Origin of the sequence: Variovorax endophyticus (assembly GCF_025376855.1) — a bacterium.
Lineage (GTDB): Bacteria > Pseudomonadota > Gammaproteobacteria > Burkholderiales > Burkholderiaceae_C > Variovorax.
In genome coordinates, this window is sequence record NZ_JAHUTH010000019.1 from 55,496 (window position 1) to 111,826 (window position 56,331).

The following is a 56,331-nucleotide window of genomic DNA, read 5'->3' on the forward strand; positions in this document are numbered from 1 at the left end:
CCTCGAGCAGTGCGCTCGACGGGTCGCCGCGGAAGTCGGTGCCCAGCTTGTCGATCTCGTCGAGCAGGAACAGCGGATTGCGCGTACCGATCTTGCTCAGCCCCTGCAGCACCTTGCCCGGCAGCGCGCCGATGTAGGTGCGGCGGTGGCCGCGGATCTCGGCCTCGTCGCGCATGCCGCCGAGCGCCATGCGGGTGTACTTGCGGCCGGTCGCCTTGGCGATCGACTGCCCGAGCGAGGTCTTGCCCACGCCCGGCGGGCCCACGAGGCACAGGATCGGCGCCTTGACCTTGTCGACACGCTGCTGCACCGCGAGGTATTCGAGGATGCGGTCCTTGACCTTCTCGAGGCCGTAGTGGTCGGCGTTGAGCACCGCCTCGGCGTTCGCGAGGTCGTGCTTGATCTTGGTCCGCTTGGCCCAGGGCAGGCCCACCAGCACGTCGATGTAGTTGCGCACCACGGTGGCTTCGGCCGACATCGGCGACATCAGCTTGAGCTTCTTGAGCTCGCCCTCGGCCTTCTTGAGCGCGTCCTTGGGCATCTTGGCGAGCTTGATCTTCTTCTCGATCTCCTCGATGTCCGCGCCCTCCTCGCCTTCGCCGAGCTCCTTCTGGATCGCCTTCACCTGCTCGTTGAGGTAGAAGTCGCGCTGGTTCTTCTCCATCTGGCGCTTCACGCGGCCACGGATCTTCTTGTCGACGTTGAGGATGTCGACTTCGCGCTCGAGCTGTCCGAACAGGTTCTCCAGCCGTGCCTTGGTGTCGTCGAGATCGAGCACCGCCTGCTTGTTGTCGAGCTTGAGCGGCAGGTGCGCGGCGATCGTGTCGGCCAGGCGGCCCGGATCGTCGATGCTCGAGATCGAGGTCAGGATCTCGGGCGGAATCTTCTTGTTGAGCTTCACGTACTGGTCGAACTGCTGCATCACCGCGCGGCGCAGCGCTTCGACCTCGGTGCCCTTCTCGCCGCCCTCGGGTGTCGCCACTGGCGTCACGTTGGCCGAGAAGTGCGTCTCGCCGTCATCGATGCGGTTCACGCGGGCGCGTTGCTGGCCCTCGACCAGCACCTTCACCGTGCCGTCGGGCAGCTTGAGCATCTGCAGGATGGTGGAGACGCAGCCGACCTCGAACATGTCCTCGACCGAGGGCTCGTCCTTGGCGGCGGCCTTCTGTGCCACCAGCATGATGCGGCGCTCGGCCTCCATGGCCAGCTCGAGCGCCTTGATGCTCTTGGGGCGCCCCACGAACAGCGGGATCACCATATGGGGGAACACGACGACATCGCGCAGCGGCAGCAGCGGCAGGTCGATGGCGTCGGCGGGCAGAGGGGTATGACCGGACATGGATATCCTTTGATTGATCAAGCAAAGATGGACGGCGACACGGGCATTTCAAGCCCGCGGCCGCAGTCTTTGTCGAAGACGCCGGGCATCTCGGGGGGAAGAGCCGGCGCGGGAGTCACTCAGGCCTTCTTGGCTGCCTCGCGGTACACGAGCAGCGGGGGCTTGTTCTCGTCGATGGTCGATTCCTCGACCACGACCTTGTCGACATTGGTGGCATTGGGTAGCTCGAACATCGTGTCGATCAGCGACTGTTCGAGGATCGAACGCAGGCCGCGCGCGCCGGTCTTGCGGGCCAGCGCCTTGCGCGCGATCGCCTTGAGGGCGGCGGGACGGATCTCGAGGTCCACGCCCTCCATCTGCAGCAGCTTGGTGAACTGCTTGACCACGGCGTTCTTGGGCTCGGTGAGGATCTGCACCAGCGCGTCCTCGCTGAGCTCGGCCAGCGAGGCCACCACGGGCATGCGGCCCACGAGCTCGGGGATCAGGCCGAACTTGATCAGGTCCTCGGGCTCGACGTCGCGGAACACCTCGGTGAGGCTGCGCTGGGCCTTGCTCTTGACGCTGGCGCCGAAACCGATGCCCGAGGCCTCGGTGCGGTTCTCGATCACCTTCTCGAGGCCCGCGAAGGCACCGCCGCAGATGAACAGGATGTTGGTCGTGTCGATCTGCAGGAAGTCCTGGTTCGGGTGCTTGCGCCCGCCCTGGGGCGGCACGCTGGCCATGGTGCCTTCGATGAGCTTCAGCAGCGCCTGCTGCACGCCCTCGCCCGACACGTCGCGCGTGATCGAGGGGTTGTCGGACTTGCGCGAGATCTTGTCGATCTCGTCGATGTAGACGATGCCGCGCTGCGCGCGCTCGACTTCGTAGTTGCAACTCTGCAGCAGCTTCTGGATGATGTTCTCGACGTCCTCGCCGACATAGCCGGCCTCGGTCAGCGTGGTGGCGTCGGCCATCACGAAGGGCACGTCGAGCTGGCGCGCCAGCGTCTGCGCGAGCAGCGTCTTGCCCGAGCCCGTGGGGCCGATCAGCAGGATGTTGCTCTTGCTGAGCTCCACGTCCTCGCCCTTGGCCTTTTCCTTGTGGCGCAGGCGCTTGTAGTGGTTGTAGACGGCCACCGACAGCATGCGCTTGGCCGGCTCCTGGCCAATCACGTAGTTGTCGAGGTTGGTCTTGATCTCGAGCGGCGTCGGCAGGTCGTTGCGCGCATCGCGCGCTTCTTCTCCGGCGGGCAGTTCGTCGCGGATGATCTCGTTGCAGAGATCGATGCACTCGTCGCAGATGAAGACCGAAGGACCCGCGATCAGCTTCTTCACCTCGTGCTGGCTTTTGCCGCAGAACGAGCAGTAGAGCGTTTTTTCGCTGGAAGTGCCTTTTTTCTCGGCCATGGACAGGTGCCTCGTAACGGGTTTGGACAATGATAACGAAACAAAAACGGCGTTTCCCGTGTGGAAAACGCCGTTGTTGCCTTTTTGGCGCCGCCGGCGTCGTGACGCCAGGGCGCCGGGCCCCTGCTCAGGGGCGCTTTGCGATCACCTGGTCGACCAGGCCGTAATCCTTGGCCTCGTCGGCCGTCAGGAAGTAGTCGCGCTCGGTATCGGCCTTGACCTTGTCCAGCGGCTGGCCGGTGCGCTCGGCCAGGATGCGGTTCATCTGGTCCTTGGTGCGCAGGATGTCGCGCGCATGGATCTCGATGTCGGTGGCCTGGCCGCGGGCGCCGCCGAGCACCTGGTGGATCATGATCTTGGAGTTGGGCAGCGAGAAGCGCTTGCCCTTGGCACCGGCCGCGAGCAGGAACGCGCCCATGCTGGCCGCGAAGCCCACGCACAGGGTCGAGACCTCGGGCTTGATGAACTGCATGGTGTCGTAGATCGCCATGCCGGCCGTGACGCTGCCGCCCGGGGAGTTGATGTAGAACGAGATGTCCTTGTCGGGGTTCTCGCTCTCCAGGAACAGCAGCTGGGCCACCACGAGGTTGGCGGTCTGGTCGTTGACCTCGCCCACCAGGAAGATGATGCGCTCCTTGAGGAGCCGCGAGTAGATGTCGTAGGACCGTTCGCCACGGCCCGATTGCTCGATGACCATCGGGACCATGCCGAGGCCTTGGATTTCCTGTGCGCTCATGAATTTGCTCCGGAGAAGGGTTCGTTCGCTGTCGTCAATCTGAACTGTACGCCTGAGTGAAATGGGGCTCGTGCCGCAAAGCACAAGCCCCATGGCGTCCCGGGCCGAGGCGGCGATCAGGCCTGTTGCTGCTGCGCCATCAGTTCGTCGAACGACACCGACTTCTCGGCGACCTTGGCCTTGCCGAGCACGAAATCGGTCACGTTGTTCTCGATCACCACGGCCTCGACTTCGGCCAGGCGGTTGTTGTCGCTGAAGTACCAGCGCACCACGTCGGCCGGCTTCTCGTAGCTCGAGGCGAGCTCGTCGATGTGGGCCTTGATCTGCTCGGGCTTGGCCTGCAGGTTGTTGGCGCGCACCAGCTCGGCGACCACCAGGCCCAGGCGCACGCGGCGCTCGGCCTGGGGACGGAACACTTCCTCGGGGATCGGTGCCTTGTCGGCGTCCTTGATGCCGCGCTGCTTGAGCTCGGCGCGCGCGCCTTCGATCATGCGGTTGACTTCGGACTGCACGCTGGCGTTGGGCAGGTCGAGCTCGGCGTTGGCCACCAGCGCATCCATCACGGCGTTCTTGTTGCGCGCCAGCAGGCGGAACTTGACCTCGCGCTCGAGGTTCTTCTTGATGTCGGCGCGCAGGCCGTCGACCGTGGCGTCGGCGATGCCGAGCGACTTGGCGAGCTGCTCGTTGACTTCGGGCAGGTGCGAGGCCTCGATCTTCTTCAGCGTGACGAGGAAGTCGGCCTGCTTGCCGGCCACGTCCTGGCCGTGGTAGTCGGCCGGGAACGACAGCGGGAAGGTGCGGCTGTCGCCGGCCTTCATGCCGCGCACGGCGTCTTCGAATTCCTTGAGCATCTGGCCTTCGCCGACCACGAACTGGAAGTCCTCGGCCTTGCCGCCCTGGAAGGGCTCGCCGTCGATCTTGCCTTCGAAGTCGACGGTCACGCGGTCGTCGTCCTGGGCCACGGCATCCTGCGCGCGCTGCGCGAAGGTGCGGCGCTGCTTGCGCAGGATGTCCAGCGTCTTGTCGATCGCGTCGTCGCCCACTTCGGCCGACAGCTTCTCGACTTCGGCGCCCGACAGGTCGTTGATCTTGACTTCGGGGAACACCTCGAACACGGCGTCGAAGGACAGCTCGCCCTCGGGCGCGCCTTCCTTCTCGGTGATGCGGGGCTGGCCGGCGACGCGCAGCTTGGCTTCGTTGGCGGCCTGCGAGAAGGCCTCGCCGACCTTGTCGTTCATGACCTCGTACTGCACCGAGTAGCCATAGCGCTGGGCCACGACGTTCATCGGCACCTTGCCGGGACGGAAGCCGTCCATCTTGACGGTGCGCGCGAGCTTCTTGAGGCGCGAATCGACTTCGGACTGGATGATGCCGACCGGCAGGGTCAGCGTGATCTTGCGTTCGAGCTTCTCGAGGGTTTCAACGGTCACGGTCATGAACTTCTTCCTAGTGAGGGATTGGCTGGTGCGCGGGGCCGGACTCGAACCGGCACGTTCTTGCGAACGTCAGGACCTAAACCTGGTGCGTCTACCAATTTCGCCACCCGCGCTTTTGCCTTTTTCAGGTGAATGCAAAAGCGGACGGCCTGGGCGCCGGGGAGAACCCGGCAGTCCAAGACCGTCCGCTCGAAATCGGTCAACCGCGCATTTTAGTCGAAACCGGGAGGCTCCCGGCTCGACCTGCATGCGGAGTTCGTGGCCTCGCGGGGCGGGACAAACCCTGCATTCCGCGCGCTCAGGCCGCCTGGGGGCCCGGCAAGGCGCCGTTGCCCTGCGGTGCCGGTGGCGGCGCCTCGTCGCGCTTCACGCGGAACGCCGCCGCGTACATCGCCGGCAGCGCCAGCAAGGTCAGCACCGTCGCCACGATCAGCCCGCCCATGATGGCGACCGCCATCGGCCCCCAGAACACGCTGCGCGAGAGCGGGATCATCGCCAGCACGGCGGCCGCGGCGGTCAGCACGATCGGGCGCAGGCGGCGCACGGCCGACTCGACGATGGCGTCCCAGGCCGGCACGCCGGCCGCGCGGTCGTGCTCGATCTGGTCGATCAGGATCACGGCGTTGCGCTGGATCATCCCCATCAGCGCGATCACGCCGAGCAGCGCGACGAAGCCGAAGGGCCGGTTCAGCACCAGCAGCGCACCGGCCACGCCGGCGATGCCCATCGGGCCGGTGATGAACACCAGCAGCGAGCGGCTGAAGCTGTGCAGCTGCAGCATCAGCAGCGTGAACACCAGGAACAGCATGATCGGCACGCCGGCCACGATGGAGGCCGAACCCTTGCTGCTCTCCTCCACCGCACCCGCCACCTCGATGCGATAGGCGCCCTGCCCGGCCGCATGCCAGCCGGCCTCGAGCTCGCGCAGCTTCGGCAGCAACTGGTCGGTCACGGTCGCGCCCTGCAGGCCCTCGGTCACGTCGCCCTGCACGGTGATCGCGTAGTCGCGGTTTTCGCGCCACATCACGCCCGGCTCCCAGGTGAACACCGGCTTGGCGATCTGCGTCAGCGGGATCGAGCGGCCCGAGGCCGTCGGCAGGTAGGCGTTGCCGATGTCGGAGATCGCTTCGCGCTCGTCGGCCGACTGGCGCAGCACGATGTCGATCAGCAGGTCGTTCTCGCGGTACTGGCCCACGGTGGTGCCGCTGAACATGGTGCGCGAGGCCTGCGCGATGGCCTGGCTGGTCACGCCGAGCGCGCGCGCCTTGGCCTGGTCGACCTCGAGGCGGATCACCTTCACCGACTCGTTCCAGTTGTCGTTCACGCCGCGCATGTTGGCGTTCTCGCGCAGCACGGCCTTGACCTCGTCGGCGCGCGCGCGAAGCTGCGTCGGGTCGGTGCCGATCACGCGGAACTGCACCGGGTACGGCACCGGCGGCCCGTTGGGCAGCAGCTTCACGCGGCCGCGCACCTCGGGGAATTCCTGCGCCAGCAGGCCGGGCAGCGACAGCCGCAGCGTCTCGCGCACCTTGAGGTCGCTCGCCAGCACGATCAGCTGCGAGACATTGGACTGCGGGAACACCTGATCCAGCGGCAGGTAGAAGCGCGGCACGCCCGAGCCGATCCAGGTGCTGACGGTCTTCACGCCGGCTTCCTTGAGGATGCGCTGCTCGACCCGCTTCGCCACCTCCTCGTTGGCCTGGAACGAGGTGCCCTCGGGGAACCAGATGTCGACCAGGATCTCGGGCCGGCTCGAGTCGGGGAAGAACTGCTGCTGCACCTTGCCCATGCCGACGATGCCGAGCGCGAAGATCAGCACGGTGGCGCCGATGGTCAGCCAGCGGTGCTGCACGCACCAGTTCACCGCGCGGCGGAAGGCGTTGTAAAACGGCGTGTCGAACAGCTCGTGCGGCGGCGCATCGGGGTCGTGCGGCTTGACCTTGAGCAACAGCGTGCCCAGGTAAGGCACGAAGTACACCGAGACGATCCACGACAGCACCAGCGCGATCACCGTCACGGCGAAGATCGCGAAGGTGTATTCGCCGGTCACCGACTTGGCGATGCCGATCGGCAGGAAGCCCGCGGCGGTGATCAGGGTGCCGGTGAGCATGGGCTTGGCCGTCACGTCGTAGGCGAAGGTGGCGGCGCGGACCTTGTCGTAGCCCTCCTCCATCTTCCGCACCATCATCTCGACCGCGATGATCGCGTCGTCCACCAGCAGGCCCAGCGCGATGATCAGCGAGCCCAGCGATATCTTGTGCAGCCCGATGCCGAAGTAGTTCATCGCGAGGAAGGTCACGGCCAGCACCAGCGGGATGGTGATCGCCACCACCAGGCCCGGACGCATGTCGATGTACCAGCCGAAGCGCCCGCCCTTGTGCAGGCCCAGCGAGATGATGCTGACCGCCAGCACGATGGCCACGGCCTCGATCAGCACGCGCACGAACTCGTTGACCGAGCTCGCCACGGCGACCGGCTGGTCCTGCACCTGCGCGAGCTTCACGCCCAGCGGCAGCTGCTTGTCGATGCCAGCGGTGGCCGCGCGCAGCGCCTTGCCCAGCGCGATGATGTCGCCGCCCTTGGTCATCGACACGCCCAGCGCGATCACTTCCTTGCCCTGGTGGTGCACCTTGACCGAGGGCGGGTCGATGTAGCCGCGGCGGATCTCGGCGATGTCGCCGAGCTTGAGCTGGTTGCCCGAGCTGCCGCGGATCGGCATCTCGCGCAGCTGGTCGACGCTGGTGAACTGGCCGCCCACGCGCACCTGCACCACGTCGAGCGGCGACTGGATCGTGCCGGCGCTCTCGATGGCGTTCTGCGAGCCGAGCTGCTGCAGCACGGCGTTGAAGTCGAGGCCCAGCTGCGCCAGGCGCTTCTGCGAGATCTCGATGTAGACCTTCTCGTCCTGCACGCCGAACTGGTCGACCTTGGCCACGTCCTTCACGCGCAGCAGCTGCTGGCGCACGTCGTCGGCCAGGGTCTTGAGCTCGGCATAGCTGAAGCCCTCGCTCTCGAGCGCGTAGATCACGCCGTAGACGTCGCCGAAGTCGTCGTTGAAGAACGGCCCCTGCACCCCCGCCGGCAGGGTGCCGCGCATGTCGCCGATCTTCTTGCGCACCGTGTACCAGACGTTGGCGACCTCGCTCGCCTTCGAGGAGTCCTTGATCTGGAAGATGATCTGCGACTCGCCGGGCTTCGAGTAGCTGCGGATCTTGTCGGCGTACGGCGCCTCCTGCAGCGTGCGCTCGAGCTTGTCGGTGACCTGCTCGGCCACCTGCTGCGCGGTGGCGCCGGGCCAGTAGGTGCGCACCACCATCGCGCGGAAGGTGAAGGGCGGATCCTCGTCCTGCCCGAGCTGGAAGTAGGCGAAGGCGCCCAGCACCATCAGCACCAGCATCAGGTAGCGCGTGAGCGGCGCGTGGTCGAGCGCCCATTTCGAGAGATTGAAGCCGCCCGCGCGGCCGGCCGGCTCGGTGCCGTGCGTCGCCTTGTCAGCGCCGCTCATTTGCCGGCACCCGCTGCGATCTCCTTCTTGTTGGCGGCCACGGGCGCGACGCCCTGCGTGGCACCGCCAGCGTCCGCCCCGCCCGCCGCCACTTCGCGCGGCTGGTAGATCGTGACCTTCTGGCCCGGCGACAGCACGTGCACGCCCGCCACCACCACCTGCATGCCGGGCGTGACGCCGGCGCCGATCACGGCCTCGTTGCCGTCGGCGGTCGCCACCTGCACCGGCTGCGAGCGCACGGTCATGGTCGACTTGTCGAGCACCCACACGGCCGTGCCCTTGCCTTCCTGGCGCAGCGCGCTGGTCGGCAGCTTGACGACGGCCGGGCCGCCGCGCGCGAGCGCCTGCGGCCGCGCATAGACCGTGGCACCGAGCGCGGGCGCGCTCGCGGCATCGATCGCCACCTTCACGGTGAAGGTGCGCGTCACGGCATCGGCGCTGGCCGCCACCTCGCGCACCTGGCCCTGCAGCTCCTCGCCGCCCGACCAGCCGCGCACCGCGACCGCCGAGCCGGGCTTGATCAGCCCCGCGCGGTCTTCCGGCACCGCGAACACCACGTCGCGCGCGCCGTCCTGCGCGATCCGCACCACCGGCGTGCCGGCCTGCACCACCTGGCCCGGTTCGGCCTCGATGGCGGTGATGACGCCGGCCACGTCGGCCACCAGCGTCGTGTAGGCGGCCTGGTTGCCCTGCGACGAGAGCTGCGCCTGGGCCTGCTCGAGCTGCGCCTGCGCCGCCTTCCAGGTCGATTCGCGGCGCTCGAGCTCGGCGCCGCTGATGAAGTTCTGCTCGCGCAGCTCGCGGTAGCGCTTGAGGTCGGCCGCGGCCAGGTCGCGGTTGGTCAGCGCCGCGGCCTGCTGGGCGCGCGCGGCTTCGGCGGCCAGCCGGTAGTCCTGCGGATCGAGCTGGGCCAACACTTGGCCGGCCTGCACGCGCTGGCCGAGCTCGGCCTGGCGGCGCGTGATCTTGCCCGCCACGCGGAAGCCCAGGCGCGACTCGACGCGCGCCCGCACCTCGGCCGAGAACTCGGGCTGGGCATCGTAGGCACTGGTGCCCACGGTCACCAGCTTGACCGCGCGGACCGGTTCCTCCGCGGGTTTGGACGGCGAGCAGCCGGCCAGGGCCACGAGGGCGGGAACCAGCAGCCAGGCGGCCGCGCGGTCGAGCAAGAAGATGGATTGGGAGGCGGTCATGAGACACCCTGGAAGGAACGAACCGGGCCTTTAATGACCCACCGGTTAGTAATCTAGGGTAAACGTGAACCGCTGTCAATTACCCGCCGGTCAGTAGCGCCGGCGGCCGCCTCGTGCTCAGGTCCTCTGGCCCATTTCCACCAGCCGGTTGTCGGGCAGCTCGAAGTAGTCGGAGGCACGCCCCGCGTTGCGCTGCAGCCAGCCGAACAGCGCGCGCCGGATCGGATTGAGACCCGGCAGGTGCTCCTCGCCCACCGAGGCGCGCGAGACGAAGTACGAGGTCTTCATCGAGTCGATGGCCAGCGTCTTCTGGTAGGCCAGGATGCGGATGAACTCGGGCACGTCGGGCCGCTCCATGAAGCCGTGGCGCGCGGTCACGATCCAGATGCCGGTCATCAGCGACTCGGCCTCGATGCGCAGGCGCGCGTCGACGCGCGGCGTGTCGCAGGGCAGCACGCGCAGCACGATCACCTGCTCGTGCAGCACCTGGTTGTGCTTGAGGTTGTGCAGCAGCGCATGCGGCACCGAGGTCACGTTGACGTTGAGGAACACCGCCGTGCCCTGCACCCGGTGCGGCATGTGGTGGGCCAGCGACTCGAAGAAGGGCCGCAGCGGCAGGCTCTCGGCCGCGGCCGCCTCCAGCCCCAGGCGCCGCCCCTTGGCCCAGGTGGTGAACAGCAGCATCACGCCCGCGGCCACCGCGAGCGTGAGCCAGCCGCCCTCTGCCACCTTGAGGCTGTTGGCGACCACGAAGGTCAGGTCGACCGCCGCGAAGGCCGCCACGCCCAGTGCCACCGCCGGCTTGTTCCAGCGCCACAGCCCCCAGGCCACGATGCCGGCCAGCAGGGTGGTCGTGACCATGGTGATCGACACCGCGATGCCGTAGGCCGCCGACAGCGCGCTCGAGCTGCGGAAGCCCAGCACCAGCAGCAGCACGCCCACCATCAGCAGCCAGTTGACGGTCGGCACGTAGATCTGGCCGATGGCCGTGCCCGAGGTCTGGATCACGCGCATGCGCGGCAGGTAGCCCATGCGCATCGCGTGCGCCGTGAGCGAGAAGGCGCCCGAGATCACGGCCTGCGAGGCGATCACCGTCGCCATCGCGGCCAGCAGCACCATCGGCAGCACGCCCCAGGCCGGAAAGAGCCGGAAGAAGGGGTTGTCGATCGCCGCCGGATTGGCCAGCACCAGCGCGCCCTGGCCGAAGTAGTTGAGCACCAGCCCCGGCAGCGCGATGAAGAGCCAGGCGAGCCGGATCGGCCGCGCGCCGAAATGGCCCATGTCGGCATAGAGCGCCTCGCCGCCAGTGAAGGCCAGGAACACCGCGCCCAGCACCGCCAGCGACTGCAGCCGGTGCTCGACCAGGAACAGCACGGCGCGCCGCGGATCGAGCGCCGCCAGCACCTGCGGCTGGGCCAGCACCTGCATCAATCCGGCCACGCCGATCACCATGAACCACAGCAGCATCACCGGCCCGAACACCTTGCCGACCGCACCGGTGCCCTTCTTCTGCACCGCGAACAGCGCGATCAGGATCGCCACCGTGATCGGCAGCACCGCGCGCTCGAGCACTGGCGCGCGCACCTCCAGCCCCTCGACCGCCGACAGCACCGAGATCGCGGGCGTGATCAGGCTGTCGCCGTAGAACATGGCCGCGCCCACCAGGCCGAGCAGCCCGATCGCGTGACCGAGCCAGGGCTTCGCGCCGATGCGCGAGGCCGCATTGCGCGCCAGCGCCTGCAGCGCCAGGATGCCGCCCTCGCCGTCGTGGTCGGCGCGCAGCACGAACACCACGTACTTGAGCGTCACCACGAACAGCAGGCCCCAGAAGATCAGCGACAGCAGCCCGAGCACCGCGTCGGGCGAGAACGGCACGCCGTGCTCGGGATTCAGGGTTTCCTTGAAGGCGTACAGCGGCGAGGTGCCGATGTCGCCGAACACGACGCCGAGCGCCGCGATCACGACCAGGCCCTTGCCGGCCGGGTGCGCCGCGTCGCCTTGCGCGGTGGAGGTCCTGGCCGGTGCATTCATGGGACAAGAATCGAGAGTGGGAACGCCGGGAGCATAGCCGTGCTGGTTGACAATCGCAGCGTGTCCCAGACGCCCCCTCCCCCCCACGCCGCCGCCGCGCCGACGCACTACGAGAATTTTCCCGTGGCCTCGTGGCTGTGCCCGCCGCGGCTGCGCGCGCCGATCGCGGCCATCTACCACTTCGCGCGCACCGCCGACGACATCGCCGACGAGGGCCAGGCCACGCCCGGGGAACGCCTGGCCGAGCTGCACGCCTACCGCGCCGCGCTGGCCGACGCGGCCCGGGGCCGGGTCGATCCGGCCGGGCCCTGGGCCGGGGTGTTCGGCCCGCTGGCCCACAGCATCGAAGCCTTCGGCCTGCCCGAGACGCTGCTGGCCGACCTGCTCGACGCCTTCATGCAGGACATCGTGAAGACCCGCGACGGCAGCGACTACGCCGACCGCGAGGAACTGCTCGACTACTGCCGCCGCTCGGCCAACCCCGTGGGCCGGCTGCTGCTGCACCTGTACGGCGTGCACGACGCGCCCTCGCTCGCGCAGAGCGACGCCATCTGCAGCGCGCTGCAGCTGATCAATTTCTGGCAGGACCCGAGCGTGGACCTGCCGCGCGGGCGCTTCTACTTCCCGCTGACCGACTGCGCCCGGCGCGGCTTCACGCGCCAGCACTTCAAGGTGTTCGCGCCGCTCTCGCCCGCCTACCCGCCGCCGCAGGAGGCGATCAACCTGATCTCGGTGGTGTCGTTCTGGGCCCGCGAGCTGATGCAGCAGGGCGCGCCGCTGGTGCACCGCCTGCCGGGGCGCGCCGGCTGGGAGCTGCGCCTGGTCGTGCAGGGCGGCCTGCGCATCCTCGACAAGATCGAGGACCTGGGCTTCGACAGCTTCACGCAGCGGCCCACGATCGGCAAGGCCGATGCGCCGGTCCTGCTCTGGAAGGCGCTGCGGATGCGGAGACAATCACGGCCCATGAACGCAGCGCCCTCCCGATGAATCCCGAGCAATACGTGCAAGACAAGGCCGCCGCCTCGGGCAGCAGTTTCTATTACGCCTTCCTGTTCCTTCCCAAGCCGCGGCGCGCGGCCATCACCGCCTTCTACGCCTTCTGCCGCGAGGTCGACGACGTGGTCGACGAGGTCAGCGACCCCGGCGTGGCCGCCACCAAGCTGGCCTGGTGGCGCACCGAGGTGGCCCAGTCCTTCGCGGGCACGCCACACCATCCGGTGATGCAGGCGCTGATGCCGCACGTGGCGGCCTACGGCATCGAGGCGCGCCAGCTCGACCAGGTCATCGAGGGCTGCCAGATGGACCTCGAGCAGACCCGCTACCTCGACTTCCCCGGCCTCGCGCGCTACTGCCACCTGGTGGCGGGCGTGGTGGGCGAGGTGGCGGCGCGCATCTTCGGCCAGACCGAGGCGCAGACCACGGCCTACGCGCACAAGCTCGGGCTCGCGCTGCAGCTCACCAACATCATCCGCGACGTGGGCGAGGACGCCCTGCGCGCCCGCATCTACCTGCCGGTCAACGACCTGCAGAAGCACGAGGTCAAGGCGCACGAGATCCTCAACCGCGTGCATTCCGAGCGCTTCGTCGCGCTGATGAAGTTCCAGGCCCAGCGCGCCCATGCCGCCTACGACGAGGCGCTGGCGCTGCTGCCCGCAGCCGACCGCCGCGCGCAGAAGCCTGGCCTGATGATGGCCAGCATCTACCGCACCCTGCTGCGCGAGATCGAGCGCGACGACTTCCAGGTGCTGAACCAGCGCGTGAGCCTCACGCCCGTGCGCAAGCTGTGGCTGGCCTGGAAGGTGCAGGCGCTGGGCCGGCTGTGAGGCTGGCGGTCGTCGGCGCGGGCTGGGCCGGCCTGGCCTGCGCGGTCGAGGCCGTGCGCCAGGGCCATGCGGTCACCCTGTTCGAGGCCGCGCCCCATGCCGGCGGCCGCGCGCGCCGCGTCGACGACATGCACGGCATGGCGCTCGACAACGGCCAGCACATCCTGATCGGCGCCTACAGCGCCACGCTGCAGCTGATGCGCGATGTCGGCGTCGATCCCGAGCGGGTGCTGCTGCGCCTGCCGCTGTCGCTGCGCTTCGCCGATGGCGGCGGCCTGCAGCTGCCGCGGCTGCCCGCGCCGCTCGACCTGCTGGCGGGCATCTTCCAGGCGCGCGGCTGGACCTGGCGCGACAAGTCCGCGCTGCTGCGCACCGCGATCGGCTGGCGCTTGAAGGGCTTTCGCTGCGACGCCTCCACCACCGTCGCCGGGCTCTGCGCGGGCCTCACGCCGCGCGTGATGCAGGAGCTGATCGAGCCGCTGTGCGTCTCGGCGCTCAACACGCCCGTTGCGCAATCGAGCGGCCAGGTCTTCCTGCGCGTGCTCCACGATGCCCTCTTCAGCGGCAGCGGCGGCGCCGACCTGCTGCTGCCGCGCGCCGACCTCGGCGCGCTGCTGCCCGATGCGGCGCTCGCCTGGCTGCGCGCGCATGCCGCGAACCTGCGCATCGGCCAGCGCGTGCGCGCGATCGCGCCCGAGGCGAAGACCTGGCGCGTGGACGGCGAAGCCTTCGACCGCGTGGTGCTGGCCTGCGCGCCCTGGGATGCCGCCCGGCTGGTTCGCGCCAGCGGCCTGCCGGCCGAGGCCTGGTGCGCCAGCACCGAGGCACTGCGCTTCGAGGCCATCGCCACGATCTACCTGCGCGGCGCCACGCCGCTGGCCGAACCGATGCTCGCGCTGCGCAGCGACCCGGCCACGGCACCGGCCCAGTTCGTGTTCGACAAGGAACGGCTCTGCGGCCTGCCGGGCGTGCTCGCGATGGTCGTGAGCGCCAACGAGACGCCGCGCGAGCTGCTCGAGACGCAGGCGCTGGCGCAGGCCGCCGCGCAACTGGGCCAGGCCGGCCTGCGGGTGGTGCAGACCGTGGTCGAGAAGCGTGCGACCTTCGCCTGCACGCCCGGGCTGGCCCGTCCGCCCGCGACCATTGCGCCCGGCCTGCTGGCCTGCGGCGACTACGTCGAAGGCCCCTACCCCGCCACGCTCGAGGGCGCGGTGCTCAGCGGCCTGGCCGCCGCAAGGACGACCGCAGGGGCGACCGCATGAGCAGCGAGTTGCGCTACCTCGACTTCGACCACAGCGAGGACGCCGACGGCCATGGCAGCTTCGATGCGATGGCCTCGGTCGCGCCCGAGCGCCTGGGCGAGGTGCAAGCCGAGATCGACCGGGTGCTGGCCTGGGCCGAGGCCGCCTTTCCCGATGCGCGCGGCGCGCTCGACGAGGGAGCGGTGTGGGACTATGACCTGCAGCACACGCGCGACGATGCGCGCTTCGAGACCCTGGCCCTCTCGCTGAGCGGCACGGCCGATTTCTGCGCCGCGCTGCGCGAGCGCTTCGGCCTCGATTAAGCGGCGGTCTTGTTGCGCAACCGCAGCAAGCTCAGCCCCAGCAGCACGAAGGCGCCACCCGAGACCTTGTTGAACAGCCGCGTGCGGCGCGGGTCCGACAGCTGCTTGCGCAGCAGGCGAGCGAGCAGCACGTAGAAGGCGTGCGACAGCACCGAGGCCGCCGCGAAGGTGGTGGTCAGCACCGCGAACTGGGTGGCGATCGGCGCGTCCTGCGTGAGGAACTGCGGGAACAGCGCCGAAAAGAACAGGATGCTCTTCGGGTTGGTCAGCGCCACCGTCAGGCCATGGCCGAACAGGCGCCAGCTCGAACGCGGCGAGCCCGCCGCCGAGGCACCCTGGAGGTCGGCGAACACGCTGCCCTGGCTGCGCCACTGCTTGATGCCGAGGTAGATCAGGTACGCCGCGCCCGCCAGCTTCAGCACCATGAAGGCATGGGCCGAGGTCGAGAGCACCACGCCCAGCCCGGCCATCGCGGCGGCCGACACCATGAAGAGCCCGGTCGCATTGCCCAGCGAGCTGATCATCGCGCGGCGCGGCCCCACGGACATCGAGTTCGACACCGCCAGCAGCACCGCGGGGCCGGGCGTGAAGGCGACGAGCAGGGTCACGCCGCAGAAGAGGAGCCAGTTGGACAGATGCATGGGGAGCTTTCGCGCGGCGCGCTCGCGCCGCAGGCCGGGGAAGCAAAACTATAGTCGGGCCACCCGTTCGCCGCAGCCGCGGCGGAAATTGCCCTCACGGCCCACCCTCTCCCTTCACCCACCATGGTCACCTGCTACCTGCGCTACATCGTCGACCCCTACAAGCTCGGGGAGTTCGAGCACTACGGCAAGCTCTGGATCCCGCTGGTCGAGAAGTTCGGCGGCAAGCACCACGGCTACTTCCTGCCCTCGGAAGGCGCGAACAACGTGGCACTCGCGATGTTCAGCTTTCCCAGCCTCGCGGCCTACGAGCAGTACCGCGCCGACTCGATGCAGGATGCCGACTGCCAGGCGGCCTTCCGCTATGCCGAGGAAACGCGCTGCATCCTCAGCTACGAGCGCAGCTTCTTCCGTCCGGTCTTCGGGTAAGGCTCAGGCGCCGAGCGCCACGCACAGTGCGTGCAGGTTCGGCACGATCAGCTGCGGCCGCGCGCCATGCACCCAGGGGCGCTCGTCGCGCACCAGCCAGGCGGCCTGCATGCCGGCGTCGAGCGCGCCCACCACGTCGAGCTCGGCATCGTCGCCCACGTGCAGCACGTCCTTGGGCAGCAGGCCGACCGAGGCCGCGGCGGCGCGGAAGATCGGTGCATGCGGCTTGCCGCTGCCGAAGGCGCGCGCATTGAAGGCGGTGCGGAACCAGCGCCCCACCCCGGTCTTGTGGATGTCGGCATTGCCGTTCGACACCGCCACCAGCGGATAGCGTTCGCTGAGCCACTTGAGCGCGGGCAGCGCGTCGTCGTAGAGCGTCACGCGCTGGCGTTCGGCGAAGAAGGCATCGAAAGCCGGATCGGCCAGCGCCGGGTCCTCGCCCGCGCGGCGCAGCGCGGTGCGTATCGATTCACGGCGCAGCGCGCTGAGGTCGTGCGCGAGATCGGAACGCTCCTTGGCCGTGGCTTCGCGCAGCTCGCGCAGCACGCCCGGCGTGACCAGCAGGGCCGCCGTCTTCGGCGCCTCGCGCAGCAGCCAGGCATGCAGCACGGCCTCCGCGCGTTCGATGGTCGGCCAGATCGGCCAGAGGGTGTCGTCGAGGTCGAGGGTGATGGCGCTGATGCGCTTGAGATCGAGCGGCGCGCTGCTCGCGGGGACCGTGGGGTCGGAAGTCATGCCCGAGAATATCGCATGCCTCCAAGTCCTTCGCTCGCCCCCGGCAACGACCATCGCAGCACCGCCGTCCTCTGGTGCAACCTGGGTTCGCCCGATGCCCCCACCGCCAGCGCCGTGCGCAGCTATCTCGCGGACTTCCTCGGCGATCCGCGCGTGGTCGAGATCCCGCGCCTGCTCTGGCTGCCGATCCTGCACGGCATCATCCTGCGCGTGCGGCCCGCGAAGTCGGCCGCCAAGTACGCGAGCATCTGGCTGCCCGAGGGCTCGCCGCTCAAGGTCTGGAGCGAACGGCAGGCACAGCGCCTGGGCGACACGCTGGGCCGGCGCGGCCACCGCGTGGCGGTGCGCGATGCGATGCGCTATGCCAATCCATCGATCGGCGCGCGGCTCGATGCGCTGCAGGCCGAAGGCGTCGAGCGCGTGCTCGTGCTGCAGGGCTACCCGCAGTACTCGGCCACCACCACCGCGAGCGTGATCGATGCCGTCAACGACTGGAGCCGCGCGCAGCGCAGCGTGCCCGAGTTCCGCTTCGTCAACCAGTTCCACGACGACGCCGGCTACATCGAGGCGCTCGCGCGGCGCATCGAGGCGCACTGGCAGGACCAGGGCCGCGGCGAGGTGCTGCTGCTGAGCTTCCACGGCATTCCCGCGCGCAACATCGAGCTCGGCGATCCCTACCAGTCGCAGTGCCTCGAGACCGCGCGCCTGCTCACCGCGCGCCTGGGCCTCGCACCCGCGCACTACCGCGTGACCTTCCAGTCGCGCTTCGGCAAGGCCAAATGGCTCGAGCCCTATACCGAACCCACGCTGCGCGAACTCGGCGCGGCGGGCGTGAAGCGCGTCGACGTGGCCTGCCCCGGTTTTCCGGCCGACTGCCTCGAAACGCTCGAGGAGATCGCGATGGAAGGCCGCGAGGCCTTCCTGCATGCGGGCGGCCAGCAGTTCAGCTACATCCCCTGCCTCAACGACGACCCGGCCTGGATCGACGCGCTCGCCGACATCGCCGAGCGCCATCTCGCGGGCTGGAACACGCGATGAAGCCCGAGCTGCACGAGGCCAACCGCCTCTCATGGAACGCGGCCACGCTCGCGCACAACAGCCACAAGGGCGACCAGGCGGCCTTCTTCCGCGACGGCGGCTCCACCCTGTTCCCCGAGGAAGCCGGCCTGCTCGGCGAGGTGAAGGGCCTGTCGGTGCTGCACCTGCAATGCAATGCCGGGCAGGACAGCCTGAGCATCGCGCGCCTCGGCGCCGAGGTGACGGGCGTCGACATCTCCGACGAGGCCATCGACTTCGCCACCCGGCTCTCGCAGCAGTCGGGCATCGCGGCGCGCTTCGTCCGCTCGGACGTCTATGACTACTTCCGCGACGCGCAGGCACGTGGCGAGCGCCACGACATCGTGTTCTGCTCCTACGGCACGCTGTGCTGGCTCTCCGACATCGCGGCCTGGGCACGCGGCGTGGCGCAGCTGCTCGCGCCCGGCGGTCGCTTCGTCTTCGTCGAGTTCCATCCGTTCGCGCTGGTGTTCGACCCGGCCTGGAAGTTCCACTACGACTACTTCAACGACGCCCCCGTGCCCGAGGAAGGCGTGGGCGACTACGTGGCCGCGTCGGGCGACGGCCTCGTGCGCGAAGGCTACGAGCACGGCGTGGAGAACTTCAGCAACCCGCACCCGAGTTTCGAATTCACCTGGGGCCTGGGCCAGGTGACGACCGCGCTGTCGCAGGCCGGGCTGGTCATCGAGCGGCTCGACGAGTACCCGTACGCCAATGGCTGGAAGCCCTTCGAGGGCATGCGCGACATCGGCGGCCGCCGCATGGCGCCGCCCGAAGGCATGCCGCGCATTCCGCTGATGTATTCGATCCGCGCACGCAAGCCATGAAAAATCTTCGCGCCCGTTTCTTCTGGGGCCTGCTGCTGCTGCCCTTCATGACTCCCCCCGCCTTCGCCGAGCTCGTCTTTATTTCCCCAGGTGTATGGGAAGGCACACTCGGCACCAAGGCTATCGTGGCCTGCTTCAACTTCGACTACCCGAGCGGGAGCTATTTCTGCAAGCAGTACAAGAAGCCAATTCAGCTGACGCGCAAAGAGCAAGATGGTCTGTGGCACGAGGCAAACGAAACAGGGCTGTGGTTACTCGATCCAGGCCAAGGCACCACGCTTTCCGGCACTTGGAGCAGCGTGAAGGATGCCCTTGTCAAATTGCCGATCAGCCTCAGCCTTGTCGACTCCTCCAAAAGTAAAAGAGCTTGCGGCAGCGAGAGTTACACAAGCCAGATCGAAGCCCCACCGAAGATCGAGATCGGCAAGAAGAAGGAATTCGCCCCCGGCCGCAGCTTCCGCCCGCTGCGCTTCGCGGGACAGGCAACCGTCGAACTCTTCGGCCCCGAACCCACGCTCGCGGCCATCAACCGGGAGCTTCGCCGCGACTTCGACACTGGCAAGGACGCGATCCAGGAGTATTTCGACAAGCGCCGCGAGTTTCTGGGCCGGGTCGGCGTGCCCGCAGAGGACGAGAACACCACCGAGCCCGAATACTGGACCTCGCAGTGGCTCAGCATCCGCAACTACACCTGGGCCGCGGGCACGGGCCGCTCAGGCATCTCCTGGTTCTATCGCACCTGGGACGTTCAGACCGGCAAGCAGGTCGACCTGTGGACATGGTTCGGCTCCCGCAAGGAGTCGTTGCACGTCCCCGGAGCTGGCCCCGTCGTCGCCACCAGCGGCGGCTCGATGACGCCGAAGCTGCGCCGCTTCGTGTTCCGCCACGAGGGCATCGATCCCGGGAAGGTGGAGGAGAACTGCGAGTCCAACTACAAGGAAGACGCCTACTACGACCTCACGCTGGAAGCCAAGGGCATGCGCTTCGCGCAGCCCGACTTCGGCGACGGCTGCGCGATCGAGATCGAAGTGCCCTACGCCGAACTCGGCCCGGTGCTCACGCCGGCGGGAAAGGCGGCGGTGCGACGCATCCTCGAATCGGCGAAGTAGCGCTGTCGATTCAGGCCGGGTGCCTGCGCGCCAGCAGCGCCTCGATCGCGGCTTCCATCTCGGCGTATTCGCCCTCGCCGAATTGCCGCCGCATCACCTGCCCCTTGGCGTCGACCAGATAGAACGCGGGCCAGTACTGGTTGTCGTAGGCCTTCCAGGTGGCGAAGCCGTTGTCCTGCGCCACCGGGTAGCGGATGCCGAAGCGCTCGATCGCGTCCTGCACGTTGCGCGTCGACTTCTCGTAGGCGAACTCGGGCGAATGCACGCCCACCACCACGAAGCCCTGGTCCTTGTACTTCTCGTACCAGCGCACCACGTGCGGCAAGGTGCGGATGCAGTTGATGCAGGAGTAGGTCCAGAAATCGACCAGCACCACCTTGCCTGCCAGCCTCCGCAGGGTGAGCGGCTCCGAATTGAGCCACCGGTCGATGCCCGCGAACTCGGGGGCCTTGCCGTAGTCGCGCAGGCCCGGCGACACGGCCAGCGCGCTGCGCACCGGCCATCCGCCGCCCACGGCCGCCACGAACGCGGAAGCGCCGGCGGCCAGCCCCGAGAACGCCCTTCTGGACACCATGTTCATGATCGCGAACCTCGCTCGAATGTCAGACCGACAGCGGTCAGGCGCGATTGTTCGCGGCACGCGCCGTGCGTGCGCAGGTGTCACGGCAATTTGAAGTTTGTCCCGGCGGCGTGAAGACCAGGGTCAGGGCCGCCGGCCATCGCGGCCTCAGAACTTGCCGAGATAGTCCATCTTGCCCACGGGCACGCCGGCATTGCGCAGCACGTCGTAGGCGGTGGTGGCGTGGAAGAAGAAGTTGGGCAGCGCGAACTGCAGCAGGTAGCGCTGCGCGGTGAAATGCACCTCGGTGCCGCGCGCGGTGACGACCACCGGGCGGTCCTCGTGGCCCTCGATCTGCGCGCGGTCCACGCTCAGGAGGAACTCCTCGGTCTTCGCGATGCGCACCAGCAGTTCGTCGTAGCTCTTCTCCTCGTCGGGGAAGCTGGGCGCGGTCACGCCCGCGATGCGCGCGGTGCCGAGCTTGGAGGCATCGCTCGCGCGCTGCACCTGGCCGGCCAGCGTGAGCATGTCGGGCGCGAGGCGCGCATCGACCAGGGTCGAGGGATCGATGCCGTTGGCCTGCGCATGGGCCAGGCCCTTGCCGAGCACGTGGCGCAGCTGGGCCAGCCCGCGGGTGAAGACCGGCACGGAAATGTCGTACATCGAAAGCGCCATGGTGCGAATGCCTCTGTGTGTTGCTGTGGGGTGATGACCGGCGGCGATTGTGGAGGCCGCCGTTCCCTCAGCGGCCGGCGGCGCGAATAAACCCTTCGATGCACTCCAGTTGTTCGGGCACGTTGAGCGCGGGCGCGTGACCGCAGCCCTGGATCTCGACCACCTCGAGCCGCCCCGCCGCACCCGGGCCGCGCTGCCGCATGGCCTCGACCACCTCGGGCAGCACCAGGTCGGACTCGACGCCGCGCAGGCACAGCACCGGCGCCTCGATGGCGTCGTAGTGCGGCCAGATCAGGTAGTCGTCCTCGCGCGTGCTGAACTGGCGCACCATGGCCGGGTCGTAGTGCGGCGTGACGCGGCCGTCGGGCAGCCGGCGCGTCGAGGTCTCGGCGAGCCGGCGCCACTGCGCGTCGCTGAGCCAGCCATAGGGCTTGTAGACGCCGCGGAAGAAGGTCTCGAGCTCGCTCACCGTGTCGAAGGCCGGCGGGTTGCCGGCATAGGCGCGGATGCGCTCGATCGCGGCCTGCGCGAGTTCGGGCGCGTTGTCGTTGAGCACCAGGCTCGCGATGCGCGCCTTCATGCGCGGCACGACCAGGCCGCCCGCGCAGACGGTGCCGATCGCGCCGCCCATCGAGGTGCCGACCCAGTGCACGCGCTCGAGCTGCAGTTCGTCGCACAGCGCCTCGGCCAGTTGCGCATAGAAGGCGAGCCGGTACTCCTCGTCGGGCAGCGGGCTCCATTCGCTCAGGCCGCGGCCGATGGTGTCGGGGCAGATCACGCGGAAGCCGCGCGCGGCGAAGTGCTCGGCCAGTTCGTCCATGTCGCGGCCGGTGCGCGCCAGGCCGTGCCAGGCGATCAGCACCTGCGGATCGGGCCCGGCCGCGGGCCAGTCGAGCCAGTGGATCTCGCGGCCCGCGAGCCGTGCGTAGTGGGAGGAAGGAACGATGCGGGAAGTCATGAGGTCGCTCATCGCGCGGCGCTGGCGCGGCGGGCCCGCAGCTTGCCGACGATGCCGGTGGGGAAGTAATAGACGGACAGCACGAACAGCACGCCGAGCCACAGCAGCCAGCGGTCGGGCGACAGCAGCGCCGCCAGCCACGGCAGGCCGCTCGCGGCCTCGCTGCCCATGCGCAGCAGGTCCTGCAGGTAGCTCTGCGCGACCACGAACAGCACGGCGCCGATGGCCGCGCCGTAGATCGTGCCCATGCCGCCGATCACCACGATCAGCAGCACGTCGACCATGATCTCGAAGCTCAGCGAGGTGTCGGGGCCGTTGTAGCGCAGCCAGATCGCGAGCATGGCGCCGGCCAGCGTGGCGAACAGCGCCGACAGCACCGCGGCCGTGGTGCGGTAGACCACCACGCGGTAGCCGATCGCCTCGGCACGGAACTCGTTCTCGCGGATCGCCTGCAGCACGCGGCCGAAGGGCGAGTTGACGATGCGCAGCATCGCCAGCACCAGCACCACGGCGGCCACGAACAGCAGGTAGTAGCACAGCAGGCGCCCGTCGAGCGAGACGCCGAGGAAGGGTTCCTCCGCGAACTCGAAGCTCGGCGAGATCAGCTCGGGCAGCTTGAAGGTCAGGCCGTCCTCGCCGCCCGTGAAGTCCGACAGCTGCGAAGCCAGGGTCTGGAAGGCCGAGGCCACGGCCAGCGTGATCATCGCGAAGAAGATCGCGCGCACCCGCAGCGAGAACAGGCCGATGGCGAACGAGAGCACCAGCGAGACCGCGAGCGAGGCGCCCAGCCCCACCAGCACCGCGCCCCAGTCGGGCCCGAGCCGCGAGGCCGAGATCGCGATGCCGTAGGCGCCGATGCCGAAGAACATGGTGTGGGCGAAGCTCACGATGCCCGTGTAGCCCAAGAGCAGGTCGAAGCTCGCGACCAGCACCACGAACACCAGGATCTTGGCCGCGACGCTGAGCGCCTTCACGCCCGGGAACAGGAAGGGCGCGAAGGCCAGCGCGAGGAACAGCGCCACCAGCAGCACGGCCAGCAGGCGGCTTCGGGGCATGTCGTTGGAAAGAAGTCGTCTCAGCATGGAAAGGCACCTGAAAGCGGGAACGGGGTCCGTACGCGAAGGACGCGAAGGACGCGAAGGTTCCGCGAAGGTCGCGAAAGAACAGCCAGAAAAATGATTTGAATTTCCTCTTGCGTCCTTCGCGAAACCTTCGCGCCCTCTGCGTCCGGATGTCCGTATTGGCTGTTCATCGGTTCGCCACCGGGTACACGCCCTGCGGGCGCCACAGCAGCACAGCCACCATCAGGAAGATGCTCGCGAACTGCGTGAGCGTGGGCAGCAGGAAGCCGATGTAGTTGGTCATCAGCCCGACGAGCAGCGCACCGAGCAGCGCGCCGCCGGTGGAGCCGAGGCCGCCGATGATGATGACGATGAAGATCAGCACGTTGACCTGCGCGCCCATCTGCGGCACCAGGTTCTGCTGGAACAGGCCCCACATCACGCCGCCCAGCCCGGCCAGCGCGCTGCCGACCACGAACACGCCGACGAACAGGCGGCCGATGCGGTAGCCGAGCGACTCGACCATCTCGCGGTCCTGCACGCCGGCGCGGATCAGCAGGCCGATCTTGGTGCGGCTCAGGGTCCAGGCCAGCAGGCCGAACACCACCACGCCCACCGCCACCGCGAGCAGCCGGTACTTGCTGATCGCCGCGTCGCCCACCAGCAGCGAGCCGCGCAACGCCTCGGGCAGCGGCAGCGGCACCTGCGCCGGGCCCCAGATCACCTTGATCAGTTCCTCGCCGATGATCATGCCGCCCATCGTGATGAGGATCTGCTTCAGGTGCTGGCCATAGACCGGCCGCACGATGAAGCGCTCGAAGGCCAGGCCGACCGCGCCGGCCACCGCCATCGCGACCAGCATGGCCGGGAAGACCGCCACCAGGTTGCGCCACAGCTCCTGCGAGCCGGTCCAGTCGCCCATCAGGCCGAGCACGCTGCTGGCCACGAAGGCGCCGAGCGCGATGAACACGCCGTGGCCGAAGTTCAGCACGTCCATCAGGCCGAACACCAGGGTGAGGCCCGAGGCGATGATGAAGATGATCATGCCCATCGCGAGGCCCGCGACCGTGAGCGTGAGCCAGGTCGAGAACGAGCCCGTGAGCGGCAGCGCGACCAGCGCGAGGACGGGCACCAGCAGCAGCGGCTTCCAGTCGAATTCGAGTTTCATAGAGCCAATCCCAACAGCGACTGCTGCAGTTGCGCATCGGCCGCGAAGGCCGCCATCGAGCCGCTGTGCACCACGCGGCCGTTGTCCATCACCGCGACCGCATCGCCGAGGCGCAGCGCGAAGTTGATGTTCTGTTCCACCAGCAGGATCGTGACGCCGCTGCGCTTGAGCTCGTCGAAGGCGTCGATCATGTTGTTGATGATGGCCGGCGCGAGGCCCTTGCTGGGCTCGTCGACGATCAGCAGCTCGCGCGGCTCGACGATGGCGCGCGACACGGCCAGCATCTGCTTCTGGCCGCCCGAGAGCTTGCCCGCGGGGTGGTTCCAGAACTTCTCGACCGCGGGGAATAGCTTGAAGATCCACTGCAAACGCGTGTCGTCCATCTGCTGCGCGTTCTTCGCGCCGCGCGCGGCCAGCAGCATGTTCTCCTTCACCGTGAGGTCGGAGAAGATGCCCATGTTCTCGGGCACGTAGGCGATGCCCAGCTCGGCGATCTGCGGCGTGCGCAGGGCCGTGATGTCGCGCTCGCCGAAGCGCACCCTGCCCTGCGACGCATGCCACAGGCCCATGACGGTGCGCAGGGTGGTGGTCTTGCCCGCGCCGTTGCGGCCCAGCAGCATCGTGAGCTGGCCCTTGGGCACGGCGAGGTCGACGCCGTGCAGGATGTGATAGGCCCCGATGTGCGTGTGCACGCCCTCGAGAGTCAACAGGTTGGTGCTCATGCCGCGGCCTCCTTCGCGATGCCCAGGTAGGCTTCCTGCACCACCGGCGAGGCGATCACGGTGGCCGGATCGCCGTCGGCCACCAGCGTGCCGTTGTGCAGCACGATGATGCGGTCCGCGAGCTCGCGCACCACGTCCATCTTGTGCTCGACCAGCAGGATGGTCTTGCTGCGGTCCTGCTTGAGCTGGCGGATCAGGTCGAGGATCACGGGCGCCTCGGCCGCGTTCATGCCGGCCGTGGGCTCGTCGAACATGAAGACCTTGGGCTCGAGCGCCATCAAGAGCGCCACCTCGAGCTTGCGCTGGTCGCCGTGCGGCAGGCTGGCCACGGTGGCGTGCTCGCGCGACTTGAGGTTGGTCTGCGCCAGCAGCTCGTCGGCGCGCGCGGTCAGTGCCGCATGGTCGCTCCAGATGCTCCAGAGGTTGAGCCCGCGGCGGTGCGCGCCCTCGCGCGTGGCCTGCACCGCGAGGCGCACGTTCTCCAGCACCGTGAGGTTGGGGAACAGGTTGGTGAGCTGGAAGGCCCGCCCCAGCCCGGCGCGGGTGCGGGCCGACGGCGACAGCCCCGACAGCGGCTGGCCGTCGAGCGACACCGTGCCCGCGCTCGCCTTGAGCTGGCCCGAGATCAGGTTGAAGTAGGTGGTCTTGCCCGCGCCGTTCGGGCCGACGATGGCCGTCAGCGTGCCCGGCGCGAATGCGCAGCTCACGCCGTTGACGGCCACGTGCCCGCCGAAGCGGATGGTCAGATCTCGGGTCTCAAGCATCGTTGGTCATTGCGAAAACGAAGAATCCAGGAAAGTCGACCGGCCTCAACAGCTGCCGATCACGTAGTAGTTGGGGCCGGTCTGCTTCAGCGTGGTGGTCACGTAGATGTTCCACAGGCCCATCGATTGCCCCGAGCCGTAGGCATAGGTCAGGCCCCACAGCGCATAGGCGCGGCCGGCCACGGTGTGGGCGTAGTTGCTCGCGGTGAAGCAGGTGCCGCCGCCGCTGCCGCCCGTGGTGGTGCCGGTGGCCGCGGCCGACATCGCGCCCTCGGCATTGGCCGCGGTGAGGCCGGTCACGGTCCAGCTGTAGCTGGTCGAGGGTGCCAGGCCGGTGTCGGTGTAGCTGGTGCCGGCCACCGGCGAGGCGTTGACCTTGCTGCCGCCGCGGTAGACGTTGTAGCCGCTGGCGCCGGCCACGGCGGTCCAGCCGATGACCATGCTGCTGCTGGTCGCGCCCGAGGTGCCCACGCCGGTGGGCGCGGGCAGCGCGCTGCCGCCCCCGCCGCCGGTCACGCGGTCGACCATGGCCTTGACGGCCGCCATCTGCGGGCCGGACTTCTTGGCGTAGTTGACGCTGCCGTAGCCCCACCAGTCCCAGCAGCTGTTGGTGGCCGCTGTGCTGGTCTGCGGATAGACCAGCACGATGTTGTTGGTGTCGGCCCAGCGGTTGTAGCCGGTCTTCTTCACGTACTGGTCGCCCACGTCCGTGTAGTTCTGCTTGCAGCCGTGCAGCACCACGTGCACGCGGCAGCTGTTGCCGCTGCCGGCCGCGCAGGCCGCGGGCGTGTAGAGCCAGCCGGTGGCGGCCATGCCCGAGCCGCCCGAGAACTCGCCCTGGTTGAACTCGGTGAAGCTGCCGCCCAGCGTGCCGTTGTTGCGCGCGTTGAGCGGGCCGTAGAGGTGCTGGAGGATCTCGCCCGCGAGATCGAAGCCGCAGTTGTTGATGTAGGGCGAGGCCGTGGTGGCGCAGGCGCCGCCGAAATCGTCGGTGACCATCGCATGGCCCGCGCCGAGGTTGTTCTTGTAGACCGTGTTGGCCGCCGGCACGAAGCTCTGGTAATAGGTCTTGAGGTCGTCCATCACCGGCTGCTTGACCGTGTTGTCGGAGGTGCCCGAGAACAGGTAGACCTTCGATCCCGTGAGGTTCGACACCGGGTCGATCGCGCCGCTGGCGGCCCAGCTGTTGGTGGTGCTCACGAGCGTGGACACCGGGATGCTGCTCGCATGCGTCATGCAGCGGCCGGTGGCGTTGAGCACCGAGCCTTCGGCGCAGTAGTACGGGCCGCCGGCCACCACGCCGGCGCCGCGCTTGAAGGTGGCCGAATAGGCCACGTGCAGTTGCACCGCCATGAAGCCGCCGGCCGACAGGCCGGACACGCTGACCTCCGCCGGGTTCGCGCCGAGCGCCGGCAGCGGCACCGCCGCCGCCGCGCCCTGCGCGGCCACCGCCATGGCCGCGGCCATGACCGATCTCTTCCAGTTCCAATTCACCGCTGGCATCGCTGTCTCCTTCCGTTATGGGTGTAAGAACGCTGCTTGGCTGATCGAGGACTCGGCCGTGGAGCGCGCCGCCCGCGCGGACGCAGGCTGGCGCTTCGCCCGGCGGCCATCCGGGGCGAAAGAGAAAGAAAAAGGTGGGCGGCGCTCGGCGCCGCGTTCAGGTGGCGGGAAGCGCCGGACTCAGCGCTTGTTCTTGATGGGAATGTCCATCTCTTCGGGCTTGATCTCGTGCACCAGCTCCGGCACGCCCCAGGCGAACGCCGGGTCGACCTTGATCTTGAAGTGGTACATCGACTGCATCGCCTGGTGGTCTTCCTTGCGGAAGGTCATCTTGCCCTTGGGTGTGTCGAAGCTCATGCCTTCCATGGTGCTGATGAGCTTGTTGGTGTTGGTGTCGCCGTTGGTCTTCTTGAGCGCCGTCACCACCGCCATCGCGGCCGAGAAGCCGCCGGCCGTGAAGAAGTCCGGCGGCGTCTTGAATTCCTTGTAGTGCGCCGCGACCATCGCCTCGTTCACCGGGTTCTTCGGAATGCCGAAGTAGTAGTAGGCCGCGCCTTCCATGCCCGGCAGCGCCTTGTAGGCCGCCATGGCCGGCAGGATGTTGCCGCCGGTGGCGATCTCGATGCCGTAGCGCTTCAGGTCGAGGTCGACGATCTTGAACGGGTTGCCCGCGCCGGCCCAGACGATCCAGATGATCTTGCGGCCCGGCTGGTCCTTGAGCTTGTCGATCAGGCGCTGGGCGCCAGCCGTGAAGTCGGTGGTGGCGGGCGGCAGGTACTCCTCGTGGACCAGCTTGGCCTTCTTGAGCGCGGCACCGAAGGCCTTCACGCCGTCGCGGCCGAAGGCGTTGTCCTGCGCCAGCGTGGCGACCGTCACGCCGGCCTTGTCGACGGCCACCGCGTTGGAGATCGCGTCCTGGCTCGAATTGCGGCCGGTGCGGAAGATGTACTTGTTCCACTTGTCGCCGGTGATCGAGTCGGCCACGGCGGGCTCGACCAGCAGGATCTTCTTGTACTCCTCGGCCACCGGCAGCATCGCCAGCGCCACGCCCGAGGCGGTCGGGCCGACGGCCAGCGCGGCCTTGTCGTCGGAATAGGCCGCGGCCAGCAGCGACTTGCCGAGGTCGGGCTTGCCCTGGTCGTCCTTCTCGATCACGACCAGCTTCTTGCCCGCGACGGTCATCGTGCCTTCGGTGGCGTAGTTCAGGCCCATCATGAAGCCGGTCTGCGTCTGCTTGCCGTAGGCCTCGAGCGCCCCGGTCTTGCTGTAGATGTGGGCGATGCGGATCTCACCGGACTGGGCCCAGGCGGGTGCGGCGGCGGCGCAGGCGGCGAGCGCGGCCAGGGCGACGAGGTGGCGACGGTTCATTCGTTGTCTCCTGATAAAGATGACTGAATATTGCACACTTCGTGCCATGCGCTAAACCGTTGATTACAAAGGTTTCCTCATTTGAGGAAGGCGCGATTCGGCTGAATTCAGAACAGTCGGCGTGTCTGAATTTCAGGCGACTGTCTATTTTTCAGTCAGGGTTTTCTCGGAGGCCCGGCGCTCCTCGATCCACTGCCTGAACTGCCGCTCGGCCTGCAGCCGGAACTCGTTGCGCGCATGGTTGCAGGCCGCGTGGGCCAGCCGCCGGTGCCTGGGCGAGCGCACGCCGCCCAGGGTGGCGTCGACCAGGTGCTCGATGGTGGCCGATTCGGGCCGGCCATGCGGTTCGTCGAAGTCCATCGGCAGGCCGCACCAGTGGCAGTTGGGGCCGAAGGTCGAACGCAGTGCGCGGACGCTCACAGGCTGGCGTACTCGAGGATTTCCTGGCCCATCAGCGTGCAGTCCTTGCCCGCCACGTGATAGATCAGGCGCATGCGGTAGTTGCCCTTGTAGATCGAGCCCCAGACCTCGAGCACGCGGAACTGCTGCGCCTTGTTGGCGGGGTTGCGCAGTGGCGGCAGCTCCTTGACCTCGGAGCCGACGCGGATGCGATCGTCCTCGCCGAAATGGAACACCAAGAGCTTCTTCGCGCGCGCGACCGCCTCGTCGGCACAGGGCGGCGCGGCCAGGGCGGCGCCGGCACAGGCGCACGATGCGGCGAGGACGAGGGAGCGGATCGGTGTCTTCATGGAAGGCTCTGGTGGAAGGCAGGTTCGGAGGCGGATGGAGGCCGCATTGTCAGGTGGGCGTGTCGACCTCGTCCCACTCGCGGTCCTCGAAGCGCACCAGCCAGTTCAAGGCGCGATGCCGCTCGGCGATCACGCCCGCATCGAGTTCCGGCGGCACGGGGACCTGCTGGAGCCCGGCCTGGCGTACGCGCCAGTGCAGGCGGTAGTGCAGGTCGAGCGCATCGAGGATTTCGCCTTCGCCGCGCATGCGCAGCGAACGCAGCGCGCCCGGCAGGTCGCGGGCTTCCAGCATCGTGCGCGCGGCGAGCGGCACGTCGCAGATCGCGCCGGGAAAGGGCAGCGCATCGACCAGGCCCATCGCCCACTCGAGCAGATACAGGCACTCGTAGCGCCAGCCGAACTGGACGACATCGGACGCCAGCGGTTCGGGGTCCGAGAGGAAAGCCTGCTCCGCCGGCGTGAGGTGCGCCCGTGCGGAGGGCAGCCGCTCGAACAGGTCCTCTGGCGCCAGCGGCTCCTTGCTCGCGAGGGACTCGGCCCGCGCCGATACCGCCAGCAGCGCGAAGGCCCGGCCCGCGATCTCCTGCGGCGCGCGCAGCCGCAGCTCGGGCTCGCAGACCAGCGGCGGCAGGTGCCGCGGGACCTCGATGCCCCGCGCCGCGAGCGCTGCCTCGGTGCGCGCCTTGCGTTCCCAGGCCTCGGCCGGATAGGGCAGCGCGGCTTCGCCATCGGGCTCCTCGCCCGCCACCGACAAGAGGATGCGCCCCCGGGGATCGCGGATGCTGCCGTCGGGCAGGAACACGATCGCGTTCGCGCGCACGGCCCAGTCCGAGAACGCATCGAGCAAGCCCTCGTCGAGCGACAGGCTCAGGTGCTGGCGCACGCGCTGGACATGACGCATCACGTGATAGCGGTTGCGCGACATCGTCCCGTCGCCGCGACTCAGCACGTAGCCGACGAAACCGGCCAGGTGGGGCGCGAGTTCGGGGTCCGAAAGATCGCGGCGACCCTGCAGGGCATGGGGAAACTCGAGCGCCGGTACATCGGCGCGCGTGCAGTAGGCGTTGACCAGAACCCGCTCGCCCCGCCCGGCCTCCTCGGCGCGGCCTGGCGCCGGCCGGCCCAGCGCCCCCTTCAATCGCGTCAACAAGCCCTTCATCGATGCTCTCCTCCTTCGTGGTCCGCGCTCGACGCGCGGGTCAATCCGCCTGGTTCGTCATGCGCTCGTACAAGGTCGCGCGCGAGATGCCCAGCAACCGCGAGGTCGCGAGCTTGTTGCCCCCGGTCGCCGCCAGCGCCGCGCCGATCGCGCGGCGCTCGAGTTCTGCCACCTGCTGCGCGAGCGGCCGCAGCAGCGCGGCCTCCTCGTCGGCATCGTGGGCGTCGCGCAGCGCGGCGGGCTGCGCGATCTGCTCGAGGCCGGCTTCGCGCAGGATGCGCTCGAGCTGCGCCGCGTCGATGCGCTGCGAGTCGCTGCGCATGGTCACCTGCTCGAGCACGTTGCGCAGCTCGCGGATGTTGCCGCGCCAGTGCTGGCCGGCCAGCAGCGCGAGCGCATCGGGCGTGAGCTCGGGCGGGGCCTCGCCGCTGCGCAGCGCCATGTCCTCGCCGAGCGCCTCGACCAGCGCCGGGATGTCGGAACGCCGTTCGCGCAGCGGCGGCACGCGCAGCGGCAGCACGTTGAGGCGGTAGTAGAGGTCCTCGCGGAACTGGCCGCGGCGCACCAGCTCGGGCAGGTCGCGCGAGGTGGCGGCGATCACGCGCGCGTCGAACGGGATCAGCTTGTTCGAACCGAGCGGCTCGATCTCGCCCTCCTGCAGCGCGCGCAGCAGCTTGGCTTGCAGGCCCAGCGGCATGTCGCCGATCTCGTCGAGGAACAGGCTGCCGCCGTCGGCCAGCTTGAACTTGCCCTCGCGCCCGCGCTTGTCGGCGCCGGTGAAGGCACCCGGCGCGACGCCGAAGAACTCGGCCTCGAGCAGGGTGTCGGGCACGGCCGCGATGTTGAGGCTCACGAACTGGCCCCTGGCGCGCGCCGAAGCCGCATGGATCGCATGCGCGAGCAGCTCCTTGCCGGTACCGGTCTCGCCGAGCAGCAGCACCGGGCTCGCCGACTGCGCCGCGCGGCGCGCATGGCGCTTGACCTCGACCGCGGCCGGGCTGCTGCCGATGAAGCTCGCGAAGGTGTACTTGGAACGCCGCTGGCCCTCGGCCGCCTGCTGGTAGAGCGGGTTGTTGCGCTGGCTCGCGAGCTCGCGCCGCGCATCGTCGAGGTCGCGCTGCAGCAGCGCAAACTTGCTGATCAGCGGCTGCAGCGTGGTCTCGGGCTGGTCGAACAGCACGATGCCGATGGCGCCGATCACCTCGCCCGCGCCGTCGGCGCGCTCCTCGCGCAGCGGGATGCGGCTCACGACGAAGGTGCCGGCCTTGTTGGTCAGCAGGTCGATCAGGATCGGCTCGCCGCTCTCGAGCACGCGGCGCATCTGGGTGTTGGGGATCACGTCCTCCACCATGTGGCCGAGGAACTGGTCGATCGACGAGAAGCCCAGCGCGGGCAGGAAGCGCCGGTAGCCTTCGTTGACCCAGACGATGCGCCCGCTGCGGTCGACCAGGAACATGCCCTGGCTCATGCGCGAGAACAGGTGGAACATGGAGCGCGCGGCCAGCGCGAGGATGCCGTCGGCATCGAGCGGCAGGGCGGAGGGCGCGGCGGCGGTAGGGGCTGGCATGCGCGGATCGTAGCCTGCATCAATCCGCAACAAATCCGGCATCGCCGGCCGGCGCGGCCGGGTCAGAATGCACGGGCGCGCGAGCCGGCACCGCGATCGACAACCACACCAAGAACAGGGTGCCGCCGCCAGGCAGCGATGGAGCCCCTCCCCCGCCACCCACGCGCCCCGCCAAAACGCTCCGTCCCGCTCCCGTGTGCCCACCGGCCTGCGCCGCACCTGCTTCAGGAGGCCTTCAGCATCGCCTCAGTCGGGCCTAAGTTAATCAATCGTTTGATTTTCGGCATGGTGTAATCGCCCGCATGAAGTCCACGGCTCCTCCTTCGACGCTGCCGGCGCAAAAGACCGCCGCCGCCCCGCGCGCGCCCCGCAGCGACGGCGCCGAGGCGCGCCAGCGGCTGCTCTACACCGCGCTGCGGCTGTTCGCGCAGAAGGGCTTCGCCAAGACCTCCACGCGCGAGATCGTGCGCGAGGCCGGGGTCAACATCTCGGCCATCAGCTACTACTTCGGCGACAAGGCCGGCCTCTACGCCGCCACCTTCAGCGAGCCCATGGGCGGCAACGCGGGCGACTTCGTGGCGCTCTACGCCGCGCCCGGCCTGTCGCTCGAGGAATCGCTGCGCATCTTCTTCGCCAAGATGGTCGAGCCCTTCGACCAGGGCGAGGTGGTGCGCCAGTGCATCCACCTGCACATGCGCGAGATGCTCGAGCCCACCAGCCTGTGGGCCAAGGAGCTCGAGCGCGACATCAAGGACCCGCACCGCGCGATCGCGGCGATGCTGTGCCGCCATCTCGGCGTGGCGCGCGCCGACGACGACATCCACCGGCTGACCTTCGCGATCACGGGCCTCGCGATGCAGCTGTTCGTGAGCCAGGACGTGATCGAGGCGATCCGTCCCGCGCTGCTGCGCACGCCGCGCGCCGTCGACACCTGGGCCCGGCGCCTCGCCGGCTATGCGGTGGCGCTGGTCGAGGCCGAAGCGCGGCGCCGCGCCGCCGAACCGGTGCCGCCCGCGCGCGCGCAGGCGCCCCGCCCTCCATCCCGCTCCGGGAGAAAGACAGCATGAGACGAGTTCCACGACCGATCGCCATCCTCTGCCTCAAGGCAGGCCTCGGGCTCGGCCTGGCCACCGGCCTCGCCGGTTGCGGCCTGACCCGGCCGCCCGCCGCGGTCGGCGCGAGCGCCCCCGCGCAATGGCATGCGCCGTTGCCGCACGGCGGCTCGCTCGCCCAGTTGGCCGAATGGTGGCGCCAGCTCGACGATCCGCTGCTGGTCGACCTGATCGCGGCCGCCGAGGGCGCGAGCCCCAACGTGGCGAGCGCCGCGGCGCGGCTGGCCGAGGCGCGCTCGACCCGCGTGCAGGCCGGCGCCGCGCTGCTGCCCAGCCTCGATGCGACCGGTTCGGCGAGCCGGGGCACCGCGGGGCTGACGGGCGGCACGCCATCGGGAAACAGCGGCGGCGCCGGCTCGGGCTCGGGCAGCACCTCGGCCACCACGCCCATCACCACGCTGCAGGCCGGCCTGCAGACCAAGTGGGAGATCGACCTGTTCGGCCGCCTGCGCGCCGACCGCGACGCGGCCGTGCAGCGCGAGCGCAGCGCCGATGCCAAGTGGCACGAGGCACGCGTCTCGGTCGCGGCCGAAACCGCCAACGCCTATTTCGCCGAGCGCGCCTGCCAGCAGCAGCTGCGCGTGGCCGAATCCGACACCCGCTCGCGCGGCGAGACCGCGCGCCTGACCGACCTGTCGATGCGCGCCGGCTTCACCGCGCCGGCCGACGCCGCGCTCGCGCGCGCCAGCGCCTCCGACGCCTCGGGCCGGCTGACGCAGCAGCGCGCCCAGTGCGCGGTGCAGCGCAAGGCGCTGGTGGCGCTCACGGGCATCGCCGAGACCGAGCTCGAGACCCGGCTCGCCGCGGCACCCGCGCAGCGCGCCCTGCCGGCCGTGGGCCGCATCGACAGCGTGCCGGCCAACGCCATCGCCCAGCGGCCCGACGTCTACGCGGCCGAGCTCGGCGTGGCCGCGGCCAGCGCCGACGTGGGCTCGGCCGAGGCCGAGCGTTATCCCCGGCTCACCATCTCCGGCAACATCGGCCGCACGGGCTTTCGCGTCAGCGGCTTCCGCGAATCGATCGAGACCTGGACCGTCGGCCCGGTGGCGCTCACCGTGCCGCTGCTCGACGGCGGCGCGCGCGCGGCCAATGCCGACGCGGCCAAGGCGCGCTACACCGAAGCCGTCTCGCTCTACCGCGCCAACGTGCGCCAGGCGGTGCGCGAGGTCGAGGAGGCGCTGGTCAACCTCGACGCCACCGATGCGCGCACCGGCGACGCCGACGCCGCGGTGCAGAACTACCAGGCCTCGTTCAATGCCACGCAGGCGCGCTTCGACAGCGGCCTGGCGAGCCTGTTCGAGCTCGAGGATGCGCGCCGCACGCTGTTCAGCGCGCAGACCGCGCGCGTCTCGCTGCAACGCGAGCGCGCCGAGGCCTGGGTCGCGCTGTACCGCTCCATGGGCGGCGGCTGGACCCGCCCGGGCACCGCGGCAGCCGCCGCCGAAGCCGCGCCGAAGCGCCCCCCCGTGACCATCATCACCACGCCGGGCCGCACCCTCACTATCCACCGCTCTTCCACCCCGGCCGCCAAGGTCGCGACGTCGCCATGAAAAGCCCCTCCCGCACCACCCTCATCGTCGTCCTGGTCGTCGTCGCCGCCGTCGCCGGGGCACTGTTCCTGTTCGGCCGCGGCAAGCCCGCCGACGCACCGGCGCCGCAAGGCCAGCAAACGCCCGCCAAGGACGGCAAGGCCGCCGCGTCGCGCCCCGTGCTCACGGTCACCATCGGCCAGCCCGAGGCCACCGAGCTCGCGGTGACGCTCGCGGCCAACGGCAACGTCGCGGCCTGGCAGGAGGCCAGCGTGGGCTCCGAGTCGAACGGCCTGCGGCTGGCCGAGGTGCGCGTCAACGTCGGCGACGCGGTGAAGAAGGGCCAGGTGCTCGCCACCTTCTCGCCCGAGACGGTGCAGGCCGACATCGCGCAGGCCAAGGCCTCGCTGGCCGAGGCCCGCGCCACCGCGGCCGACGCGGCAGGCAACGCGGCGCGCGCACGCACCCTGCAGGCCACGGGCGCGCTGAGCCAGCAGCAGATCAACCAGTACCAGACCAGCGAGCAGACCGCGAAGGCGCGCGTCGAGGCCGCCGAGGCGGTGCTCGCGGCGCAGCAGGTGCGCGGGCGCAACACGCAGGTGCTGGCGCCCGACGACGGCGTGATCTCCGCGCGCAGCGCCACCGTGGGCAGCGTGGTGGCCGCGGGCACCGAGCTGTTCCGGCTGATCCGCCAGGGCCGGCTCGAATGGCGCGCCGAGGTCACCTCGGCCGAGATCGCGCGCATCGCGCTCGGCACGCCGGTGTTCGTGGTGGGCGCCAGCGGCGCGCAGGTGCAGGGCAAGGTGCGCAGCATCGCGCCCACGGTCGATCCGCAGACGCGCGCGGCGCTGGTCTACGTCGACCTGCCACCGGTGCAGCAGAACACCGGCATCAAGGCCGGCATGTTCGCGCGCGGCGACTTCGAGCTGGGCCGCAGCAGCGCGCCCACGGTGCCGCAGAGCGCGATCGTGCCGCGCGACGGCTTCAACAACCTGTTCCTGCTGAAGGACGACAACCGCGTCTCGCAGCTCAAGGTGCAGACCGGCCGCCGCGTCGGCGACCGCGTGGAGATCACGAGCGCGCTGCCGCAGGGCGCACGCATGGTGGTCCAGGGCGCGGGCTTCCTCAACGACGGCGACCTGGTGAAGGTGGTCGATGCCGCGGCGACCGCCCCGGCCGCCGCCGCATCGGCACCGGCCGCGCCGTCCGCCGGCAACGGCAAGTAAGCCAGCCCCGGAGAAACCGCCATGAACGTTTCCGCCTGGTCCATCCGCAACCCCATCGCGGCGGTGATGCTGTTCGTGCTGCTCACCTTCGGCGGGCTTTTGTCCTTCAACGCGATGAAGGTGCAGAACTTCCCCGACATCGACCTGCCGACCGTCACCGTCTCGGCCTCGCTGCCGGGCGCCGCGCCCTCGCAGCTCGAGAACGACGTCGCGCGCAAGATCGAGAACTCGATCGCCACCGTGCAGGGCCTCAAGCACATCACGACCAAGGTGCAGGACGGCGCGGTCACGCTGATCGTCGAGTTCCGGCTCGAGAAGCCGGTGCAGGAGGCCGTGGACGACGTGCGCTCGGCGGTGCAGAAGGTGCGCGCCGACCTGCCGGCCGACGTGCGCGACCCGGTCATCACCAAGCTCGACTTCGCGGCCCAGCCGGTGCTGGCCTTCACCATCGCCTCGAGCCACATGGACGCCGAGGCGCTGTCGTGGTTCGTCGACAACGACGTGAGCAAGAAGCTGCTGGCGCAGCCCGGCGTGGGCGCGGTCTCGCGCGTGGGCGGCGTCACGCGCCAGGTGCACGTGGACATCGATCCCAACAAGCTGCAGGCGCTCGGCGCCACCGCCGCCGACATCTCGCGCCAGCTGCGCCAGGTGCAGGTGGAGAGCGCGGGCGGCCGCTTCGACCTCTCGGGCAGCGAGCAGCCGGTGCGCACGCTCGCCACCGTGACCTCGGCCGACCAGCTCAACGCGATGCAGATCGCGCTGTCGGACGGCCGGCGCGTGCGCCTGGACCAGGTGGCGCGCATCAGCGACACCATCGCCGAACCGCGCGCGGCCGCGCTGCTCGACGGCAAGCCGGTGGTGGGCTTCGAGGTGGCGCGCAGCCGCGGCGCCAGCGAGGTGGAGGTGGGCGCGCTGGTGCACAAGGCGCTCGACGAGCTCAAGGCCCAGCGCCCCGACATCGAGCTCACCGAGGCCTTCAACTTCGTGGAGCCGGTGCAGGAGGAATACGACGGCTCGCTGCACCTGCTGTACGAAGGCGCCATCCTCGCGGTGCTGGTGGTGTGGCTGTTCCTGCGCGACATGCGCGCCACCTTCGTCTCGGCCGTGGCGCTGCCGATGTCGGCCATCCCGGCCTTCATCGGCATGCACCTGCTGGGCTTCTCGATCAACGTGGTGTCGCTCTTGGCGCTGTCGCTGGTGATCGGCATCCTGGTCGACGACGCGATCGTGGAGGTCGAGAACATCGTGCGCCACCTGCGCATGGGCAAGTCGCCCTACGACGCGGCGATGGAGGCGGCCGACGAGATCGGGCTGGCGGTGATCGCCACCACCTTCACGCTGATCGCGGTGTTCCTGCCCACGGCCTTCATGAGCGGCGTGGCCGGCAAGTTCTTCAAGCAGTTCGGCTGGACCGCCTCGCTCGCGGTGTTCGCCTCGCTGGTGGTGGCGCGGGTGCTCACGCCGATGATGGCGGCCTACCTGCTCAAGCCCATCGTCGACCAGGAGAAGGAGCCGCGCTGGCTGTCGGTCTACATGCGCTGGGTCACCTGGTGCATGACGCACCGCTTCAAGACCATGGTGCTGGCCACGCTGTTCTTCTTCGGCTCGCTGGCGATGATCCCGCTGCTGAAGACCGGCTTCATCCCGCCCGACGACAACTCGCAGACCCAGGTCTACCTCTCGCTCGCGCCCGGCGCCACGCTGGCGCAGACGCAGGCCACGGCCGAGGAGACGCGCCACCGGCTGATGAAGATCCGCCATGTGCGCAGCGTCTACACCACCGTGGGCGGCGGCAGCGCGGGCGGCGATCCGTTCGCGAACTTCGGCACGCCCGAGACGCGCAAGGCCACGCTGACGGTGAAGCTCGACCCGCGCGGCGACCGGCCGCGCAAGCAGGTGATCGAGAACGAGATCCGCCGCGCCCTCGAGACCCTGCCCGGCGTGCGCAGCACCGTGGGCCTGGGCGGCTCGGGCGAGAAGTACATCCTCTCGTTGTCGGGCGACGACCCGGCCACGCTGGTGAGCGCCGCGCGCGACGTGGAGCGCGACCTGCGCACCATCCCCGGCCTGGGCAACATCACCTCGACCGCGAGCCTGATCCGGCCCGAGATCGCCGTGCGCCCCGACTTCGCGCGCGCCGCCGACCTGGGCGTGACCAGCAGCGCCATCGCCGAGACGCTGCGCGTGGCCACCCTGGGCGACTACGACCAGTCACTGCCCAAGCTCAACCTCGCGCAGCGCCAGGTGCCGATCCTGGTGAAGCTCGAGGACAGCGCGCGGCAGGACCTGGCGCTGCTCGAGCGCCTGACCGTGCCCGGCAGCCGCGGCCCGGTGATGCTGGGCCAGGTGGCGCAGCTCACGGTCGAGGGCGGCCCGGCCGTGATCGACCGCTACGACCGCTCGCGCAACGTCAACTTCGAGATCGAGCTCTCCTCGGTCGGCCTGGGCGACGCCAAGAACGCCGCGATGGCCCTGCCCTCGATCCGCAACCTGCCGCCGGGCGTGCGCGTGACCGAGGTCGGCGACGCCGAGGTGATGACCGAGCTGTTCAACAGCTTCGGCCTGGCGATGCTGACCGGCGTGCTGTGCATCTACATCGTGCTGGTGCTGCTGTTCAAGGACTTCCTGCACCCGGTGACCATCCTGTGCGCGCTGCCGCTCGCGCTGGGCGGCGCCTTCGTCGGCCTGCTGCTGGGGCAGAAGGCGCTGTCGATGCCCTCGCTGATCGGCCTGATCATGCTGATGGGCATCGCGACCAAGAACTCGATCCTGCTGGTGGAGTACGCGATCGTGGCGCGCCGCGACCACGGCATGAACCGCTGGGAGGCGCTGCTCGATGCCTGCCACAAGCGCGCGCGGCCGATCATCATGACCACCCTGGCCATGGGCGCCGGCATGGCGCCGATCGCCTTCGGCTGGAGCGCCGCCGACTCGAGCTTCCGCTCGCCGATGGCGATGGCGGTGATCGGCGGGCTGATCACCTCGACGGTGCTGAGCCTGCTGGTGGTGCCGGCCGTGTTCACCTACGTCGACGACATCGAGCACTGGATCCGGCGCACGGTGCGCAGGCTGCGCGGGCAGCCGCCGGATCCGCACATCGACGACGACCTGAAAGTTCAGCAGCACTGAATACGGGAACCGGACGCAGAGGACGCGAAGGTTCCGCGAAGGGCGCGAAAGAAATCCAGAAATGCTTTGGGTGTTCTTTCGCGCCCTTCGCGTGATCTTCGCGTCCTTCGCGTCCGGATACCCGAATTGAAGAACTCCAACGCCCTCAGAAGTCGAAGCTCGCCTGCACCTGCCAGGTCCGCGGCGGCGCCACCGAGATGAAGTTGCGCCCCGCGATGGTCCAGTAGTTGTCGTCGAGCAGGTTCGAGATGCCGGCGCGCAGGGTGGTGGCCACGCCGTTCACGCGCGTGGCGTAGCGCGCGCCGATGTCGATGCGCTTCCACGAGGGCACGCGCTGCGTGTTCGCGAGGTCGACCCAGGCGCTGTCGGTGTAGATGTAGCGGCCGGTCAGCGTGAGGCCGGGCACGGCGGGCACGTCGTACTCCAGGCCGAGATTGGCGGTGAACTCGGGCACGCCGATGGCCTTCTTCCCGTCGCTCGCGCCGCCCGCGGTCTTCGACATGCGCGCATCGATCCACGCCACGCCGCCCAGCAGGCGCAGGCCCTTGCCGATCTCGCCGAAGCTCTCGATCTCCACGCCCTTGTTGCGCTGCAGGCCGGCGGCGCGGAAGAAGTTGTCGCTGTCGACGAAGGCCGTGGCCTTGCGGATGTCGAAGTACGCGACGGTGAGGCCGTGGCTGCCGCGGTCCCACTTGAGGCCGAACTCGTGCTGGCGCGACAGATAGGGCGCGAGCTGCTCGCCCGCGTTGCGCGCGCCGGCCGGCGCCACCGCGCCCTGGGCCAGCGATTCGGCGTAGTTGCCGTAGACCGAGATGCCGTTGTCGAACTTGTAGAGCGCGGCCACCGTGGGCGTGGTCTTCGACTGGTCGTAGGGCAGCTTCCTGATGCGCTGGTGGCGCGCGCCCAGCGTGACGAACAGGCGATCGTCGAAGGCCGAGATCGTGTCGGCTACGGCGAGGCTGTCGAGGTCGAGCGCCGGGCTGTCGACGCCCTGCACCACCGGCACGCCGAAGGCGAAGGGATTCGGCACCAGGTTCGGCGTGTAGATGCTGCCGACCACGCGCTGGGGCAGCGGCAGCGACTGCGAACGCATGTCGAGCAGCTGCTGGCGCTGCGACACGGCGCTGAGCGCGAGCTTGTGCTTGGTCGCCCCGAGCGAGAAGCTGCCGCGCACGCCGACGTCGGCCACCTGGTTGGACTGCGTCCACAACAGGCTCGAGGCGCTGCTGTAGCTGACCTGGCCCAGGCCGTTGATGGTGGTCTGGTCGATGTAGCGGCGCTCGGGCGCGGTCTCGCGCAGCTTGCCGAAGCGCGCATAGGCGGTCCAGTTGTCCGCGAAGTCCCACTCGGTGCTCAGCAGCGCGAAGGGCTGGCGCACCTCGAGCATCTCCCACGAGGGCTTGGGATGCACCTTGGGATCGGGCGGCGGCGGCAGCGCGGCACCGGCCTGCAGCAGCCAGTGGTTGAACAGCGGCGACGAGGTGCGCTGCGTGTAGCCGGCATCGAGCACGGCACGGAAGCGGTCGCCGCGGTAGTCGAGCGCGATCTGCGCCGCGGCCAGGCGCCGGTCGGCGCCGTCGTAGACCCGGCCGTCCTCGGCACTGAGGTTGATGCGCGCGCCGAACTGGTGGTCGGCGCCGAAGCGCTGGCCCAGGTCGACATGGGTGCCGAGCAGCGAGCGCTGGTTGGCCGACAGCGTGATCGAGCGCACCGGCGTGTCGGTGGCGCGCTTGGGCACCAGGTTGAAGCTGCCGCCGGTGGTGCTGCCGTAGCCCGAGGCACCGACCAGCCCGGCCGCGGGCCCCTTGAGCACCTCGAGGCGCTCGTAGTGCTGGATCGGGATGTTGCTGTACGCGAACAGGCCCTCGAGGCCGTCGAACAGGTAGGCGTCGCTGTTGGTGAGGAAGCCGCGGATCGAGCTCTGGTCGAGCGGCGAGGTGGCCGACAGGCTGGTGCGGATCGAGGGATCGTTGGCCACCATGTCGTTGACGTTGCGCGCGCCCTGGTTGCGGATCAGCTCGGCCGTGTAGGCCTTGGTGCTGAACGGCGTCTCGAAGATGTCGGCCGTGCCCAGCATGCCGAGCCGGCCGCCACGCGCGACCTGCCCGCCCGCGTACGGCGCCGCGAGCACGTCGGCCGCGGGGCCGGCGGCCGTGACCGTCACCGGCGCCAGCGCCGCGCCGCCGGCGCCTGGGACCACGGGCGCGCGCGTCTCCACGCGGCGCAGCGAGAAGCCGCCGCCCTGGCGCGGCACGGCCTCGAGCGCGCTGCCGGCCAGCAGCGCGGCCAGGCCGCTCGCGATGCCGTGGCGGCCCTCGAGCCCGCGCGTGACGGCGCCCGCGACCAGCGCCGGGTCGTAGCTGAGGTTGACGCCCGCGCTGCGCGCGAAGCGGTCGAGCGCGGCATCGAGCGGGCCGGCGGGCACGCTGAAGCTGCGGATCTCGTCGGGCGCCTGCGCGCGCGCCGCCTCGGGCAGCGCGGCGGCGGCGAACACGGCCAGGGCCAGCGCGGCATGCAGCGCCGTGTGCAGCGCGAAGGTCGGCGCGCCGGCGGCGCGGAATCGGGAAAAGCTCATGGGTCTGGACAGGCTCGAAGGATGGAAGGCGCTCGTCGCCGAGCGGGTTCATCCAGGAGGTCGGACGAGAAACGCGATCCCCTCAGTTTTTTCGCGCCGTCCTCGAAATTTTTCTGAAAGGCCCGTTCAGGCCGGCGGGCCGACCGAGACCCAGTAGCGCGTGCGCAGCCGCACCGAGATCGGCTGCGTCTGCGCGAGGAACTGCAGCGCGCGATCGCTGTCGCGCACATGGAACACGCCCGAGACGCGCAGCTCGGCCACGGCCGGATCGCACAGCACCACGCCATGGCGGTAGCGGCCGAGCTCGGCCAGCAGGTCGGCCATGCGGATGTTCCGGCCGGCGATCACGCCGTCGACCCAGCCGTCCTCGTCGAAGCCGAGGCTGGCGGCCGGCGAGCTGCCCGATTCGGCGAGCCAGCGGCTCTGGCCCGCCTGCACCACGGCCTCGGCGGGACCGTCGCCCGGATGCAGCGCCACCGCGCCCTGCTGCACGCTGACGCGCGCGCGCCGTTCGTCGATGCGCACCACGAAGCGCGTGCCCAGCGCCTGCATGCGGCCGAACGGCGTGTAGACCCAGAATGGGCGCTTCGCGGCGGCGCCGGCATCGTCGCCGGTGTTGACCATGATCTCGCCGCGCCGCAGCACCACGAGGCGGCGCTCGCCGTTCAGGTCGGTGCTGACCGCGCTGTCGGTGTTGAGCACCAGCGTCGTGCCGTCGGCCAGCCGCAGGGTGCGCTGCTCGCCGGTGCCGGTGCTGGCATCGGCCAGCAGGCGCTGCCAGGGCGCGTGCTCGCGCAGCAGCCAGCCCGCGCCCAGCGCCACGCCGGCCAGCGACAGCAGCTTGAGCGCGGCACGGCGGCCGCGCTGCTGCCGGTGCAGCTGCGCGGCCTGCAGGGTGTCGCGCGCGGGGCCCGCCGGCATGCCGGCAAAGCCGCGCCGCAGGTCGCCGACGCGCTGCCAGGCCTGCGCATGGCGCGGATCGGCCGCCAGCCATTGCGCGTGCGCGCGCCGCATCTTCGGGGTGGGTTCGCCATGGGCCAGCCGCACCGACCACAGGATGGCGGCGTCGATCACGCTGTCGGGCAGAACAACGCTCATGCTTCGAAGCGAAAGGCGTAGCAGGCCCGCAGCGCCTTCGCCACGTAGCGCTCGGCCGTGGCGAGCGAGACACCCAGCCGCTCGCCGATCTCGCGGCAGCTCAGGCCGTCGAACTGGGCCAGCAGGAAGGCGCTGCGCACGGCGGGCTTGAGCGTGTCGAGCATGCGGTCGATCTCGACCAGCGCCTCGAGGATCAGCAGGCGCTGCTCGGGCGAGGGCGCGGTCGCCTCGGGCATTTGCGCCAGCGTTTCGAGCCAGGCCTGCTCGAGCTCGCGGCGGCGCCAGTGGTCGATCACCAGGCCGCGCGCCACCGACGACAGGTAGGCGCGCGGCTCCTTCATCGCGACCGGTTCCCTGCGCGCCAGCAGGCGGATGAAGACGTCGTGCGCGAGGTCCGCGGCATCGAAGGCATTGCCCAGGCGACGGCGCAGCCAGCCCTGCAGCCAGCCGTGATGGTCGCTGTACAAGCTTCGGATTTCCTGCTGCAAGGCGGATTCGGCCGCGGCCATGGCACTCCTCCAACGAGTGCCGGGCACCCATCAACGAATAAGAATGGTTCTCATTTTATGGAATTTGACCGACCTCTGAAACCGTTCGCGTTCGCGCACAGGGCGGCAACCCAAAGAAAAAACGCCGCGGGCATCACTGCCCGCGGCGCTTTGTCGAAGAAAGACCGGCCTCAGCCCGAGGCCGCCAGCCGCGCCAGCTTCTTCTCGCTCATGCGCTTGGCCACGCGCGGCAGCACCAACACGGCGAGGATCACGACGATGATCACGATCGATTCGGGCCGCTGGAAGAACACCACCGGGCTGCCCTGCCCCATCGCGATGGCGTTGCGCAGGTTGGCCTCGGCGAGCGGGCCCAGGATCATGCCGACCACCACCGGTGCGGTCGGGAAGTCGAAGCGCCGCATCACCACGCCCAGCAGGCCGATGGCATAGAGCAGGAACAGGTCGAAGGTGTTCTGGCGCATGCCGTAGGCACCGACGGTCGCGAAGATCAGGATGCCGGCATAGAGCTGCGGCTTCGGGATCTTGAGCAGCTTGACCCACAGGCCCACCATCGGCAGGTTCAGCACCAGCAGCATGAGGTTGCCGATGTAGAGCGAGGCGATCAGCGCCCAGACCAGCGCGGCTGAAGTGGTGAACAGCTGCGGGCCCGGCTGGATGCCGTAGTTCTGGAACGCACCCAGCATGATGGCCGTGGTGTTCGAGGTCGGGATGCCGAGCGTGAGCAGCGGGATCAGCGCCGCGGTCACGGTGGCGTTGTTCGCGGCCTCGGGACCGGCCACGCCCTCGATCGCGCCGACGGTGCCGAACTCCTTCTTCGCCTCCTCGTCCTTCGCGAGCTTCTTCTCGGCGGCGTAGCTCAGGAAGGTCGGGATCTCGGTGCCGCCGGCCGGGATGCAGCCGAAGGGCGTGCCGATGGCCGCGCCGCGCAGCCAGGCCGGGATCGAGCGCTTCCAGTCGCGTCCGGTCATGTGCACCCGGGTCAGCTTGTTCTGCCCCTCGACCACGCGGCCTTCGTAGAGCACCGCGTAGAGCACCTCGGCCACCGCGAACAGGCCCACGGCCACCAGCACGATCTCGATGCCGTCGAGCAGCTCGGGCATGTCGCCGGTGTAGCGGCCCTGGCCCGAGATCTGGTCGAGGCCGACGCAGCCGATCGCCAGGCCCGCGAACAGCGCCGTCATGCCGCGCAGCGTGCTCTTGCCGAGCACCGCGCTCACGGTGGTGAAGGCCAGCAGCATCAGCAGGAAGTACTCGGGCGCCGCGAGCCGCACCGCGTAGTCGGCCACGAAGGGCGCGAACAGCGTGACGACCACGGTGGCGATGGTGCCGGCCACGAAGGAGCCGATGGCCGCGGTGGCGAGCGCCGCGCCCGCGCGGCCGCTCTTGGCCATCTTGTTGCCCTCCATCGCCGTCACCATGCTGGCGGTTTCGCCGGGCGTGTTGAGCAGGATCGAGGTGGTCGAGCCGCCGTACATGGCGCCGTAGTAGATACCCGAGAAGAAGATCATCGAGGCCGTGATATCGACCTTGCCGGTGATCGGCAGCAGCATCGCCACCGCCACCGCGGGGCCGATGCCGGGCAGCACGCCGACGGCCGTGCCCAGGGCGCAACCAATGAGGCACCACAGCAGGTTGATCGGGGTGATCGCGGCCGCGAAGCCGGCCAGGAGTGCGTTGAAGATGTCCATGTCAGGCCTCCCGCTGGGCCGCCCCGAGGGAGGCCTGCGCCCCCTCGGGGGGCAGCGAATACACGAAGTGATGAGCGTGGGGGTTCATGTCAGATCCACCCTGTGGCAGTGAGGCCCGGCAGGCTGATGGCCAGGAACTTGGTGAACATCCAGAACACCGGCGCCGAGATCGCGGCGCCGGTCAGGAAGTCGACCACCCAGGTGCGCGCCGAACCGGCGGCCGGCTGGCCGCTCGCGCGGCGCAGGCCCTGCACCGCGAGCAGGTAGCACAGCGCGCAGCTCAGGATGAAGCCGATGGTGGTGATCAGCGCCGCGTTGAGCAGCAGCCCGGCCGAGACCCACACGAAGCCGGGCCAGTAGGCGCGGTCGCCGCCCGAGGGCGCCTCGAGTTCGCGAAAGCCGCCGCTGCGCGCCTCCCAGGTGATCCAGGCGCCGCAGACCATCAGCACGATGGACACCAGCCAGGGCAGGAAGTTGGGCCCGACACCGCCATAGCCGGCTTCGGAGGAGATGCCGATCGCGCCGAAGGCCAGCGCCGCGCCGGTCAGCAGCACGCCGATGCCGACGGCGGTTTGAGGCCAGGGCGCGGCGGGGGGGGCGCCCGCTTCGGGCGGCGCCATCGAGGGATGTGGTGTTGTCATTTCTGCTCCCGGATTCGAGCGAGACGGGCTGGATTTGAAAACGGCACGCTGTCGTGAGTGACAGCGCGCCGTGTGGGCTGGGCAGAGCGGGCGCTCAGACCATGCCGGACTTGGCCATGATGGCGCGCAGGCTCGCGAAGTCGTCGTCGACGAACTTGGTGAAGGCGTCGCCCGAGATCACGGCCGGCGTCCAGTCGTTCTTCTTGAGCGACTCGGCCCACGAGGCGCTCTTGAGCGCGGCCAGCACCATGTCGGTCAGGGCCTTGCGCTGCTCGGCGCTGATGCCGGGCGCGCCGTACACGCCGCGCCAGTTGCCGATCTCGACGTCGATGCCCTGCTCCTTGAGCGTGGGCACGTTGATGCCGGGCAGGCGCTGGGCCGAGGTGACGGCGATGGGCTTCATCTTGCCGGCCGCGATGTATTCGGCGAACTCGCTGTAGCCGCTGCCGCCGATGGTGACGTTGCCGCCGAGGATGGCCGCGGTGGCCTCGCCGCCGCCGCGGAAGGCCACGTAGTTGATCTTCGAGGGATCGGCGCCGACCTTCTGCGCGATCATGGCCGCGGCGATGTGCTCGGTGGAGCCGCGCGAACCGCCGCCCCACTTGACGCTGCCCGGGTCCTTCTTGAGCTGCTCGACCACGTCCTTCATGGTCTTGAACGGCGAGTTCGAGGGCAGCACGAAGACGTTGTATTCGGTGGTCATGCGCGCGATCGGCGTGGCCTGCTCGAGCTTGACCGGCGGCTTGCCGGTGATGATGCCGCCCAGCATGACCGAGCCCATGACCATCAGCGCGTTCGGGTCGCCCTTGGAGCCGTTGACGAACTGGGCCAGGCCCAGCGCGCCGGCGGCGCCGCCCTTGTTGTCGTAGGCCACCGTGTCGGCCACCTTGGCATCGGTCAGTGCCTTGCCGAGCGCGCGACCCGTGGTGTCCCATCCACCGCCGGGGTTGGCGGGAATCATCATCTTGACGTTGGCGGCGGCGCGCGCCGACAGCGGCAGCGCGCCAGCGGCGGCCAGCGCGGCCAGGGACTTCAAAAAGGTATCGCGACGCATCGTTGGTGTCTCCTGAGGGGAAAGAACGGAACCTGACTAGGACCTGAGCCGCTATCATGCGCCGCCCCGCTGTCAGTTGGCTGTCCGGCGGACTGGGGAAAACACCGAAGCCCGCTCCCCGCCCCGAGCCCTCTTCCAGGCCCACTTCCGAGTCCCTTTCCAAGCCTTGCGCGCGCGCCCCGCCGGCCGCCCCGATCCATGAAGTTGCTGCTGGTCGAAGACGATCCCTCGATGCAGGTCACGCTGCAGCGCAGCCTCGCGCGTAGCAAGATCGACGTGCGCGTGTGCGGCGACGGCGCGCTCGCGCTCGCGCACTGGCGCGCGGTCGAGCCCGACGTGGTGGCGCTCGACCTGAGCCTGCCGAACCTCGACGGCCTGCAGGTGCTGGCGCAGGCGCGCGCCGAGGGCCTGCGCACGCCCGTGCTGCTGCTGACCGCGCGCGGCACGGTGGGCGACCGCATCGTCGGCCTGAACGCCGGCGCCGACGACTACCTGCCCAAGCCCTTCGACCTCGACGAGCTCGAGGCCCGCATCCGCGCGCTGCGCCGGCGCAACCAGAACGCCGGGCCCGACCCGGTGCTCAACCCGCAGGAGGTCGGCGGCCTGCGCTTCGAGCCCGACAGCGGCGCCATCTACCACCGCGCCGAGGTGCTCGAACTCACGCCGCGCGAACTCGCGCTGCTCAAGGCGCTGATGATGAAGCCCGGCCATGCCGTCACCAAGGAACGGCTGTTCGAGCTCGTGTTCCCCGGCGAGACCGACGTGCAGTACGAGGCGGTCGAGGTGGTGGTCTACCGGCTGCGCAAGAAGCTCGTGGGCACCGGCGCCGCGCTGATGACGCTGCGCGGGCTCGGCTACCTTCTTCGCGCGGAGTCATGACGACCAACCTGTCGCTGCGCGCGAGGCTGCTGTTCGGCATCCTCGCGCCGGTCGCGCTGCTGATCGTGATCAACAGCGTGAGCCTCTACCGCCAGAGCCTGGCCGCCGCCACCACCGCCTACGACCGCACGCTGCTCGCCTCGGCCAAGACCATCGGCGAGCAGCTCGACGTGGCGGGCTACGACGAGCAGGCCGAGCTGCGCGCGATCGTGCCCTACTCGGCGCTCGAGGCCTTCGAGGCCGACAACCGCAGCCGGCTCTTCTACCGCGTCTCCACGCTGCACGGCGAGATGATCTCGGGCTTCGCCGAGCTGCCGTTCTGGCACGGCCGCATTCCCGATCGCACGCCCTACGCCGCGCTGGTCGACTTCTACGACGCGCGCTTTCGCGACCAGCCGGTGCGCGTGGCGGTGCTCTTGCAGCCGGTGGCCAGCGCGCGCGGCCGCGGCATGGCCGTGGTGCAGGTGGCCGAGACCCTGGAGCTGCGCGAGACCCTGGTGCGCAAGCTGCTGCTCGACACGCTGTGGCGCCAGCTGCTGCTGATGGGCGTGATCGCGGCCGTCACCGTGTTCGTGGTGCAGCGCGCGACCCGGCCGGTGCGCCAGCTCGGCGAGGCGATCGAGCGGCGCGCCGCCGACGACCTGTCGCCGATCGACGCGCCCGATGCGCCGCGCGAACTGCGTCCGCTGATCGATGCCACCACCGAGGTCATGGGGCGGCTGCAGCGGCTGCTCGACCACCAGAAGCGCTTCGTGCGCGACAGCGCGCACCAGTTGCGCACCCCGCTGGCGGTGCTCAAGGCGCAGGTGCAGTCGGCCCGGCGCGGCGACCTGGCGCCCGAGCAGGCGCTGGTCGAGATCGCCCAGACCGTGGACCGCGCCACCGCGCTGGCCAACCAGATGCTGTCGCTGGCCAAGGTCGAGCAGTTGCGCCAGCAGCCCGAGTCGGTGCGGCTCGACCTGGCCGAGGTGGCGCGCCAGATCGTGCTCGACCTGTCGCCGCTGATCGCCGACAAGGCGCTCGACTTCGAGCTCGACGCCGACCAGCCGGTGCCGGTGCGCGCCCACCGCTGGATGCTGCAGGAGCTCACGCGCAACCTGCTGCACAACGCGATCAAGCAGACGCCGGCCGGGGGCGCGCTCTCGGTGGCGGTGCGCGCCGAGGCCGGCGAGGCGATGCTGCGGGTGCGCGACAGCGGCCCGGGCATCTCCGCCGAGTTGCGGCGGCGGCTGTTCGCGCCCTTCTCGGCCGGCGACAGCGCCAGCGGCTCGGGCCTGGGCCTCGCGATCTGCCGCGAGATCGTGCTCGCGCTCGACGGCCGGATCGCGCTCGACAACCGCACGGGCCCCGACACGCGGGACAATATCGCCGGGCTCGACGCCGTCGTGCACCTGCCCCTGGACCGGCACACCTCCTGATTTATGGATCGTCTTCGCATCGACAAATGGCTTTGGGCCGCGCGCTTCTTCAAGACCCGCTCGCTGGCGGCCGAGGAGATCGGCAAGAACCGCATCCTGGTGAACGGCGACGTCGCCAAGGCCTCGCGCGAGGTCAAGGTCGGCGACGCGGTCGCGATGCGGCTTGGCCCGCTGACGCGCACCGTCACCGTGCGCGGCCTCAGCGGCCAGCGCGGCCCGGCGCCGGTGGCCCAGCAGCTCTACGAGGAAACGCCCGAGAGCCTGGCGACGCAGGCCGCCTTCCGCGAGCAGCGCCGCATGGGCAGCGAACCCGCGCTCGCCATCGAACAGGGCCGCCCGACCAAGCGCGACCGGCGCGTGCTCGACGACGCGGCGCGCCATGCCGAGTGGGACAGCCGCTGGAGCGCCTCGATCGATCCCGACGAACGCTGACAGCCGCGAAGCGCGCATCGCGTACCCTGTGGCCTTCGTTCATTCAACGGAGACCGCAGGCCATGGCCAGCTTCAAGAAGTACCGCGTCGGCAGCAAGTTCCAGCTTTCCCGCATCGATCCCGGCGACACGCCCTTCCTCAAGGGCAACGAGGCCGCGCAGCGCGACCGCCTCGACGCCCTGGCGATCGAGCTCGACGAGCTGCAGAACCTGCTGCATGCCGAAGGCCGCCGCAAGCTGCTGGTGGTGCTGCAGGGCATGGACACCAGCGGCAAGGACGGCACCGTGCGCTGGGTGTTCTCGCGCACCTCGCCGCTGGGCGTGCGCGTGAGCGCCTTCAAGGCGCCCAACGACGAGGAGCGCGCGCACGACTACCTGTGGCGCTGCCATGCCGTGGTGCCGCGCACCGGCGAGGTCATGGTGTGGAACCGCAGCCACTACGAGGACGTGCTGGTGCCGGTGGTCGAAGGCTGGATCGACAAGGCCGAAACGAAGCGCCGCTATGCGCAGATCGAGGACTTCGAACGCCTGCTCGTGGAGACCGGCACCACCATCGTGAAGTGCATGCTGCACATCGACAAGGAGGAGCAGCGCCAGCGGCTGCAGGCGCGCATCGACACGCCCGGCAAGGAATGGAAGTTCAGCATGGCCGACCTCGAGGTGCGCACCAAGTGGGATGCCTACCAGCGCGCCTACGACAAGGCGCTGGCCGCGACCTCGAGCGCGCATGCGCCCTGGCACGTGATCCCGGCCAACAGCAAGCGGCACCGCAACCTCATGATCGCCGAGCTGCTGGTGAAGACCCTGCACGAGATGGACCTGAAGCCGCCGCCGGCCGACCCCGCGCTGCGCGGGCTGGTCGTGAACTGAGCTGCACGCGCTCAAGGGCCGAGCGCCCGCGCGCGGACTGCGCGAACGCCTACGCGGCGCCGTCACCGAAGCGAACTAAGGTTCCACCGTGCGGATCGAAGTCCCTGCGACGGTGCTTCGCCGCGCATCCACTCCCATGAAGGACTCCAACATGAAAAAGACCCTCTTCATCCTCGCGGCCGCTCTCGGCCTGCTCGCTTCCTCCGGCGCCGCCCTGGCGCAGCCGCATCCCGGCCCGGGCTACGACCGGCCGCACATGGCGCCGGTCCACCGCAAGCACAAGGTCTGGGTGCCCGCGCATCGCGAGCATGGCCGCTACGTGCGCGGTCACTACGTCTGGCGTTGAGCCCGACCCAAAGAAAAAGCGGCGCTCGAGGCGCCGCTTTTTCTTGGCCGGCGGGAAGCCGCCTCAGGAGCGCCGGACCGGCGCCTGCGCCAGCACGCGGCACTGGCCGAACTCGCAGCGCACGGCCCAAGTGCCGCCGTTCTCGCAGGGCACGGTATAGGCCTCGTAGCCCGGGCCCTTGGCCGTGAGTTCGGCGCGCGGCTGCAGGTTGCAGCGGCCGTTCTTCGCGATCCGCTCGACGTTGTAGGTGTCGACGCCGGTGCGCCGCGGCGCGAACGACTCGACCGGCGAGTAACCGTAGGCATAGAAGCTGTCGCGCACGTTCGGGTCGAGGTTGCGGTAGCCGCGCTTGGCCATGCAGTGCACGACGGCGATCTGCTGGTGCTCGGCGATCACCGACTCGGGCGGGCGCGAGTTCATGTCGACGATGACGGCGGCGAGGCCGGTCCAGGCCGCGGCGCCCGCGATGCCCTGGCCGTGCACCGTGATCAGGCCCAGGCCGAAGGCGGCCCACATCCAGTCGTTGTCCTCGTTGCGCGCGGTGATGCGCGTGGCGGCCGTGCGGCATTCGGCCACGTCGGCGTCGTAGCGGACACGGTCCACGCCTTGCATCGCGACCTTCGGCACGTAGGACAGGCCGCGGCCGGTTCCGGGCTCGGTCGGCGTCGGCGGCGTGCTCACGCAGCCGGCCAGGGCCACGACCGCGCACGCAAGGCTCAACAGCAGCTTCATGGGATCCCCTCGTCCTCTACTTCGCGTAAGTTGCGGCGGATTTAACCATACATAAAGTTACTTTTGCATCGCCTCGTTGCGGATCAGCGACGCGTGCGTGCCGCGCTCCTACGCCGGACGGCGGCCCGCCTTGGGCACACTGCCCCCATGCAATCCACGAGCACCCGGCCCGGCAGCGCCATCCGCGAACTCTATGCAGCCCTGTGGCATTTCGCTGCCGGCGCGCGCGCCCAGCTGCTGGGCGCCACCGCGCTGCTGGCCAGCTCGCAGCTGATCCGCCTCACCCTGCCCTATCTCGCGGGCCAGGCCATCAATGCACTGCAGCGCGGCGACTTCGGTGGTGCCGGCCGCTGGATCGCCACGCTGGCCGGCGTCTACGTGGGCGCCTGGGCGCTGCACGGGCCGGGCCGCATCCTCGAGCGCAACGTGGGCGTGAAGGTGCGCGAGACCCTGGCCGACCAGCTCTATGCGCGCATCGCCGCCGCGCCGCTGGCCTGGCACGACGGCCACCACTCGGGCGAGCTGCAGCACCGGGTGCACCAGGCCAGCCGCGCGCTGTCGGACTTCGCGCAGAACCAGTTCATCTGGCTCACCAACGTCGTCAACTTCGTCGGGCCGCTGGTGGCGCTGGCGCTGCTGTCGCGCATCAGCGGCGCCACCGCGCTCGCGGGCTACGTGCTGATCGCGGTCGTGATCCTGCGCATCGACCGCGCGCTGATGCGGCTGGCGCGCACCGAGAACGACGCCGACCGCCGCTACGTGGCGGCGCTGCTCGACTTCCTCGGCAATGCCTCGACCGTGATCGGCCTGCGGCTGCAGGGCGCCTCGCGGCTGCTGTTGCGCCGGCGCATGCGCGCGGTGTCCGAGCCGCTGAAGCGCACCGTGGTGCTCAACGAGGGCAAGTGGTTCGCGGTCGACCTGATGGGCCTGGCGCTGACCTGGGGGCTGGTGGTGATCTACGTCTGGCAGTCGCGCGCGCCGGGCCAGGCGGTGATGCTGGGCGGCGTGTTCATGATCTACCAGTACGCGCAGCAGGCCGCGGGCGTGGTCACCTCGGTGGCGGCCAACTTCAGCTTCTTCGCGCGCATGCACACCGACTACGGCAGCGCGGCGCCGATCTGGGAGGCGCCGAAGGGCGACTCGCTGGCCACGCCGCCCGAGCAGGTGCCCGCGGCCGAACGCATCGATGCCGAGGCCGTCTGGCAGACGCTGGCCATCGATGCGCTGGACTGGAACTACGCGCCGCGCGGCAACGCGCCCGCCCCGACCGTCCCCGGCGAGGAACGCCCGCGCGGCGGCCTGCACGCGGTGTCGCTCGCCTTGCGGCGCGGCGAACGCGTGGCGCTGGTCGGCCCGAGCGGCGGCGGCAAGAGCACCTTGCTGCGCGTGCTCGCGGGCCTCTATGCGCCGCAGGGCGGCACGCTCGCGCTCGACGGCCAGCCCGCCGACTGGACGCAGCTGCGCCGCCTCGCCACGCTGATCCCGCAGGAGACCGAGCTGTTCGAGGCCAGCGTGCGCGAGAACCTCGCCTTCGGCCTGCCCTTCGACGACGACGCGCTGCGCGCCGCGCTGCATGCGAGCACTTTCGACGAGGTGCTGGCCGCCACCCACGGCGACCTCGACACGGCGGTGTCGGAGCGTGGCTTCAACCTCTCGGGCGGCCAGCGCCAGCGGCTGTGCCTGGCGCGCGGCGTGCTCGCGGCCCAGGGCAGCTCGCTGCTGCTGCTCGACGAACCCACCAGCGCGCTCGACGCCGCCACCGAGGCACGCGTGCTCGAGCGCATCGCGCAGGCCTTCCCGCGCGCCTGCGTGGTGGCCTCGGTGCACCGGCTGAGCCTGCTCGAGCGCTTCGACGCGGTGGTGCTGATGGAGGCCGGTCGCGTGGTCGACGCCGGTCCGCGCGACGCGGTGTTCGCGCGCCAACCCTTCCTGCAGCGCATGGTGGCGCCCGCGGCGCGCTGAGCCGGCCCCTAGAATCTCGCGCTTTCGGGCACGAGCACCGCACTGCGCATGAACCCCAAGGCCGGCAAGGCAAGCATCAAGGACGTGGCCACCCTCGCGGGCGTGTCGCTGGGCAGCGTCTCGCGCGTGATCAACAAGGTCGAGAACGTGAGCCCCGCGCTGCGCGAGCGCGTGGAGCGCGCGATGCGCGAGCTCGACTGGCGGCTCAACCATGCGGCGCAGACGCTGCGCTCGCGCAGCTCGCACACGGTGGGCTGCATGTTCACCGACGTCGCCAACCCGCTCTACGCCAAGCTCTACCGCACCTTCGAGGCCAAGCTGCGCAAGGCCGGCTACATGGTGCTGCTGGCCAACAGCCTCAACGATCCGCAATGGGAGCTCGAGATCCTCTCGATGTTCCAGAGCCGCCGCATGGACGGCGTGATCATCGCGCCGGGCAACGAGCGCGACCCGGCGGTGCTCGAGGCGGTCGAGAAGCTCGGCATCCCGGCCGTGATCCTCGACCGCGACATGGACGTGGCGCAGGACCAGCTGCTGTTCGACCATCCGCGCGGCATGAAGGAGGCCGTGATGCACCTCGCGGGCCTGGGCCATCGCGAGATGGGCCTGGTGGTGGCCGACATGCAGAACCGGCCGATGCGCCGCCGCATCGAGGGTTTCACGGCCGGCCTCGAGGCCAGCGGCCTGGCCGCGCAACCGGGGCACATCGTGCGGCTGCCGACCTCCACCAGCCCCGCCTTCGACGCGGTCACGCAGCTGCTCGAGGGCACGCCGCGCCCGACCGCGCTCGTCACCCTCGGCACCAGCGTGCTGGCCGACGTGCTCAACGCCATCGCCGCGCAGGGCCTGCGCATTCCGCAGGACATCTCTCTGGTCACCATGGGCGACCCCGACTTCGCGCGCAGCCACCGCCCGCCGATCAGCAGCGTGACGGTGAACCTCGACCGCGCGGCCGAGGACGGCGTGAAGATGCTGCTCGAGCGCATGCGCGAGGCGCCCGACGCGCCGCCGCGCCGCGTGCTCGCACCCACGCAGTTCGTGCTGCGCGGCTCGTGCGGGCCGGTGCCGGCGCCGACGGCCCCGAAGCCGCGCAAGCGCGCGGCCTGACCCGCCCTCCACGCTGCTCGACGCGCCGCCCCTACACCTTTCAATGAAACGATTCACCCTGGGAGAAACACCGTTCTTCGGCACGGGCCTCGCGACTTAAGCTGCGGACCACTCCCTCCATCGTCCCCGGCCTCGCGCCCGCAACGTGAACACCTCCACCGCCCCCACACCCCATGCCGAGGCCGCCAGCAGCAGCCTCGAAGGCCGCGTCGCGATCGTCACCGGCGCCGGCTCGCGCAGCGCCGAGATCGGCAACGGCCGCGCCGCCGCGATCCTGCTCGCGCGCCGCGGCGCGCGCGTGCTGCTGCTCGATGCGCAGCCCGAGTGCGCGCGCGAGACCGAACGCATGATCGCGGCCGAGGGCGGCAGCGCGCTCGCCCTGGGCTGCGACGTCTCGGACGCCGCGCAATGCCGCCAGGCCGTGGCCCATGCGGTCGAGGCCTGGGGCCGGGTCGACATCCTGGTCAACAACGTCGGCATCGGCGGGCCGGCCGGCAACGCGGTCGACCTCGACCTCGAGGCCTGGGACCATGCGCTGCGCGTCAACGTCACCTCGATGATGCTGATGGCGAAGTACGCGATCCCCGAGATGCGCAAGCTGAACCGCGGCGCCATCGTCAACATCGCCTCGGTCGCGGGCCTGATCGGCGGCACGCCGGCCCTGCTCTATCCGACCTCGAAGGGCGCGGTGGTCAACATGACCCGCGCCATGGCCGCGCACCACGGCGTCGAGGGCATCCGCGTCAACTGCGTGGCGCCCGGCATGGTCTACACGCCGATGGTCGCGGGCCGCATGACGCCCGAGGTGCGCGAGCAGCGCCGCAAGCGCTCGCTGCTGCAGACCGAGGGCTCGGGCTGGGACGTGGGCCAGGCCGTGGCCTACCTCGCGAGCGACGAGGCACGCTGGGTCACGGGCGTGATCCTGCCGGTCGACGCCGGCACCACGGCCGGCAACGCGCCCTCGCCCGGCCTGCGGCCCGACACCCGCGCCGCCTGACATCCACCGACCGAGGACCCCGCCCATGCCCCGCGTTCCCCTGCTGCCCGAGCATCCCGAAGACCCCGGCGCCGCCGCGCTGTTCGAGCGCGTGCGCGCGGCGCGCGGGCCGGACTTCCACCTGCCCCATCTCTACCGCGTGCTGGGCACCGCGCCCGAGCTGTTCCGCGGCTGGCTCGACTTCGCATGGCCGCTGCGCCTGAACGCGAAGACGCCGCGGCCGCTGCGCGAGCTGATGATCCTGCGCGGCGCGCAGCTCTCGGGCACCGCCTACGAATGGGCCCATCACCTGCCGATGGCCACCGAAGCCGGCGTGAGCGAGGCGCGGATCGACGCGCTCGCGCACTGGCGCGACAGCGATCTCTTCGATGCCGACGAACGCGCGGTGCTGCAGCTGGCCGAGGAGGTCACGCGCGGCCCCTCGGCCTCGGCGGCCACCGTGGCGCAACTCAAGACCCTCGGCTTCGACGACGCGGCCGTGGTCGAACTGGTGCTGACCGCGAGCTTCTATGTCTGCGTGAGCCGCTTCCTGCAGTCGATGGACGTGGAGCTCGAGCCCGGCTACGAGGCGCACCGCGCGCGCATGTGAGCGCCGTCAGGCGGTGGCGGAGGCCTCGCTGAGCAGCCCCATGAAGATCGGCCGCACGTAGAGCTCGACCACCGAGGCCTCGCTCGCGTCGGGCACCCAGCGGTGCAGCTCGGCCGCGCCGTTGATCAGACCCACCACCAGCTGCGCCGCGATCGCGGCGTCGAGCGGCCGCACCGATCCGTCGACCAGGCCGTCGACCAGCATCGCCGCCATGCGCTCGATGCGCTGCTGCAGCGTCTTGTGCACGCGCGCGCGGTCGGCCGCCTCGGGCAGCGCGCTGGTCGACGACAGGCGCAGCAGCGGCCCCTCGGCCGAGAGCTGGAAGCGCACCAGCATGCGCGCCGCCAGGCCCGCGCGCTGCCAGCCGCTGTCGC

Annotated in this window: 51 protein-coding genes and 1 tRNA gene (2 of these 52 only partly in view); 21 read left to right on the forward strand and 31 right to left on the reverse strand. The window is 69.8% G+C overall.

Annotation, left to right across the window (positions count from 1 at the left end):
* The 8 genes from lon to KV106_RS23595 form a co-directional block, all read right to left on the reverse strand.
* Nucleotides 1–1,339 carry the 5' portion of an endopeptidase La gene (gene lon / locus KV106_RS23560; protein ID WP_261212718.1) on the reverse strand. 1,100 nt of this gene lie to the left of the window's left edge, so 1,339 of the gene's 2,439 nt are visible here — the first part of the coding sequence; the start codon lies at nt 1,337–1,339; its stop codon lies off the left edge, out of view.
* 119 nt (nt 1,340–1,458) lie between these two features.
* Entirely contained in the window at nt 1,459–2,724 is a 1,266-nt protein-coding gene (gene clpX, locus KV106_RS23565) for an ATP-dependent Clp protease ATP-binding subunit ClpX (RefSeq protein ID WP_057594286.1), read from the reverse strand.
* 127 nt (nt 2,725–2,851) lie between these two features.
* Nucleotides 2,852–3,460, reverse strand: coding sequence for an ATP-dependent Clp endopeptidase proteolytic subunit ClpP (gene clpP / locus KV106_RS23570; RefSeq protein ID WP_057594287.1), 609 nt, complete (start codon nt 3,458–3,460; stop codon nt 2,852–2,854).
* Between the two features lie 116 nt (nt 3,461–3,576).
* A complete protein-coding gene (tig, locus tag KV106_RS23575; protein ID WP_057594288.1) occupies nt 3,577–4,896 on the reverse strand; it encodes a trigger factor in 1,320 nt (439 codons plus the stop codon).
* Between the two features lie 26 nt (nt 4,897–4,922).
* Nucleotides 4,923–5,009 (reverse strand) — tRNA-Leu (locus KV106_RS23580).
* A gap of 185 nt (nt 5,010–5,194) precedes the next feature.
* On the reverse strand, nt 5,195–8,401 hold the full coding sequence (locus KV106_RS23585) for an efflux RND transporter permease subunit (protein ID WP_261212722.1): 3,207 nt from the start codon (nt 8,399–8,401) through the stop codon (nt 5,195–5,197).
* Entirely contained in the window at nt 8,398–9,594 is a 1,197-nt protein-coding gene (locus KV106_RS23590) for an efflux RND transporter periplasmic adaptor subunit (RefSeq protein ID WP_057594290.1), read from the reverse strand. The genes KV106_RS23585 and KV106_RS23590 overlap by 4 nt, the downstream gene beginning before the upstream one ends.
* A gap of 117 nt (nt 9,595–9,711) precedes the next feature.
* Entirely contained in the window at nt 9,712–11,625 is a 1,914-nt protein-coding gene (locus tag KV106_RS23595) for a potassium transporter Kup (protein WP_409976554.1), read from the reverse strand.
* Between the two features lie 60 nt (nt 11,626–11,685).
* Between KV106_RS23595 and hpnC the strand changes: the two genes are divergently transcribed.
* Genes hpnC through KV106_RS23615 form a run of 4 tightly spaced genes read left to right on the forward strand, consistent with a single transcriptional unit; the run spans nt 11,686 to nt 15,012 of the window.
* Entirely contained in the window at nt 11,686–12,612 is a 927-nt protein-coding gene (hpnC, locus tag KV106_RS23600) for a squalene synthase HpnC (RefSeq protein WP_057594291.1), read from the forward strand.
* Nucleotides 12,609–13,448, forward strand: a complete 840-nt coding sequence (gene hpnD / locus KV106_RS23605; protein WP_261212724.1) for a presqualene diphosphate synthase HpnD — start codon at nt 12,609–12,611, stop codon at nt 13,446–13,448. Before hpnC ends, hpnD begins: the two co-directional genes overlap by 4 nt.
* The gene (gene hpnE / locus KV106_RS23610) at nt 13,445–14,710 is read left to right on the forward strand and encodes a hydroxysqualene dehydroxylase HpnE (RefSeq protein ID WP_261212725.1); all 1,266 of its coding nucleotides are present in this window, start codon (nt 13,445–13,447) and stop codon (nt 14,708–14,710) included. The genes hpnD and hpnE overlap by 4 nt, the downstream gene beginning before the upstream one ends.
* Nucleotides 14,707–15,012: a hypothetical protein gene (locus KV106_RS23615; protein WP_261212726.1), complete on the forward strand. Its 306-nt coding sequence runs from the start codon at nt 14,707–14,709 to the stop codon at nt 15,010–15,012. Before hpnE ends, KV106_RS23615 begins: the two co-directional genes overlap by 4 nt.
* On the opposite strand, the gene KV106_RS23620 is transcribed toward KV106_RS23615, so the two are convergent.
* Entirely contained in the window at nt 15,009–15,653 is a 645-nt protein-coding gene (locus KV106_RS23620) for a LysE family translocator (protein ID WP_093344238.1), read from the reverse strand. The genes KV106_RS23615 and KV106_RS23620 overlap by 4 nt on opposite strands.
* A gap of 123 nt (nt 15,654–15,776) precedes the next feature.
* Between KV106_RS23620 and KV106_RS23625 the strand changes: the two genes are divergently transcribed.
* The gene (locus tag KV106_RS23625; protein WP_261212727.1) at nt 15,777–16,082 is read left to right on the forward strand and encodes an NIPSNAP family protein; all 306 of its coding nucleotides are present in this window, start codon (nt 15,777–15,779) and stop codon (nt 16,080–16,082) included.
* A 3-nt stretch (nt 16,083–16,085) separates the two neighbouring features.
* Here the strand turns inward: KV106_RS23625 and KV106_RS23630 are convergent, their stop codons facing one another.
* On the reverse strand, nt 16,086–16,817 hold the full coding sequence (locus KV106_RS23630) for an HAD family hydrolase (RefSeq protein ID WP_261212728.1): 732 nt from the start codon (nt 16,815–16,817) through the stop codon (nt 16,086–16,088).
* A 15-nt stretch (nt 16,818–16,832) separates the two neighbouring features.
* Here KV106_RS23630 and hemH point away from each other — a divergent pair, with 15 nt between their 5' ends.
* Genes hemH through KV106_RS23645 form a run of 3 tightly spaced genes read left to right on the forward strand, consistent with a single transcriptional unit; the run spans nt 16,833 to nt 19,809 of the window.
* Entirely contained in the window at nt 16,833–17,855 is a 1,023-nt protein-coding gene (gene hemH / locus KV106_RS23635) for a ferrochelatase (protein ID WP_261212729.1), read from the forward strand.
* On the forward strand, nt 17,852–18,700 hold the full coding sequence (locus KV106_RS23640) for a class I SAM-dependent methyltransferase (protein ID WP_261212731.1): 849 nt from the start codon (nt 17,852–17,854) through the stop codon (nt 18,698–18,700). Before hemH ends, KV106_RS23640 begins: the two co-directional genes overlap by 4 nt.
* Nucleotides 18,697–19,809, forward strand: coding sequence for a hypothetical protein (locus KV106_RS23645; RefSeq protein ID WP_261212733.1), 1,113 nt, complete (start codon nt 18,697–18,699; stop codon nt 19,807–19,809). Before KV106_RS23640 ends, KV106_RS23645 begins: the two co-directional genes overlap by 4 nt.
* Nucleotides 19,810–19,819: 10 nt before the next feature.
* On the opposite strand, the gene KV106_RS23650 is transcribed toward KV106_RS23645, so the two are convergent.
* From KV106_RS23650 to KV106_RS23710, 13 genes are all read right to left on the reverse strand, one after another.
* Nucleotides 19,820–20,383 carry a thioredoxin family protein gene (locus KV106_RS23650; protein WP_261212835.1) on the reverse strand — a complete coding sequence of 188 codons (564 nt, stop codon included), beginning with the start codon at nt 20,381–20,383 and terminating at the stop codon, nt 19,820–19,822.
* A 153-nt stretch (nt 20,384–20,536) separates the two neighbouring features.
* Entirely contained in the window at nt 20,537–21,043 is a 507-nt protein-coding gene (locus tag KV106_RS23655; RefSeq protein WP_261212734.1) for a DUF1993 domain-containing protein, read from the reverse strand.
* Nucleotides 21,044–21,110: 67 nt separating this feature from the next.
* Nucleotides 21,111–22,001, reverse strand: a complete 891-nt coding sequence (locus tag KV106_RS23660; RefSeq protein ID WP_261212735.1) for an alpha/beta fold hydrolase — start codon at nt 21,999–22,001, stop codon at nt 21,111–21,113.
* Nucleotides 22,002–22,009: 8 nt separating this feature from the next.
* Nucleotides 22,010–23,083, reverse strand: a complete 1,074-nt coding sequence (locus KV106_RS23665) for a branched-chain amino acid ABC transporter permease (RefSeq protein ID WP_261212736.1) — start codon at nt 23,081–23,083, stop codon at nt 22,010–22,012.
* A gap of 166 nt (nt 23,084–23,249) precedes the next feature.
* Entirely contained in the window at nt 23,250–24,230 is a 981-nt protein-coding gene (locus tag KV106_RS23670) for a branched-chain amino acid ABC transporter permease (protein ID WP_057594303.1), read from the reverse strand.
* The gene (locus tag KV106_RS23675; protein WP_209545139.1) at nt 24,227–24,952 is read right to left on the reverse strand and encodes an ABC transporter ATP-binding protein; all 726 of its coding nucleotides are present in this window, start codon (nt 24,950–24,952) and stop codon (nt 24,227–24,229) included. The genes KV106_RS23670 and KV106_RS23675 overlap by 4 nt, the downstream gene beginning before the upstream one ends.
* Nucleotides 24,949–25,716 (reverse strand): ABC transporter ATP-binding protein, encoded by a 768-nt coding sequence (locus KV106_RS23680; RefSeq protein ID WP_208508136.1) that lies wholly within the window; start codon nt 25,714–25,716, stop codon nt 24,949–24,951. Before KV106_RS23680 ends, KV106_RS23675 begins: the two co-directional genes overlap by 4 nt.
* 45 nt (nt 25,717–25,761) lie before the next feature.
* On the reverse strand, nt 25,762–27,219 hold the full coding sequence (locus KV106_RS23685) for an extracellular catalytic domain type 2 short-chain-length polyhydroxyalkanoate depolymerase (RefSeq protein WP_261212740.1): 1,458 nt from the start codon (nt 27,217–27,219) through the stop codon (nt 25,762–25,764).
* A 180-nt stretch (nt 27,220–27,399) separates the two neighbouring features.
* On the reverse strand, nt 27,400–28,587 hold the full coding sequence (locus tag KV106_RS23690; RefSeq protein ID WP_057594307.1) for a substrate-binding domain-containing protein: 1,188 nt from the start codon (nt 28,585–28,587) through the stop codon (nt 27,400–27,402).
* A 144-nt stretch (nt 28,588–28,731) separates the two neighbouring features.
* Nucleotides 28,732–29,007: a hypothetical protein gene (locus KV106_RS23695; protein WP_261212741.1), complete on the reverse strand. Its 276-nt coding sequence runs from the start codon at nt 29,005–29,007 to the stop codon at nt 28,732–28,734.
* Complete coding sequence (locus KV106_RS23700; RefSeq protein WP_057594309.1) at nt 29,004–29,336, reverse strand: hypothetical protein; 333 nt, start codon at nt 29,334–29,336, stop codon at nt 29,004–29,006. Before KV106_RS23700 ends, KV106_RS23695 begins: the two co-directional genes overlap by 4 nt.
* Before the next feature lie 49 nt (nt 29,337–29,385).
* Nucleotides 29,386–30,495 (reverse strand): DUF4272 domain-containing protein, encoded by a 1,110-nt coding sequence (locus tag KV106_RS23705; RefSeq protein WP_261212742.1) that lies wholly within the window; start codon nt 30,493–30,495, stop codon nt 29,386–29,388.
* A 40-nt stretch (nt 30,496–30,535) separates the two neighbouring features.
* Nucleotides 30,536–32,062 (reverse strand): sigma-54 interaction domain-containing protein, encoded by a 1,527-nt coding sequence (locus KV106_RS23710; RefSeq protein ID WP_057594311.1) that lies wholly within the window; start codon nt 32,060–32,062, stop codon nt 30,536–30,538.
* 302 nt (nt 32,063–32,364) lie between these two features.
* Here KV106_RS23710 and KV106_RS23715 point away from each other — a divergent pair, with 302 nt between their 5' ends.
* Genes KV106_RS23715 through KV106_RS23730 form a run of 4 tightly spaced genes read left to right on the forward strand, consistent with a single transcriptional unit; the run spans nt 32,365 to nt 39,058 of the window.
* Nucleotides 32,365–33,129: a CerR family C-terminal domain-containing protein gene (locus KV106_RS23715; RefSeq protein ID WP_261212743.1), complete on the forward strand. Its 765-nt coding sequence runs from the start codon at nt 32,365–32,367 to the stop codon at nt 33,127–33,129.
* Complete coding sequence (locus KV106_RS23720; protein WP_261212744.1) at nt 33,126–34,724, forward strand: efflux transporter outer membrane subunit; 1,599 nt, start codon at nt 33,126–33,128, stop codon at nt 34,722–34,724. The genes KV106_RS23715 and KV106_RS23720 overlap by 4 nt, the downstream gene beginning before the upstream one ends.
* Nucleotides 34,721–35,929 carry an efflux RND transporter periplasmic adaptor subunit gene (locus KV106_RS23725; protein WP_261212745.1) on the forward strand — a complete coding sequence of 403 codons (1,209 nt, stop codon included), beginning with the start codon at nt 34,721–34,723 and terminating at the stop codon, nt 35,927–35,929. The genes KV106_RS23720 and KV106_RS23725 overlap by 4 nt, the downstream gene beginning before the upstream one ends.
* Nucleotides 35,930–35,950: 21 nt before the next feature.
* Complete coding sequence (locus KV106_RS23730; protein ID WP_261212746.1) at nt 35,951–39,058, forward strand: efflux RND transporter permease subunit; 3,108 nt, start codon at nt 35,951–35,953, stop codon at nt 39,056–39,058.
* Between the two features lie 145 nt (nt 39,059–39,203).
* On the opposite strand, the gene KV106_RS23735 is transcribed toward KV106_RS23730, so the two are convergent.
* From KV106_RS23735 to KV106_RS23760, 6 genes are all read right to left on the reverse strand, one after another.
* A complete protein-coding gene (locus KV106_RS23735) occupies nt 39,204–41,633 on the reverse strand; it encodes a TonB-dependent receptor (protein ID WP_261212748.1) in 2,430 nt (809 codons plus the stop codon).
* A 126-nt stretch (nt 41,634–41,759) separates the two neighbouring features.
* A complete protein-coding gene (locus KV106_RS23740; protein ID WP_261212750.1) occupies nt 41,760–42,731 on the reverse strand; it encodes a FecR domain-containing protein in 972 nt (323 codons plus the stop codon).
* A complete protein-coding gene (locus KV106_RS23745) occupies nt 42,728–43,240 on the reverse strand; it encodes a sigma-70 family RNA polymerase sigma factor (RefSeq protein WP_261212752.1) in 513 nt (170 codons plus the stop codon). Before KV106_RS23745 ends, KV106_RS23740 begins: the two co-directional genes overlap by 4 nt.
* Nucleotides 43,241–43,410: 170 nt before the next feature.
* On the reverse strand, nt 43,411–44,931 hold the full coding sequence (locus KV106_RS23750) for a tripartite tricarboxylate transporter permease (protein ID WP_057596501.1): 1,521 nt from the start codon (nt 44,929–44,931) through the stop codon (nt 43,411–43,413).
* Nucleotides 44,932–45,020: 89 nt separating this feature from the next.
* Complete coding sequence (locus tag KV106_RS23755; protein WP_261212756.1) at nt 45,021–45,572, reverse strand: tripartite tricarboxylate transporter TctB family protein; 552 nt, start codon at nt 45,570–45,572, stop codon at nt 45,021–45,023.
* A 94-nt stretch (nt 45,573–45,666) separates the two neighbouring features.
* Nucleotides 45,667–46,626: a Bug family tripartite tricarboxylate transporter substrate binding protein gene (locus tag KV106_RS23760; RefSeq protein WP_057596503.1), complete on the reverse strand. Its 960-nt coding sequence runs from the start codon at nt 46,624–46,626 to the stop codon at nt 45,667–45,669.
* A gap of 198 nt (nt 46,627–46,824) precedes the next feature.
* On the opposite strand from KV106_RS23760, the gene KV106_RS23765 reads away from it, so the two are divergent.
* The 5 genes from KV106_RS23765 to KV106_RS23785 all read left to right on the forward strand — a co-directional run bounded on the left by KV106_RS23765 (nt 46,825) and on the right by KV106_RS23785 (nt 50,570).
* Nucleotides 46,825–47,505 (forward strand): response regulator transcription factor, encoded by a 681-nt coding sequence (locus tag KV106_RS23765; protein ID WP_261212757.1) that lies wholly within the window; start codon nt 46,825–46,827, stop codon nt 47,503–47,505.
* Nucleotides 47,502–48,923 carry a sensor histidine kinase gene (locus KV106_RS23770; protein ID WP_057596505.1) on the forward strand — a complete coding sequence of 474 codons (1,422 nt, stop codon included), beginning with the start codon at nt 47,502–47,504 and terminating at the stop codon, nt 48,921–48,923. The genes KV106_RS23765 and KV106_RS23770 overlap by 4 nt, the downstream gene beginning before the upstream one ends.
* Before the next feature lie 3 nt (nt 48,924–48,926).
* The gene (locus KV106_RS23775; RefSeq protein WP_261212760.1) at nt 48,927–49,355 is read left to right on the forward strand and encodes an RNA-binding S4 domain-containing protein; all 429 of its coding nucleotides are present in this window, start codon (nt 48,927–48,929) and stop codon (nt 49,353–49,355) included.
* A gap of 62 nt (nt 49,356–49,417) precedes the next feature.
* On the forward strand, nt 49,418–50,224 hold the full coding sequence (locus tag KV106_RS23780; protein WP_057596507.1) for a PPK2 family polyphosphate kinase: 807 nt from the start codon (nt 49,418–49,420) through the stop codon (nt 50,222–50,224).
* Nucleotides 50,225–50,375: 151 nt separating this feature from the next.
* The gene (locus KV106_RS23785; RefSeq protein ID WP_057598659.1) at nt 50,376–50,570 is read left to right on the forward strand and encodes a hypothetical protein; all 195 of its coding nucleotides are present in this window, start codon (nt 50,376–50,378) and stop codon (nt 50,568–50,570) included.
* A 63-nt stretch (nt 50,571–50,633) separates the two neighbouring features.
* On the opposite strand, the gene KV106_RS23790 is transcribed toward KV106_RS23785, so the two are convergent.
* Nucleotides 50,634–51,302 carry a hypothetical protein gene (locus KV106_RS23790; protein WP_057596509.1) on the reverse strand — a complete coding sequence of 223 codons (669 nt, stop codon included), beginning with the start codon at nt 51,300–51,302 and terminating at the stop codon, nt 50,634–50,636.
* A 147-nt stretch (nt 51,303–51,449) separates the two neighbouring features.
* Here KV106_RS23790 and KV106_RS23795 point away from each other — a divergent pair, with 147 nt between their 5' ends.
* The 4 genes from KV106_RS23795 to KV106_RS23810 all read left to right on the forward strand — a co-directional run bounded on the left by KV106_RS23795 (nt 51,450) and on the right by KV106_RS23810 (nt 55,957).
* Nucleotides 51,450–53,264, forward strand: coding sequence for an ABC transporter ATP-binding protein (locus KV106_RS23795; protein ID WP_261212761.1), 1,815 nt, complete (start codon nt 51,450–51,452; stop codon nt 53,262–53,264).
* A 48-nt stretch (nt 53,265–53,312) separates the two neighbouring features.
* Nucleotides 53,313–54,371: a LacI family DNA-binding transcriptional regulator gene (locus KV106_RS23800; protein WP_057596511.1), complete on the forward strand. Its 1,059-nt coding sequence runs from the start codon at nt 53,313–53,315 to the stop codon at nt 54,369–54,371.
* A 145-nt stretch (nt 54,372–54,516) separates the two neighbouring features.
* The gene (locus KV106_RS23805; protein ID WP_261212764.1) at nt 54,517–55,368 is read left to right on the forward strand and encodes an SDR family NAD(P)-dependent oxidoreductase; all 852 of its coding nucleotides are present in this window, start codon (nt 54,517–54,519) and stop codon (nt 55,366–55,368) included.
* Nucleotides 55,369–55,393: 25 nt separating this feature from the next.
* On the forward strand, nt 55,394–55,957 hold the full coding sequence (locus KV106_RS23810) for a carboxymuconolactone decarboxylase family protein (RefSeq protein ID WP_057596513.1): 564 nt from the start codon (nt 55,394–55,396) through the stop codon (nt 55,955–55,957).
* A 6-nt stretch (nt 55,958–55,963) separates the two neighbouring features.
* On the opposite strand, the gene KV106_RS23815 is transcribed toward KV106_RS23810, so the two are convergent.
* Nucleotides 55,964–56,331, reverse strand: partial view of a TetR/AcrR family transcriptional regulator gene (locus tag KV106_RS23815; protein WP_261212766.1) — the 3' portion only. It continues 886 nt past the right edge of the window; the window shows 368 of its 1,254 coding nt (coding positions 887–1,254); its start codon lies beyond the right edge, outside the window; its stop codon occupies nt 55,964–55,966.

Coding starts and splice junctions, on each gene's coding strand:
- clpX (WP_057594286.1), bottom strand. CDS start 2,724: ATGGCCGAGAAAAAAGGCACTTCCAGCGAAAAAACGCTCTACTGCTCG.
- clpP (WP_057594287.1), bottom strand. CDS start 3,460: ATGAGCGCACAGGAAATCCAAGGCCTCGGCATGGTCCCGATGGTCATC.
- tig (WP_057594288.1), bottom strand. CDS start 4,896: ATGACCGTGACCGTTGAAACCCTCGAGAAGCTCGAACGCAAGATCACG.
- KV106_RS23585 (WP_261212722.1), bottom strand. CDS start 8,401: ATGAGCGGCGCTGACAAGGCGACGCACGGCACCGAGCCGGCCGGCCGC.
- KV106_RS23590 (WP_057594290.1), bottom strand. CDS start 9,594: ATGACCGCCTCCCAATCCATCTTCTTGCTCGACCGCGCGGCCGCCTGG.
- KV106_RS23595 (WP_409976554.1), bottom strand. CDS start 11,625: ATGAATGCACCGGCCAGGACCTCCACCGCGCAAGGCGACGCGGCGCAC.
- hpnD (WP_261212724.1), top strand. CDS start 12,609: ATGAATCCCGAGCAATACGTGCAAGACAAGGCCGCCGCCTCGGGCAGC.
- KV106_RS23615 (WP_261212726.1), top strand. CDS start 14,707: ATGAGCAGCGAGTTGCGCTACCTCGACTTCGACCACAGCGAGGACGCC.
- KV106_RS23620 (WP_093344238.1), bottom strand. CDS start 15,653: ATGCATCTGTCCAACTGGCTCCTCTTCTGCGGCGTGACCCTGCTCGTC.
- KV106_RS23625 (WP_261212727.1), top strand. CDS start 15,777: ATGGTCACCTGCTACCTGCGCTACATCGTCGACCCCTACAAGCTCGGG.
- KV106_RS23630 (WP_261212728.1), bottom strand. CDS start 16,817: ATGACTTCCGACCCCACGGTCCCCGCGAGCAGCGCGCCGCTCGATCTC.
- hemH (WP_261212729.1), top strand. CDS start 16,833: ATGCCTCCAAGTCCTTCGCTCGCCCCCGGCAACGACCATCGCAGCACC.
- KV106_RS23640 (WP_261212731.1), top strand. CDS start 17,852: ATGAAGCCCGAGCTGCACGAGGCCAACCGCCTCTCATGGAACGCGGCC.
- KV106_RS23645 (WP_261212733.1), top strand. CDS start 18,697: ATGAAAAATCTTCGCGCCCGTTTCTTCTGGGGCCTGCTGCTGCTGCCC.
- KV106_RS23650 (WP_261212835.1), bottom strand. CDS start 20,383: ATGGTGTCCAGAAGGGCGTTCTCGGGGCTGGCCGCCGGCGCTTCCGCG.
- KV106_RS23655 (WP_261212734.1), bottom strand. CDS start 21,043: ATGGCGCTTTCGATGTACGACATTTCCGTGCCGGTCTTCACCCGCGGG.
- KV106_RS23660 (WP_261212735.1), bottom strand. CDS start 22,001: ATGACTTCCCGCATCGTTCCTTCCTCCCACTACGCACGGCTCGCGGGC.
- KV106_RS23665 (WP_261212736.1), bottom strand. CDS start 23,083: ATGCTGAGACGACTTCTTTCCAACGACATGCCCCGAAGCCGCCTGCTG.
- KV106_RS23670 (WP_057594303.1), bottom strand. CDS start 24,230: ATGAAACTCGAATTCGACTGGAAGCCGCTGCTGCTGGTGCCCGTCCTC.
- KV106_RS23675 (WP_209545139.1), bottom strand. CDS start 24,952: ATGAGCACCAACCTGTTGACTCTCGAGGGCGTGCACACGCACATCGGG.
- KV106_RS23680 (WP_208508136.1), bottom strand. CDS start 25,716: ATGCTTGAGACCCGAGATCTGACCATCCGCTTCGGCGGGCACGTGGCC.
- KV106_RS23685 (WP_261212740.1), bottom strand. CDS start 27,219: ATGCCAGCGGTGAATTGGAACTGGAAGAGATCGGTCATGGCCGCGGCC.
- KV106_RS23690 (WP_057594307.1), bottom strand. CDS start 28,587: ATGAACCGTCGCCACCTCGTCGCCCTGGCCGCGCTCGCCGCCTGCGCC.
- KV106_RS23700 (WP_057594309.1), bottom strand. CDS start 29,336: ATGAAGACACCGATCCGCTCCCTCGTCCTCGCCGCATCGTGCGCCTGT.
- KV106_RS23705 (WP_261212742.1), bottom strand. CDS start 30,495: ATGAAGGGCTTGTTGACGCGATTGAAGGGGGCGCTGGGCCGGCCGGCG.
- KV106_RS23710 (WP_057594311.1), bottom strand. CDS start 32,062: ATGCCAGCCCCTACCGCCGCCGCGCCCTCCGCCCTGCCGCTCGATGCC.
- KV106_RS23715 (WP_261212743.1), top strand. CDS start 32,365: ATGAAGTCCACGGCTCCTCCTTCGACGCTGCCGGCGCAAAAGACCGCC.
- KV106_RS23720 (WP_261212744.1), top strand. CDS start 33,126: ATGAGACGAGTTCCACGACCGATCGCCATCCTCTGCCTCAAGGCAGGC.
- KV106_RS23725 (WP_261212745.1), top strand. CDS start 34,721: ATGAAAAGCCCCTCCCGCACCACCCTCATCGTCGTCCTGGTCGTCGTC.
- KV106_RS23730 (WP_261212746.1), top strand. CDS start 35,951: ATGAACGTTTCCGCCTGGTCCATCCGCAACCCCATCGCGGCGGTGATG.
- KV106_RS23735 (WP_261212748.1), bottom strand. CDS start 41,633: ATGAGCTTTTCCCGATTCCGCGCCGCCGGCGCGCCGACCTTCGCGCTG.
- KV106_RS23740 (WP_261212750.1), bottom strand. CDS start 42,731: ATGAGCGTTGTTCTGCCCGACAGCGTGATCGACGCCGCCATCCTGTGG.
- KV106_RS23745 (WP_261212752.1), bottom strand. CDS start 43,240: ATGGCCGCGGCCGAATCCGCCTTGCAGCAGGAAATCCGAAGCTTGTAC.
- KV106_RS23750 (WP_057596501.1), bottom strand. CDS start 44,931: ATGGACATCTTCAACGCACTCCTGGCCGGCTTCGCGGCCGCGATCACC.
- KV106_RS23755 (WP_261212756.1), bottom strand. CDS start 45,572: ATGACAACACCACATCCCTCGATGGCGCCGCCCGAAGCGGGCGCCCCC.
- KV106_RS23760 (WP_057596503.1), bottom strand. CDS start 46,626: ATGCGTCGCGATACCTTTTTGAAGTCCCTGGCCGCGCTGGCCGCCGCT.
- KV106_RS23765 (WP_261212757.1), top strand. CDS start 46,825: ATGAAGTTGCTGCTGGTCGAAGACGATCCCTCGATGCAGGTCACGCTG.
- KV106_RS23770 (WP_057596505.1), top strand. CDS start 47,502: ATGACGACCAACCTGTCGCTGCGCGCGAGGCTGCTGTTCGGCATCCTC.
- KV106_RS23775 (WP_261212760.1), top strand. CDS start 48,927: ATGGATCGTCTTCGCATCGACAAATGGCTTTGGGCCGCGCGCTTCTTC.
- KV106_RS23780 (WP_057596507.1), top strand. CDS start 49,418: ATGGCCAGCTTCAAGAAGTACCGCGTCGGCAGCAAGTTCCAGCTTTCC.
- KV106_RS23785 (WP_057598659.1), top strand. CDS start 50,376: ATGAAAAAGACCCTCTTCATCCTCGCGGCCGCTCTCGGCCTGCTCGCT.
- KV106_RS23790 (WP_057596509.1), bottom strand. CDS start 51,302: ATGAAGCTGCTGTTGAGCCTTGCGTGCGCGGTCGTGGCCCTGGCCGGC.
- KV106_RS23795 (WP_261212761.1), top strand. CDS start 51,450: ATGCAATCCACGAGCACCCGGCCCGGCAGCGCCATCCGCGAACTCTAT.
- KV106_RS23800 (WP_057596511.1), top strand. CDS start 53,313: ATGAACCCCAAGGCCGGCAAGGCAAGCATCAAGGACGTGGCCACCCTC.
- KV106_RS23810 (WP_057596513.1), top strand. CDS start 55,394: ATGCCCCGCGTTCCCCTGCTGCCCGAGCATCCCGAAGACCCCGGCGCC.